The organism is Reyranella sp. GW821-FHT14A01, from assembly GCF_058803965.1.
The window spans coordinates 1-54,986 of the sequence record NZ_JBXAPM010000021.1 but is presented as its reverse complement, the minus strand read 5'-3'; the positions used below and the strand labels follow the sequence as shown (position 1 = coordinate 54,986).

Genomic DNA, 54,986 nt, shown 5'->3' with positions numbered 1-54,986 from the left:
ACGAGGACGGGATCGAAAGCATCGTGGCGCCGGCATGCGCCAGCTCGCGATAGAGATAGGGAAAGCGCAGGTCGTAGCAGATCGTCATGCCCAGCACGCCCCACGGCGTCTCGGCCAGCACTGCCTTCTCGCCCGGCTTAAAGGTCGAGGATTCGCGGTAGCTCTCGCCGCCCGCGAGCTGGACGTCGAACATGTGGATCTTGTCGTAGCTGGCCACGATGCCGCCCGACGAATCGATCAGGTAGGAGCGGTTGCGGATCTGCTCTTCGCCCGGCACGCGCACATGGATCGAGCCCAGCAGGAACCACGCGCCGGTGTCACGCGCCGCGGCGCGGCAGGCCTGGAGCATCGCATGCTCTTCCTCGGTCTGCGCCTTGGCCAGCGTCTCGGTGCGGCTGGCGCCGATCAGTCCGGTATTCTCCGGCGTCATGATGAAATCGGCGCCGGCATCGCGCGCGAGCTTCGCCTGCTCGCGCAGCGAGGCCACGTTCTCGGCCATCTCGTTGCTGACGTTGGTCTGGATCAGGCCGGCCTTGAACGCGGTCATGGTGGAGGTCCTTTTTAACCCGGCTGCGCGAGCAGCGCGTCGAGCTTGCCCGCCTGTTCGAGGGCGGCGAGGTCGTCGGAGCCGCCGATATGCTCTCCGTTGATGAAGATCTGCGGCACCGTCGTGCGATTGGCACGTGCCCGCATCTCGGTGCGCTTCTTGTCGTCCATCATCACGTCGGTCTCTTCGTATTCGGCGCCCTTGCGGTCGAGCAGGCTCTTGGCCCGCGCGCAGTAGCCGCAGAAGGGCGTGGTGTAGATTTCGATCTTGGCCATGGGTGAACCTCTTTCCCCTACTATACCGCTGGCCGGATAACCCGCGCCAGTGTCAGGACATCAACCCGCTGGGCCCCGGCCCGTTGCAGCGCCCGTGCGCAGGCTTCGACCGTCGCCCCGGTCGTGAGCACGTCGTCGACCAGCAGGATCGCCTTGCCGGCGACCTGCGGCTGCCATTTGGGATGGATGTCGAAAGCCTCGCGCACGTTGCGCCGCCGTTCCTTCGCCTTGAGACCGGCCTGCGAGCCGGTCCAGCGATGCCGCCGCAACAGATCGGGGACTAAACGCAGGTCGCGGCGTGGCCCCATCGTTCGCACGACGATACGCGCCAGGAGCTGCGCCTGATTATACCGGCGCATAAACAGCCGCCGCCAATGGAGTGGTACCGGCGCCACCAGATCGGCCTCGCCCAGAAGATCGGCACCCGCCCGCGCCATCCAGCCGCCGCACGCCCGTGCAATGTCCGTGCGGTCGCCGTGCTTGAAGGGCAATACGATCCGCTTGCTTGCCTCGTCGTAGACCAGCGCAGCACGCGCCCGATGGTAACGCGGCCGGCGGGCGAGGCAGCCGGCGCAGAGCGCCTCGGCGCCCAGATCCTCGGCGAACGGCGTGCCGCAGCAGGCGCAGTGCGGGGCGGAGATGAAGGAGAAGCCCTGCCAGCAGCTCATGCACAGCGCGCCCGGCGCGCCGACGATCTCGTTGCAGCCCAGGCAGACCGGCGGCAACACGGCGTCGAGCACGGTTCGGCCCCAACCTGAAAAGGCGCCTGCAACGGCTCCGCTCACTCTCCCCGGCAACATGCGGCGGATTGGGGCGGGCAAATGCGCCCACAGGATGGCGTTCCCCTACCGGCCGCCGCCCTTTTTCCCTACATACCCACTGTGACGAGCCCCGATCCCCTGCTGGTGTTCGACCGCACCATCTTGCGCCAGCGCCGCGAGCGCGCGGCCCGCGCTTGGGAGCGTCATGATTTCCTGAAGCGCGAGATCGCCGATCGGCTGGTCGACCGGCTGGCCGACGTGCGCCGCACGTTCCCCCTCGCCCTCGACCTCGGCAGCCACGGCGACGAGATCGCGGCTTCACTGGGCGAGCGCCCGATCGTCGGAGACCTCGTGCGCGCCGATCTCGGTCGTGGTTTCGCGGCCCGTGCGCGCGGACCGGCCGTCGTCGCCGACGAGGAGTTCCTGCCCTTCGCCGCCGGTCGCTTCGACCTGGTGCTGAGCGCCATGGACCTGCACTGGGTCAACGACCTGCCGGGCACGCTGATCCAGATCGCGCGCATCCTGAAACCCGACGGCCTGTTCCTTGGTGCCCTGCTGGGCGGCGCCACCCTGTGGGAGCTTCGCCAGGCGCTGGCGGCAGCCGAGAGCGAGATCGACGGGGGCTTGAGCCCGCGCGTCTCGCCGTTCGCCGACCTGCGCGATGCAGCAGGTTTGTTACAGCGGGCGGGCTTTGCCTTGCCGGTGGCAGACAGCGAGACGATCGAGGTCGAGTACGAGAGCGCGCTCGCGCTGATGCGCGACCTACGTGCCATGGGCGAGAGCAACCTCATCGTCGGGCGACGCCGCGGCATGACCGGCCGCGCCGTGCTGCTGCGCGCGGCCGAACTCTATGGCGAACGGTTCGCGCGGCCGAACGGTCGTGTCACCGCGAGCTTCGAGGTCCTGTTCCTGCACGGCTGGTCGCCGCACGCCTCGCAGCCCAAGGCGCTCAAGCCCGGCAGCGCCGCGCAGCGACTGGCCGACGCGCTGGGGACTTCGGAAATCAGTGCCGGCGAAAAAGTGGAACGGAGCTAGATCGTGCCTGCGGTGAAACTCTCGTTCGGCGGCCTGGTCGCCCAAAGCTTCGGCTTCGTCTTCGCGAACTTCAGCCTGTTCTTCCATCTGGTGACGATTCCATGGATCGCCTCGCTCGCGATCCGGCTGCTGGGATCGACGATGCCGCGCGACTCGCTGATGCCCATGCTCCTCGAAAAGGCCGTCGACATGATCCCGACGGTGATGTTCATGGTGGCGTGGCAGCGCGTCGTGCTGCTTGGGCCCCAGCGCGTTGGGCGGTTGCCGGGCCTTGGCTGGTCGTCGCGCGAGATGGCCTTCCTCATCCACCTGATCAAGATCGGCGGCTTCACCTTCGTCCTGCTCGCGGCCTTCGTGCTGAGCCTGGGCACGATCGATCCCGAGATGCTGGCGGCGGGCGCCGCGCTCGATCCCGAGGTCGCGCGCCGGCAGGCACTGGCCGCGCCGATCGGCGCCGGCTTCACCGTGTCGATCATCCTGGCGCTGCGCATCAGCTACGGCCTCGCCGCGACCGCGGTCGACGAACCCTTTTCGCCTCGCCTGTCCTGGGCCTACAGCAAGGGCAATGCCTGGACGATCATCGGCGTGCTGTTCCTGATATTCTTCGGCAGCGCGCTCGCCACCACGATGGCGACCCTGGTCGTGCTCGGCCTGACACGCGGCGTGCTGGGCGCCGGCGAATCAGCGGCCGTGATCACCTGGACCGCGGCGATCCTCGTCTCCTATGCCGGCACGGCGGTGGCAGCGACCGCCCAGGCGCTCATCTTCCGCGATCTTTTGGGTTGGCGCGAAGGGGCGCCGCTTCGGGCGCCAAATACATAGCGGAGACGAAGCGCCTCATTGGAGCGCGCCACTCCAGTGGCGCTCAAGCTTTGCTGACGGACAAGACATGAGCGCAACTGGAGTTGCGCGCTCCAATGATCAGAGCAAATCGCGCAGCAGGCCGATCAGGGGCAGGTCGGCGGGCGGCATCGGGTATTTCGCGAGGTCCATCGGCGCGACCCATTTCAGAATCTGGCCCTCGCGCGGCTGCGGCGTGCCGTTCCACTTGCGGCAGGCGAAGACCGGCATCAGCAGATGGAACTTCTCGTAGCCGTGGCTGGCGAAGGCGATCGGCGCGAGGCAACTCGTCGCCGTCTCGATGCCCAGCTCCTCGTGCAGCTCGCGGACCAGCGCATGCTCGGGCGTCTCGCCGGGATCGACCTTGCCGCCGGGAAATTCCCAGAGGCCGGCCATCGACTTGCCGGCCGGGCGCTGGGCGATGAGGACCCGGCTATCGGTATCGACCAGGGCAACGGCCGCCACCAGCACGAGCGGACGCTCGCCCAGCGGCGGCGGGCCGCCCGGACATTCCTCCTCGAACGTCAAGAACGGTAGCTGCCGTTGATGTCGATGTAGCCGTGCGTCAGATCGCAGGTCCAGACGGTGGCACGGCCGCGGCCGATGCCGAGATCGATGTCGATCACCACGTCGGAGCCCTTGATGTGCTGGGCGACCGGCGCCTCGTCGTAGTTCGGCACGACCTGGCCCTGGTCGGTGATGCGCACGCCGCCGATCGAGATGCGCAGCTTGTCGCGGTCCGCACGCTCGCCCGACTTGCCGACCGCCATGACGATGCGGCCCCAGTTGGCGTCCTCGCCGGCGATCGCGGTCTTGACCAGCGGCGAATTGGCGACCGCCAGGCCGATCTTGCGCGCCGCGCCATTCGAAGAGGCGCCGCCCACGTTGATGGTCACGAACTTGGTGGCGCCCTCGCCGTCGCGCGCGAGGAGCTGCGCCAGCTCGATCATCACCTCGTCGAGGGCGCGCTTGAAGTCGACCAGCACGGGATCGTCCGCCTCTTCGATCGGCGCGTGGCGCGCCGCACCGGTCGCCACCAGCAGGAACGTGTCGCTGGTCGAGGTGTCGCCGTCGACGGTGACGCAGTTCAGCGACTTGTCGGCGGCGTCGGACAGCAGCTTCTGCAGCACCGGGCCGGGGATCTTGGCGTCGGTGAAGGCGAAGCCCAGCATCGTCGCCATATCCGGCGCGATCATGCCCGAGCCCTTGAGGAAGGCATTCACCGTCACCGTGCGCTCGCCGATCTTGGCCTGGCGGGTGGCGAGCTTCGGGAAGGTGTCGGTGGTCATGATCGCGGCCGCGGCCGACGACCAGGCCTCTTCCTTGCCAGACTTGATGAGCGCCGGCACGACGGCGGCGATCTTCTCCCAGTCGAGCGGCTGGCCGATCACGCCGGTCGAGGCCATGAAGACCTCGTTGCGCGGGCAGCCCAGCGCCTGGGCGATGGCGCGGGTCGTCTCCTCGACCGCCTTGTCACCCAGCTTGCCGGTGAAAGCGTTGGCGTTGCCGGCATTGACCACGATCGCGCGGACCTTGCCGCGGGGCAGGTTCTTGCGGCACCAGTCGACGGGCGCCGAGCAGGTCTTGGATTTGGTCAGGACGCCCGCGATGGTCGCACCGGCCGGCACCACCGCCAGCAGGACGTCGTCGCGATCCTTGTAGCGCACGCCGGAATGCGCAACGCCGAGCTTTACGCCGGCAATGCGGGGCAGCGTCGGCGTCGTTTTGGGCGCGAGCGGCGATTGGGCGTGCTGTGCAGACATGTATCTCCCCTCAGGCGCGACCGCGGGAAGCGGCCGGCCAGCGGCGGAGACTACACCAGAAACGCCCTAAAACGTGAGTTTTAGTTGAGCGTAAGTTCTACTTCGGCGGTGTTGCCGGAGTCGCGGGCTTGGCGGCGGGCGCGGCAGGGGCTGCCGGAGCAGCGGGCGCGGCCTCGGCCTTGGTGCCGTCCATGTTGAACTTCTCGATCTTCGAGCCGGCGCGGATCTTGTCGAGCTGGGCCGTGACGGCCTCGCGCGCCAGTTCCTCGCGGATCTGCTCGGAGAGCTCCTCGAGCGCCGGCGGCGGGGCCGTGCGGCGATCGTCGAGCTTGATGACGTGGTAGCCGAACTGGGTCTTGATCGGCGTCTCGGAGAGATCGCCCTTCTTCAGGGCGAAGGCGCCATCGGCGAATTCCTTCACCATGTCGGACTTCTTGAACCAGCCCAGGTCGCCGCCTTCGGCGCCCGACGCCTTGTCGGTCGACTTCTCCTTGGCGATCTTGTCGAAGGCCGCGCCCTTCTTCAGCTCGGCGATGATGGCCTTGGCCTCGTCCTCGGTGGCGACCAGGATGTGGCGCGCATGCACCTCTTCTTCCGGCGGCATCGACTTAAGGCGTTCCTGATACTTCTGCTGGATCTTCTCCAGGGTGACGAGCCGGGAAATCTCGCGCTGGATCCAGAAATCCTGCAGCACCTGCTCCTCGACGAAGGCCATGCGCTTCTTGAAGGCCGGATCCTCGTTGGTCTTGCTCTTCTTGCCTTCCTGGACGACCAGCTTGCTGTCGATGATGCGCTCGAGCAGCGCCGGGAACACCGCCTGCAGCGGCATGGAGCGATACTGCTGCGGCAGCGACTGCTGGGCGATTTCGAGCTCGGACAGGCGGATCTGCTGGCCGTTCACGATCGCCACGACCGGGTCCTTGACCGCGGTCGGCGCCGCGGCGGCGGCCGGCGGCTTGGCAGCGGGGGCAGCCGGAGCCGCGGGAGCGGTCGCCGGCGGCTTGGCGGGCTGGCCGGCCGGCGGGGTCTGGGCCAGGACGGGACCCGCGACGAGGGCGACCGCGCCGCTCAGGAGGGCGAGGCGCAGGTAACGCAGGTTATGACTCATGGCGGACTCCAGCAGCTTCGTTCATTTCGAAAGGCGCAAACCGTTTACACAGGGCCCCTTGGGCCAAGCAAGCGCCGCCTCCCCGAGGAAGTGCGTGATGGCTTTGAATTGCGGCACTTTTTCGTGAGTCTCGCGTCCATGACGAGGCGATGACACTTTTGCCTCGCGATTGAGCGCGACTGCGCTGGTGCGTTGCGTTGACACTCCCCCACCCGCTCTCTATCTCTCACAGGGATGGCGGGCCCCGGCGCCCGCCTAAGTCATTAGAATATCGAGGTTTTCCATGCTTGGCGCGCTTGCCCGGACACTCTTCGGGACGGCCAACGACCGGATCGTCAAAGGCTTCGACAAGCCGGTGGCGAGGATCAACGCGCTTGAGCCAGAGATGGTCAAGCTTTCCGACGATCAGCTGAGAGGCAAGACCGTCGAGTTCCGCGAACGCCTCGACAAGGGCGAAACGCTCGACGATCTGCTGCCCGAGGCCTTCGCCACGGTGCGCGAGGCGGCCAAACGGACCCTGGGCCAGCGCCACTTCGACGTGCAGCTCAAGGGCGGCATGGTCCTGCACCAGGGCAAGATCGCCGAGATGAAGACCGGCGAAGGTAAGACGCTGGTCGCCACCCTCGCCGTCTATCTCAACGCGCTGTCCGGCAAGGGCGTGCACGTGGTCACGGTGAACGACTATCTCGCCCGCCGCGACGCCGAATGGATGGGCCGGGTCTACAAATTCCTCGGCCTTACCGTGGGCATCATCGTCCACGAACTCGACGACGAGCAGCGCAAGGCGGCCTACGCCTGCGACGTCACCTACGGCACCAACAACGAGCTGGGCTTCGACTACCTGCGCGACAACATGAAGTATCGCCAGGACGCGATGGTCCAGCGGCCCTTCAACCATGCCATCGTCGACGAGGTCGATTCGATCCTGATCGACGAGGCGCGCACGCCGCTGATCATCTCCGGCCCGGCCGAGGATTCCTCCGAGCTCTACCGCCGCGCCGACACGGTGATCCCGCAGCTCAAGGCCGAGCATTTCGAGAAGGACGAGAAGAACCGCACGGTCGTCCTGACCGACGCCGGCATCGAGGCGATCGAGGACATCCTGCGCGCCGACGGGCTGCTGGCCGAGGGCATCAGCCTCTACGCGCCGAACATGGTATCGGTGCTGCACCACATCACGCAGGCGCTGCGCGCCCACAAGCTGTTCAGCCGCGATGTCGACTACATCGTGAAGGACGGCCAGGTCGTCATCATCGACGAATTCACCGGCCGCATGATGCAGGGCCGCCGCTATTCCGAGGGCCTGCACCAGGCGCTCGAAGCCAAGGAGCATGTCGAGATTCAGCGCGAGAACCAGACGCTGGCCTCGATCACCTTCCAGAACCTGTTCCGCATGTATCCGAAGCTCTCGGGCATGACCGGCACGGCGCTGACCGAGGCCGCAGAGTTCTCCGAGATCTACAAGCTCGAAGTGGTCGAGATCCCGACCAACGTGCCGGTCGCCCGCAAGGATGCCGACGACGAGATCTACCGCACGCTGGGCGACAAGACGCGCGCCATCGTCAAGCTGATCGGCGAATGCCGCGCGCGCCAGCAGCCGATGCTGGTCGGCACGGTGTCGATCGAAAAGTCCGAGGAGCTGTCGGAAGCGCTGAAGAAGGCCGGCATCCCGCACAACGTGCTGAACGCCCGCTTCCACGACCAGGAAGCCCAGATCGTGGCGCAGGCCGGACGGCCGGGCGCCGTCACCATCGCCACCAACATGGCCGGCCGCGGCACCGACATCCAGCTCGGCGGCAACGTCGACATGCTGGTGCAGCAGAGCGTGCCCGTGATCACCGCGCAGTTCCCCGACGAGGCGGCGCGCAACGCCGAGATCGCCAGGGTCGAGGCCGAGATCCGCGCCGGCGTCGAGCGCGACCGCGCAATCGTGCGCGAGGCGGGCGGCCTGTTCGTGGTCGGTACCGAGCGCCACGAATCGCGCCGTATCGACAACCAGCTGCGCGGCCGGTCGGGCCGCCAGGGCGACCCCGGCGCCTCGCGCTTCTTCCTGTCGCTGGAAGACGACCTGATGCGCATCTTCGGCAACAACAAGGTGCTCGACTGGGTCCAGAAGAAGGGCATGGCCGACGACGAGGCGCTGACCCATCGCTGGCTGAACAAGGCGCTGGAGACGGCGCAGGGCAAGGTCGAGGCGCGCAACTTCGAGATCCGCAAGAACCTGCTGCGCTTCGACGACGTGATGAATGCCCAGCGCCAGGAGATCTACAAGGAGCGCATCGAGCTGATGGGCACGGAGGACGTGTCCGACACCGTCGCCGGCATGCGCCGCGACGTGGTCGACACGCTCATCAAGCGCACCATCCCCGAGGGCGTCTACGCCGAGCAGTGGAAGGTCGGCGAACTGAAGGATGAGGTGCAGCGCATCTTCGGCCTCGACCTGCCGGTCGAGGACTGGGCCAAGGAAGAAGGCATCGCCGACGAGGAGATAAAGGTCCGCCTCGGCGACGCGGTCGAGCGCGTGTTCGCGCAGAAGGCCGCGCAGTACGGGCCCGATGTCTGGCGCCAGGTCGAGAAGAGCGTGCTGATGCAGATCTTCGACCAGAACTGGAAGGACCATCTGCTGCACCTGGACCATCTGCGCCAGGGCATCGGCCTGCGCGCCTATGGCCAGAAGGATCCGCTGAACGAATACAAGCGCGAGGCCTTCAACCTCTTCAGCGACCTGCTGACCAACATGCGCGAGCAGGTCGTGACCTTGCTGGCGACCCTGCAGATCCGCATGGAGCCGCCGCCCATGCCCGACATGCCGACCAACATGCACGAGGTGCATGAGGACCCGGCCCTCGCCGCGGCGATGAGCAACGACCCCGCCTACGATCCGGCCGACCCGGACGGCGGCGGCGTGGCGACGCTGCACCGCCCGCGCCCCGTCACCAACAGCCCGGTCGACGCCAACGATCCCTCGACCTGGGGCAAGGTCTCCCGCAACGCCGCCTGCCCCTGCGGCTCGGGCAAGAAGTTCAAGCACTGCCACGGGCGGGTCTGAGACCCGCCCAAGGAACCCCGGCCGCGCCAGAACTACATCGAGCGCGACATCGGCACTTCTCCGCCCGTGACGAGGCGATAGACCAGCCTTCGATCCTGCTCGAAGTCGTAGTCGGTTGCGGAGTGCAGAAGGCCGCGATTGTCCCAGACGATGAAATCGCCTGGCGACGATCTGTGTTCATATGAGAACCGGTCCTGGGTCGCGTATGCGAGCAGGTCGAGAACGGTCTGCTCGGTTACATCGGCGCGATCCGTTTCGACGCCCTTGAGCGAATTACGGCTGATGAACAGTCCCTCCCGCCCCGTAACCGGATGGATTCTTATGATCGGATGCGAGACGTCGGAGACGGCTTCGTCCGCCGGCACGGGGGGCGTATTCCGCCGACGGGCGTACATCGCTCCCACCGAGTGGATCGTTCGCGAGGACCGAAGGCGCGCGACCTCCTCCTCGGGCATGGCGTCGAGTGCGGCTTGCGTGCTGGCGAACAGCGTCGCCCCGCCGCTCTTCGGCACCTCGACGACGTAGAGCATCGTAAGTGCCGTCGGGTTCTGGTGATAGATCGTGTCGGTATGCCATCCGAAGCCGGTCATCGTGCTTCCGATCTGCCGGCCGTTCTCGACGATGTTCGACAGCAGAAAGATTTCCTCGTGGCCGGGCAGCGTGTACTGCTGGGGCTTCTGCGGCTCCGGCGTGCCGAACCTGCGATTGATGGCGACGAGGTCGGACGCTGATAGCTGCTGCGCGGGAAAGACAAGCAGTTGATGCTTGTAGAGCAGCGAAAGCATGTGTTGCCAATCGAGTGCAGCGTGTCGCGAAAGATCGCAGCCCTTGATTTCGAGGCCCAGAGCAGGGCTCAGAGTACGGGTTTCCATGGATGTGCTCACGTTTGTTGCAGTCGGGCCTAGCCTTCGGCCGATATTGCCTTGCGGACCTCTTCCGCCCATCGCTGGGCGGCTTCCCATTGCGGTGCGGAGAGGCGCACATCGCCGACGAAGCGGTTGGTGAAGATCTTCTCCGGGTTGGGACGCTGCAGTTCCGGCGGCGCCACGTACTTCATGATGAGATCGACGCTGTTCTCGACGATCTTCGGATCCGCCCAGCCGATCGGATGGCCACGCGCCTCATCGACGAACTCGTTGATCCAGATCTGAAGGCCGATCTTGGTGAAGGCGCGGCCGTTCTTGCTGATCGCAACCTCGGGGTAATCCTTGATGAAGATATCCAATGCTTCATCGGGATTGGCGATCGTGTAGGCGATTCCCTCGAGGGCGCCCTCGACCATCCGCTTGCATAGCCCGGGGTTGCTATCGACCATGCTCTGGTTGGTGAGAATGCAGCCGCCATAGAAGTCGATTCCGTACTTGCGGCTGGGAAAGAACCGGACTGGAAAGCCTGCAGACAGGATCGGGGGCAGGCTGGAGACGGCCACGCAGAAGATCGCGTCCACTCGCTTCTGCATCAACGATTGTTCGAGGACCGCGATATCCAGGTTGTTCACCGACACCTTGGAGAAATCGAAGCCCGCGCGCTGAGCCAGGAGCTCGCGAAACGGCGATTCGCCGGAATTCAGCACGCCACCGATCGTGCGCCCTTCCAGGTCTTTGAGCGACCGGATCGGCGAGTCGCGAAGCGTGGCCACGCCGATGCCCGTCGTCATGCTGTTGATGCCGAGGGCGACCACGGGAGCACCTCGTGCCGCGGCAAGGATGACCGCAGCCGACTGGGACGTACCGAAGGCGAATTTTCCCTGGCCGATCGCAAGAGCGGTCGGAATGGACCCGAAGCCACGCGGCAGATCGACGTCCAGTCCGCGCTTGCTCCAGAATCCCTTGGCTCTGGCGACATTCAGATAGGCGGAAGAACCCTGCGGCACCCAGGACAGGGTAAACGTAACCTTCTCGAGGGTCTGGCCGCTGGATATGGCCGGAAATCCGGCGACCGCCGCCAAGCCCGCGCCCGCGAGAGTGCGAAGGGCCGAGCGCCGCCCGCGATGGGATCCGCTTTTCGTGCTCATGACATGCCTTCCTTACTTGTATTCAACTAACTTGAACACTAAGCAACACCCATGCCGTTACTGCTCCTCCCGTGAGAAGGGCGCCCTGGAAAAAGCCGAATGCGCGAGCTTCGCAATCATACAACGCGTGGCATGCCGGTTGCTTTCAAGAAACTTTATGAACATTCAAATTGACGCAACGGCGCTCCGCGCCCCCCTCGAGCAGCCCGCCGACGAGAGCGGCCTCGAGATCGAGATCCAGCAGGTCCAGAAGGTCTACCGGTCGGGGCGCAACGTCGTGGAAGCGGTCAGCCGGGCCAGCTTTGGCGTTCGCGAAGGCGAATTCGTCTCGATCCTCGGTCCCAGTGGCTGCGGAAAGAGCACGCTGCTCATGATGGTGGCAGGGCTGGAAGCTCCCACGTCGGGCCGTGTCCTGCTCAAGGGACAACGTGTTTCCCAGCCGAGCGCCGACATCGGCATGATCTTCCAGGACGCGACGTTGCTGCCGTGGAAGACGACGCTCCAGAACATCCTGTTCCCGGTCGAGGTGCTGCGCCGGCCGAATACCGGCGATATCGACCGCGCGCATCAGCTCATCGACGCCGTCGGCCTGCACGGCTTCGCCGACAAGCGGCCCAGCCAGCTGTCCGGCGGGATGAGGCAGCGCGCGGCCATCTGTCGTGCCCTGATCAACGACCCGCCGATACTGCTGATGGACGAGCCCTTCAGTGCACTCGATGCCATCACGAGGGACGAGATGAACGACCTCCTGCTGTCGCTCTGGCAGCAGGTCCGCAAGACGGCCCTGTTCATCACGCACAGCATCAGGGAGGCCGTGTTCCTTTCGGATCGCATCATCGTCATGGGCGCCCGGCCCTCCCGCATCATCGCCGACATCACGGTCCCGGGAGGCCGCCCGAGAAGGCCTGAGATCCAGGAGGACGCGGCTTTTGTCCGGCTCTGCACCGAACTCAAGGCGATGATCCATCCAAATCATGATCGCGAAAGTCGCGTCGTCATGCCGACCGCCCTTCGCTCCAATGCACGCACGGGGACAAAGCGATGAAAGACGCCACCGAGACCAGCGTGACCGCCAGCCAGGCCGCCTGGGCCCTGGCTTCCCAGGCTCGGGTCGTTGCCTTGCCGCTCGTAACGGCGCTACTGGCATTGGCGGCATGGGAGGCCGCCACGCGCTATTCGGGCGTCCTCGAAGTCATTGTCCCGTCGCCGTCGGCCATTGTCGCCACGTTCATTCGTGCGATGCCCCTGATTCTCGCGCACGCCGTGCCCACCGCCAAGGAAGTGGTCGCAGCCTTCGTTCTGGCGTGTGCCACGGGCGTGACGATTGCGGCCACGATCTCCTATTCGTCGGTCGTTCGCGAATGCGTCCTGCCCAACCTTGTCGCCCTGCAATTCGTGCCGAAAGTGGCGCTGGCTCCGCTTTTCATCATCTGGTTCGGCCTCGGGTTCGAATCGCGCCTGATCTTCGCGGTCTTCGTCGCCTTCTTTCCGGTGATGATCGCAACGGCGACGGGTCTGGCCCAGACGCCGCCAGACTTCGTCCGGCTCGGACGCGTGCTGACCGCAAGCAAACTGCGGATCTTCCTGTCCCTGCGTTTCCCGACGGCGCTGCCCTACATCTTTGCCGGGATGAAGGTCGCCGCGACGATGTCGATGATCGGCGTCATCGTCGGAGAGTTCATCACGGCCCGAGAGGGGCTGGGCTACCTGATCCTCTTCGCCTCGTCCAAGGCCGAAACGACCTTGATATTCGCCACCCTGATCGCGCTCTGCGCCATCGGCCTCACGCTCTTCGGCTGCCTGCTGCTGCTGCAGAGCCTCGTCATGCGCTTCTACCGGATGTCCTAGCCGGGGGTGCCGGGGAAATGTGCACGGAACGTCCCGGCTCCTTCCGCGAGGGCATGGCGGATCAACCTGACGTCGGATCCCCAGCAGATCGTGCCGTATCCGGCCTGGGCCGAACGCGCCAGCTCGGCCTCCGTCGAAACCCCAATGGCGGCGCCTATTCCCGACCGGCGGGCAACGGACGCAATGGTCCGCGACGCATCCACGATGCTGTGATGCGCCAGCTCGCCCGGGTGGCCGACCGACAGGGAGTAGTCGATATATCCAAACCAGAGGCCATCGACTCCGTCGACGGCGGCAATCGCCTCGACGGCGTCCAGGCCGGCTTGAGACTCGATCATGCAGAGCACGGAAGTGGAATTGTGGGCAGAGGCAATCGCCTCGGGCGCCGACGATACGAGATAGTCGGTGTGCGCCGATCCGAAGGACGCTCCGCGGCTGCCGAGCGGCGGGTAGCGGGTAAAGCTCACCAGTTCCCGTGCCTGCCCGGCGCTTTCTACGTTGGGAGCCAGGATAGCCATCGCGCCGGCTTCCAGGGCTTGTACGACCGCGGTCCGCTCGATCGCCCCGACACGGACGACGGCCGCCAGGCCGGCAAGGCGACAGGCGCCGATCGCATCGGCCAGCGATCTTCTGTCGACGATTCCGTGTTCAAGATCGAACACGACGAAGTTCAATCCTGCCGCCTTGGCGATACGGACGAGCGTCGTGCTCGCGAACTCCGTGACCATCGTTCCAACGAGGCCACGGCCGGCGCGCACGGCGGTCTTGAAATCTACGGGGGCGTGCATGGTCATGCCACGAGCTTCCGCACCTGATGCCGACGCAGGGGAAGCACCCGCTCGACAATCCTCTGGAGATCCGTCTCATAGTCGGGAACGATGAAGCAAACGCCGGCGATCCCGCTTTCCGCGAGTCCGTCCAGATAGGCGGCGACGGTGGCGTACGAGCCCGCGACATAGGGAATGGCCATGAAGGTTTGAACCGCCAGATCCTTGTACGAGGCACGGGAAAAATCCTGCCCAGCGTTTCCCGACCACTCCTGCATGGCCGCCCGATCGCTGGTCTCGATGAAGTGGTCGCGCTTGGCAAAAGCCTCCTCGTCGGTCTCCTCGGCGATGACCGTGAGGAGAACGTACGCTCCCACCGTCTTGCCGTATTGCCGGGCGGCGGCCTGCAGCTTCAGGTTCAGGGCGGCGAGATCGGCAAGGCTGTCGTCCTGGCCACCGAGAAAGCTGTAGTCTGCATACTGCGCGGTAAACTGGATGCCGCGGTCGGACTGTCCGGCGCAGATTATGGGAATGTCCCGCGACGGCTGCGGCAGGGACTTGCAGTCATCCAGCTTGAAGAAGCGGCCATCGTACGATGTCCGCCCGGTGCCCCACAGCTTGCGCAGGACATCGAGATACTCGGTCGCGTAGTCGTATCGATAGCCGAAATATTCGTCGCCGCGCCACAAGCCCATCTGCGAATATTCGAACTTGTTCCAACCGGACACGATGTTGACCCCGAACCGGCCGTTGCTGATGTCGTCGATGGTGGAAGTCATCTTCGCGATGACTGCCGGATGGATCGTCGGAATGGCCACCGATGCGTAGAGCTTGATCCGCGACGTCACCGCGGCAACGGCCGACATCAGGGAAAACGATTCCAGGGAGTAATCCCAGTGGTTCGTGACACCGCCGAATCCCCGCCACTTCACCATGGAGAGTAGAAAGTCGAACCCTGCCCTTTCCGCGATCAGCGCGTTCTTCTTGTTGAGTTCCCAGGTCGGGAAATATTGCGGAGGCTCGCCGGTCGCCATGATCGCCCCGCCTTTGGCGTTCGGCAGGAAGATTCCGAGGTCGAGGGCACGGGTCATCTGGCTTGGGTCCTTTTGCTGCGGTGCTCGAGGGTTAATTGCCTCACGTCACACCACAGCAAGTATCTTGCCATAATTACATGATGTTTTCTTATCAAGAAAGTTACTTGAATTAAAATCTCAAACCGGAAACATGGCTAAATATTCAGCAAACTCGAGAAAGTCTGTTTATCCAGACCGCAGAACCTGTGTTAGGGTCCGAGCGCGTCCATAATCTTCAATTTCGGTGTGCAATGGCTTCGGCCGCCTCAGCCAGGAAAAAGAACAAGGCTCCCGACCCGCCGCCCGCCGGTGCGGAAGAAATCAGGATCGGCGCCAAGCTCCGTCATACGCGCCTGATTAACGGCATGCGCCTCAAGGACCTCGCAGACCTCGCAGGCTGTTCGGAGAGCATGATTTCCAAGATCGAGAACGAACGTGTGGTCCCCTCCCTCACGACGCTCCATCGCATCTGCAAGGTCCTCAAGATCGGCGTCTCGGCCCTGCTGAACAATGGGGCGCCTTCAACCGTGTCGATCGTGCGGGACGGCGAGCGGCCGATCATTGGCCACGCTGAGTCACAGGGCAACGATCGCATTCATGCCGAAGTCATCGTGCCCCAGGCCGAAGGCCGTTTGCTCGAGGGGTTCATCGTCGTGCTCCAGCCGGAGGCATTCAGCGGCGAGTTGCAGCACAAGGGAGAGGAGGCCGGATACGTTCTGGAGGGGCTTCTGGAGTTGACCGTCAGCGGCAGCCGCTTCCTCCTACAGCCCGGCGACTCCTTTCATTTCCTGTCGGATCTCGTCCACACGTACGCCAACCCGGGCCACCAGACGACTCGTGTCGTGTGGATCAATACGCCGCCGACCTTCTGATCACCGGCTACCAACGTGCCGACAGCCTGATGGTCCCGGCAAGGCCTGCATAGTTGTCGGCAAATGCGCCGTCGCCTTGCAGGCGGAACGACCATTGGTCGTCGAGCGCGAAGTCGGACACGATACGAACCAGCCCAAGGTCGCTCGGCAGTGACGCGCCGACGACCGGGAAGGCCGAGCCGGACAGTGACGGGAACCAGGCCGCGATCTGGCCGGTGGTCTCGAATTCATGCGCCCAGGCGAGGCGGGCCCTGAGCCTCGCCGGCGAGCCCAGCACGGAACCCATGTCGGCATCGGCCTCGACGCCCAGCTCGGAGCGGATCGAGGAACTCGTATTGCCCGCGAAGCAGAGGTTGGCGCCGCTGTTGCGCGCTGAGCTCTCGCAGAAGCCGGGCACGGTGAGCCATTGCCCCTGGCCCGCGACGAAGGGAACGAGGCCGAAGTCGCCCACGGCGAAGCGATGGCCCGTCTCCACGCGCGCCGACCACAGGCCGGCGGTGTAGTTGGCGGTCAACGAATCGCCGAGGAAGGGGACAGAGCGCTGCGTGCTGATCGTCTGCTGCCCCCACGAGCCCGCCGCCGCGACGTAGAGCGGGCCGAGCGCCGTGCGGCCGTAGAGTCCCGCCTGGAAGGCATTGCCCCGTCCGTTGCCGAGGCCGCCCTCGAGCGACCAGCCCGTGGTGCCGCCGGCCACGGCGACGCCCAGCATCCCGTGGTCGAAGCTCCAGTCGGTTCCCACCGCCACGCCCTGGGTCGAGGTCTGCACCGAGGCGCTGCCCGTCGTCGTGCTGCCGCCCAGCCAGCCATAGCCGCCGAAGCCGGCCGCCCACGACCGGAAGCGGCGTCCCTCGCCGATCGTCTCGGTGGCCGAGGTCGACGCATATTGCAGGGCCTGCTGGGGATCGGAGCCGCCGCCGCCGGCACCCGCGATCACCGTGCTCAGGAACTGCGTGCCGAAGGTGAAGGCCGTCGCCTGCACGCCCGCCTGCGCCTCGCCGGTCAGGGTATTGAGTGTCGAGGACAGGCTGGCGCCGCTCAGGCTGAACACGCCCTGGATACCGGTCGGGACGGTGATCCCGCTGTTGAAGGCTGTGTTGATCGTCTCCGCAACGCCGGCCTGGTTGCCGGTGAGGGCCGTCCCCGATCCCAGGATCGCGGTGAGGCCCAGTTGAACGTCGGTCGGCGTGTAGCCGAGGCTGGCCGACAAGCCGACCGGCAGATTGAGCGTGGTCAATCCATCGAACGTGCCCGTGCGCCCGCCGGCGGCCGACAGCAGCGTATAGCGCCGGGAATAGCCGCCCGGACCAAAGCTTGCGAGGACCGTGCCTCCCGCAAGGGTCGCGGCACCGGAGACATTGGTCCGGTCGGCCGCCGCCCCGGAGACTTCCACGAGATAGGTCGAGCCCGCCGCGAAGCTCGCATCGCCCGCCACCGTGAGGGTGCCGATCGAGTTGCCGGGGCTCAGCACGCCGCCGCTGTTGACGGTCACCGAGCCGACCGTGCCGCTGCCGCCCAGGGTGCCGTTGACCGTCACCGGAGAGACGATCGATCCGTTGACGATGAAGGTCGCACCGGGGTCGACCGTCGTCGGCCCCGTATAGGTGCTGTCGCCGGTGAAGGTGATGCTGCCCAGCGTCTCGCTGTTCGCGATCGTCAGGCCGCTCGGAGTCCCTGGCACCGCATCCGAGAAGACACCGGAAAAGGTCGCCGGCCGTCCGCGCTGGTCGATCATGTTGGTGCCCGAGCCATCGAGCGTGAAGTTCTGCGCGTAGGTCGAGCCTACCGTGTCGATCTGCAGCGTACCGCCGGCAAACACGGGATTGACCACCGTGCCGAGGTCGCTTGCGAAGTAGGTCATGCCGCTGGTGATGTTCGAGACCGGCATGAGGGTCGCGATCGACGCCGTTCCGTAGGGGCCCGACAGGTCGTAGGGCTTGAGCGCCATCGTGCCGGTGCTGGAATCGCCCGTGATCAATCCCGTGAGGGTGATGAGGGTGCCGTCGTCCAGCACGGCGAACAGGACGTTGCCTTCCGGCGTAATCGATCCCATCTGCGTGAAATTGCCGATCAGCCCGCCGGTCGGTCCCGCGCCGAGGCCCCAGAAGTAGCCGTTGTTGTAGGTGCCGATCTTGAACGTGCCCGGCGTGCTGGTGCCGAAGAGCGTCGGGCTGACGATCTGCCAGGTCGTGCTGCTGGTCCAGTTCCACTGGGGCGAGGTGACATTCGCCGTGATGACCTGGGTGGGCGACGGCGGCGTGAAGGTCGCGGGATTGTACGGCGCCATGTAGGCCCAGTGCGTGACCAGCGATCCACTGCCGGTGATCATCTGCATCTCGGCCAGCGGCACGCCGCCGACCATGCGCATCTGGCCGATTCCGAGAGTCGTCGTGCCGCCGCCCTCGGGCGTGAATTCGAGCACGATCTGACCGGAATTCGTCACCTTGCCGTTCATCAGCAACGGCGAGGTGGGGACGGTCGTCGAGCCGAGGCTGAACGTGGCGTTGCTGGTCCCCGAGATGACGCCGTCGACCACGGCGCCCCAGGCCCAGAGCGTCTGGTCACCGATGGCGAGCGGCGCCGGCGTCGTGAAGCTCTGACTGCCCGTCATGTAGGCGATCAGGTTGGGGACCGGGACGTACCAGTTCGTGTTCGAAAGGATCGAATCCCAGACATTCGTCTGCGCCAGGGCCGCTGTCGGAAGACAGCAGGCCACGGCGCACAGCTCAAAGACTATCCGTTTCACGTGTCGCTGATTGTCCGGCAATGAAGGCTTCTGTGATTACTTCAGAAGCTTCAGGCACTCCCCGGCCGCTTCGGCGGCATGTCGTGCGGCATCGCGCGACAGGGTGCCGTTCATGACCAGCGGCCGGGCCTGTGCGGTAAGGGCGTCCTTGATGTCGCTCGTCGGCGTGATCGTCGGGGCGGTCTTGCTGTAGATCATCTGCCCGTCCTTCGACAGGCCGGCCGCACAGGCATTCGCCGCAGCCTGGTCCGCATGAGCCGCGATGGGAAGAACGACAAGCAGTGCAGCCGCGAACATCGAGCTTTTCATGATCCCAAACCCTCCCCTGAAAGACCGGCCGAAGATAGCGACCAGAGAAGTGGCGCTGCAACAGATCAGTGCGACTGCTGCAGCGCGTAACGTTTCGGATGTATCAGGCTTCGGCCTGTGTCGCGAGCCAGGCGCGGGCCTTCTTCTCTGTCGAGAACAATCCCGCCGGCCGCTTCGACGGCGAAATGTTGACGAAGCGCTTGAAGGCAAGGACGACGGCCTCGTCGCGGCCGACGACCGCCAGCGGACCGCTCGGGAAGTGGGACGTGTAGGCGCTCAGCCGTGCTCCCATCGCCATGACATCGGCATCGTCGTAGACCGGCTTGAGGCGGGTCGCGTCGAACAGCTTCGAGTAGGCCAGCGCATTGGCAACGACCAGGGCATCGAAATGCGCCTCCATCTCCTTCAACGTCACTTCCCCTTCGGCAATGACATGAATGAGTTTTTCCGAATGAAGAATCTCCCAGCGTAGCGGCATCGTTTGACTCCAGAAGCCTCCGTCCCCGTATGCCGAACCTATCACGCGCCTCGTGGAATCCGCCAAACCCTGTTCGCGGGCCGTCGCTGCGCGCTATCATCGCAGCGAAACGAAAGAGAAATGGACGAATGACGCGGGATCGCCTTTTGGCTGTCACATTGTCCCTGGCCCTCGCCGGCCCCCTGGCCTCTCCAGGGGCCCGGGCGCAACAGGACACGAACTCGGCCAACTACATCATGCTGGGCTGCGAGGCCTTCCTCCTCGACCCCATTCCGACATCCAAGCTGCTGGTGGCCGGAGTCTGCGCCGGGATCGTCGACACGCTGCAGGCGATCAAGCCGAACATCTGCCTGCCCGGCATCTCGACGCGTCGCCTGCTGGTGCGCGGCGTCGTCACCTACATCAACAACAACCCCGCCCGCCTCCACGAGAATTTCATCGATCTGGCGGGCGAGGCGCTGGAGCAGACCTGGCCGTGCGCCAAGCAATAGCGATGACGGCGCGACCGCGTCAGTCGACGACGTAGAAGCAGACGAAGTCGTTGCCGAGCGGCATCTCCTTCCATTCCGACGGCTTGTAGTCGACGAACTGCTCCACCATCGCCTGCGCCTTGCCTTCGCGAACCAGCCTCTTCTGGACGATGACGTAGAGGCGCGGTACCCGGCCGCGGAACTTGAGGTTGCGCATGTCCTCGATCGCCCAGAAGTCGGCATGGTTGGCCATGACGCGGACATTGCGGACCTCGAGGGCGATTTCCGGAGACGGCACGAAGATCAGCGTCGAGGCGCGGTCGGGCGACGGCACGTCGATCGTGCGGAGGAATTTCACCACGGCCTCGTCGGCCGTGGAGTGCCTGAAGTCGCGCACGCCCAGCGGATGGCCGAGATTGACGACGATATGCCGGGCCTGGCCCGCCAGCCCATAAAGCACGCCGACCAGCGCCATCATCGCAGCCGCCAGCCGCACCAGCCGGCTCGGCACCGTCAGGAAGGCCTGGACCGCGCCGACCAGCAGCAGCAGCGACAGCGGCCGGAAGTAGCGCTCCTCCTGGCCGATCGTGGCGCCGTACACCCACAGACAGAGGAAGACGGTGCTGTAGGCCAGCGTCGTGAGACCCACGAAGACCAGATACTCCGGATGGGTACGGCGCAGTTGGCGCCACACCAGGTACAGCGTGGCCGCGGCGGGGAGCGCCAGCAGGTAGCCCACCGCCAGCTGCGATCCGAAGATCGCGCGGCCGGGATGGAGAAGGATGAAGTTCGCCAGTTCGCCGAACGACAGGGCGGCGCCCCACACGCAGCTCAGGATGAAGATCGCGTGCGGGATCAGGGAAGACCACTCGATCGCCATCACGGTCGACGCCGCCGACGAAGTTCACGAAGGGAAAGGCGAAGCCGCGGCTGCAGGCGATCAGCGCGAGGGCGATGGCCGCGACATGCTTCGGGAAACCGAAGGCGCGGTAGAGCATGAACCAGCCCGCGAGGCCGATCACCGAGAAGACCGCATCGGTGGCGATGACCGCGTGGCCCAGGCTGAGGCCCAGCGCCTCGAGGACGCCCGGCACCACGTGCTGCCCCGGCGACCAGATCGACATGAAGGTCGAGATGTCCTTGGCGATGTCCTGCGGGTCCGGTGAGGCCCAATGGTTCCACGGCAGGCCGTGGCGCAGGTCCCATCCGAGGAGGCCCCAGCCGCTGTCTGACCAGATGACCGGCCGGACCATGGCGTTGACGGCCGTGTAGGCCAGCACGATGGCGACGATCAGTACGCAACAGAGAACGACGACGGATTGAGGCGACAGGCCCGGCCTGCCGCTGCGCGCTTCAAGACTCATGCGGCCTGAATACACCGCCCGTCGGTGGACCATATCGATTGACGTAAATGTTATATTATAACAAGATACAGTATAACGTTTTTAGTGTGGCAGAGGAGAGACCGCATGCAGCGGATCGGCGTATCGACATTGGCCCTCGCAGCAGGTCTTTCCGCAGCCTACCCCGTGCTGGCGCAGACGCCGCCCGACGCCCCGACACCGGCATCGCCACAGGCACCGTCGCAGACACCGGCGCCGTCGGACGGGCTGGCGATCGAGGTGATCGGCAAGAAGTTCGACCGCGAGCGCGCCGAGATCCAGCCGAGCCTCGGCGCCACGCGCTACGATTTCAGCAAGACGGCCATCAGCAACACGCCGCAGGGCGAGAACGCGCCGCTCAACCAGGTGCTGCTGCGCGCGCCCGGCGTCGTGCAGGACGGGTTCGGCCAGATCCATGTGCGCGGCGACCATGGCAGCCTGCAGTACCGGCTCGACGGCGTGCAGTTGCCCGAAGGCCTGGCGCTGTTCAGCAACATCCTCTCGCCGCGCTTCGCCGACTCCCTGTCGCTGATCACCGGCGCGCTGCCGGCGCAATACGGCCTGCGCACCGCGGGCGTCGTCGATATCGGCGTGAAGTCCGGCACGACCAATCCCGGCGGCGAGGCCTCGGTGATGGCCGGCTCCTACAACTGGATCCAGCCGGCGCTGCAATATGGCGGCAAGTCCGGCAACTTCGACTATTTCGCCGTGGGTCAGTATGTCAGCAACAATATCGGCATCGAAAACCCGACCGCGACCACGGCGCCCCTCCATGACAACACCGCGCAATGGTACGCCCTCACCAAGCTCACCGCCCTGGCCGACGAGAACACCCGGTTGAGCTTCATCGGGGGCGGCGCCAGCGCGCGCTACCAGATCCCCAACGTACCGGGGCAGGCACCTTCCTTCCCGGTCAACGGCATCACCGACTGGAACAGCGCAGTCCTCGACCAGCGGCAGTGGGAGGACACGTATTTCGGCATCGCCTCGCTGCAGAAGAGCTATCAGGACTTCAACATGCAGTTCTCGGGCTTTGCCCGCTATTCCAAGCTCTCCTACCAGCCCGACGCGCTGGGTGACCTGCTCTACAACGGCATCGCCCCCTGGTCGCAGCGCTCCAGCCTGGCGGTCGGCGTCCAGGGCGATGCGAGCTGGAAGATCGCGTCCGCGCACACGCTGCGCGGCGGCTTCCTCGTCCAGCGCGAAAGGGTCTCCAGCTTCAGCCAGAACAACGCCCTGCCCCTCATTCCGGATCCCAGCGATCCGGAGGCCCTGATTCCCGGCACCAATCCGGTGGGCTTCACCGATGGTTCCGAATTGGTCGGCTGGACCTACAGCGTCTACCTGCAGGACGAGTGGAAGGTGATCCCGACCGTCACGGTGAACTTCGGCGCGCGCTTCGATGCGATCTCCGGGCAGATTTCCGAGAACCAGTTCAGCCCGCGCATCAACGTGGTCTGGGAGCCGACCCCGGAGATCAGCCTGCGGGCCGGGTACTCGCGCTATTTCGTGCCGGCGCCGCTCAACCAGGTGAGCTTCAATTCGCTGGCCGTCCGCACCGGGACGACGGCCGAGCCCGAGAACTTTGTGAACGATCCGGTACGGGCGGAACGCTCCGACTATTTCGACGTCGGCCTGACCGTGAAGCCCGTCGACGGGCTGACACTCGGCTTCAGCGGCTACTACAAATTCGCCGAGAACTATCTCGACAAGGGACAGTTCGGCGCGCCGATCCAGCTCGCCTCCTTCAACTATGCGAACGCCCAGGTGAAGGGCTTCGAGCTGTACGCCAATTACGACAAGGGCCCATGGTCGCTCTACGGCAACCTCGCCTGGTCCAAGGTCAGCGCCACAAGGATCAACTCCGCACAGTACAACTTCTCGCCCGAGGACCTGTCGTACATCTCCAACTACTGGATCGCCGCCGACCACGACCAGGGTTGGACGGGATCGGCAGGCGCCGCCTATATCTTCAATTCCGGAAGCGACTGGGCGACCCGCGTTTCGGCCGACATGCTATTCGGCAGCGGCCTGCGCACCAGCATCGTGACGCCCAACGACACGTCGCTGCCGGCCTATGCGACTCTCAATCTTTCGCTCACGCAGAAGATTCCGATCAACGGCAGCAAGGGCACGCAGATTCGCCTCGACGCGATCAACGTCACAGACGGCGTGTACCAGCTTCGGACCGGCGAAGGTGTCGGCGTCGGCGCGCCGCAATACGGAATGCGACGAGCCTTCTTCGTGACACTGGCGCAAAAATTCTGACGCGCAAACGACATGATCGCGGCCGGGCGGGCGTGCTAAAATCACGCCATGCCCGACTCACATCTCCCCTTCGTCCTGGCGCTGCAAGGCGGCTCCAACTTCCGTGACCTCGGCGGCTACAAGACCGCGGACGGCCGCACCACCCGACGCAATACGGTGTTCCGCTCGGCCCATCTCGGCGGCCTGACCGACGAGGATCGCGGCGCACTGGGACGCCTCGGCGTGCGCACCATCGTCGACCTGCGCGGCGTCAGCGAAGCAGCCGAGACGCCGCACCTCGTGGACGGCATCGAGTGCCGCATCGTCGGCGCGCATATCGAGCCGGGCGTCGGCGACAAGATCCGCGGCGCCGTGGCCGACGGCTCCGCCAACCCGCACATCATGATGCAGTTCCTCACGGATCATTACCGTGACTATCCGCGCCGCTGCGCCCCGGGCTTCCGCACCCTGTTCGCGACCCTGAGCGACGGCGAGCACCGGCCGCTGGTGTTCCATTGCACCGCCGGCAAGGACCGCACCGGCTTCGCCTCCGCCCTGCTGCTCACCCTGCTCGGCGTGCCGTGGGAAACGGTGATGGACGACTATCTCCGCACCAACGAGCTGTGGACCGGCCATATCGGCCGCTATCCCGAACTCGACATCGACACCCGCGCCGCCATCATCGAGGCGCGCACGCCCTATCTCGAAGCCGCCTTCGAGGTGGTGCGCGGCGACTTCGGCACGCCGGAAGAGTTTGCCGAGAAGGCCCTTGGCCTCGATGCCAAGGCGCGCGAGCGGCTGAAGGCGGACCTGCTCGATTAAGGCCCGAGGTCGGCTATGATCGCCTCATGGCCTACGACACTCCCGAGCCTTTCAAGGTAGACATCCCCGAACGGGCGCTGATCGATCTCGACGAGCGGTTGCGCCGCTGGCGCCCGCCCACCGCCATCGCCGACAACGGCTCCTGGGCCTCCGGAACCGATCCCGCTTTCCTGGCCGAGCTGGTCGACTACTGGCGCCATGGCTACGACTGGCAGCGTTGCCAGGAGGCGATCAACCGGTGGCCCAACTACCTGGTCGATATCGGCCCGCAGCGCATTCACTTCATCCGTGAACCCGGCACCGAGGTCGAGGATGCGCCGCGCCCGCTGCCGCTGGTCGTGACGCATGGCTGGCCGGGATCGATCGTCGAGTTCCTGCACGTCATCGACGTCCTCGCCCATCCCGAGGATCATGGCGGCGATCCCCTCGACGCCTTCGACGTAATCGTACCCTCGCTGCCGGGCTACGGTTTCTCCGGTCCGCCGGTCCGCGAGGACGGCACGACGGGCCCGATCGGCCCGCGTGCCATCGCGGGCCTGTGGCACAAGCTGGTCACCGAGAAGCTCAACTACGGCCGACCCTACGGCGTGCAGGGCGGCGACTGGGGCGCGGTCGTCTCGTCATGGCTCGCCTTCGATCATCCGATGAAGGACGAGGCCGGCGTCCTCGGCGTCCATCTCAACATGATGGGACTGCGGCCCGGCATCGATCTCAAGACCGCTACCCTCAGCGCCGGCGAGCAGGCCTGGCTGGCGAAGATGGGCACCGCCCTCGACGACAAGACGGCTTACCAGCGCATCCATGCGACGCGACCACAGACGCTCGGCGTGGCGCTGGCGGATTCTCCGGTCGGACTCGCGTCGTGGATCGTCGAGAAATTCCAGGCGTGGAGCGACTGCGATGGCGATCCGCTGAAGCGCTTCTCGATGGATCTGCTGCTCGACAACATCATGGTCTATTGGCTGACCGGCACGGCCGGCACCGCGACCTGGCTCTATCGTGGCGTCACCGAACAGAAGCCGCGCGCGCTGCCCGAGGGCGCGAAGGTCGAGACGCCGACCGGCTTCGCGGCCTTTCCCGCCGACATCGCGCCGGCCCCGCCCAGGGAATGGATCGAGCGCGCTTTCAATCTTCGCCAACACACGATCATGCCGAGCGGCGGCCACTTCGCGGCGCTCGAAGAGCCGGACCTGCTGGTCGAGGATATCCGGGCCTTCTTCCGCCCCCTGCGCTACGGCGCGGCGAACGATTAGATCGACAGGAGTCGCGGCCGCTGTGCCGCCAGTGCAGCGACCATCGCGAACGTTGCCAGCGTGCCGAACAGCAGCAGCGAATCGGTGTAGTTGCCGCTCCAGTCGCGCAGCATCCCCGACGCGAGCGGGCCCACCGCCTGCGCCGTGACCTGCAGCGACAGCGCCACGCCGCGGATCGCGCCATAGCTCTCGCGGCCGAAATAGTCGGCCCAGGCGACCGGCAGCAGCAGCATGACGCCGCCCATGCCGATGCCGAACAGGCCCGCCGCTGCCATCGCGGTTTCCACCCCGGAGATGAAGATCAAACCGTAGGCACCGAGCGACATGCACGCCGCACAGAGCGCCATCAGGTAGCGCACCGGCCAGGTGCGCGGCAGGAAACCGATGCCAAAGCTCACCACCCCCGAGAGCATCGCGACGAAGGCGATCACCGAAGCCGCCGCGATGGGCGACAGGCCACGCTCGATCAGATGCGGCGCATTGTGCAGGCTGACACCCGCCTGCACCGGAAACAGTAGGACGGTGTAGAGCGAGAGCAGCCAGAAGGCCGGCGTGCGCATCGCCTGCGCCCGGCTCCAGCGCGGCTCGACCAAGGGCGGCGCCTTGCCGTCGGACAGCCGGTCGGGCTGCAGGCCGACATCCTCCGGCCGCCGCACCAGCAGGAGCCAGCACGGCACGAAGCCGACGAGCAGCACCGTGGCGCCAACCGCGATCCAGCCGGCGCGCCAGTCCGAGCCGCTGATGGCGAACTGCGCGATCAGCGGCAACCCGACCAGCCCCGACATCTGCGCCAGTGTCGCGAACGACGCCGCGATGCCGCGGCGTGCCACGAACCAGTTGTTGAGCGCGCTGTAGAGGCCGAGATCGAACGGCCCCGCCCAGATCATGCGGGCGAAGCAGAACAGCAGGTAAAAGAGCAGCAGCGACTGGATCAGCGACAGCGCCATGCAGGCGATGCCCGTGCCGGCGACCGCGAGGCAGAGCACGAGGCGCGCGCCGCGGCGATCGACGAACGGCCCGATCACCGGCGAGATGATGGCCGCCAGCACGCCGCCCAATGACACCGCGCCCGACATCTCCGTGCGCGACCAGCCGAACGCCTCGGTCATCGGCACGACGAAGATCGACAGCACTGCGACGGCCGGCCCCTGCCGCGCGAAGCCCGCGAGGCAGATGCATCCCAGCACCACCCACCCATAGAAGAACGGCAGCCGCGGGATCAGGAACCGCGGCAGGGGTGGTGCTTGCATGCCCTTGTTCAGGTAAGGCTCAGGCGAAGGTCGCCGTCGCCTGCGCCGCGATCGTGCCCTTGGGCGTCACCGTCCACAGCTCGGCCCCCTTGCCGTCGGCGGTCGGGCGGCCGATCGCGTCGAACGGCGAGGTGTCGAACAAGGGCGCGCGGGCGCGAATGGCGAAGCTCTTGATCGTCCGGCCCGGATTGGAATCGCGAAGCAGGTCGAACAGGCATTGCTGCGCAAACGGTCCATGCACCACGAGGCCGGGATAGCCCTCGGTCTCGATGCAGTAGGTGCGGTCGTAGTGGATGCGATGCGGGTTGAAGGTGATGGCGGAGTAGCGGAACAGCATCACCGGATCGGCCTTGATGGTGCGCCGCCACGGCACGTCGCTCGGCGCGGCCTCGCGCACCGGCACGCCGCTCTTCTCGCCCGCCTTCACCTCCTCGCGGAACACGGTGTTCGCGACCTCGGTGACGGCGAGACCGCGCGGCGTGTAGACGCGCCGCGTCTGGCTGGTGACGATCAGGCTGCCGGTGCCGCCGCCGCGCAGCTGCACGTCCGAGAACTCGGTCTCGCGGCGCAGCCTGTCGCCGACCCGGATGTCGCCGTCGAAGGTGAAGGTCGAGCCGGCATACATGCGGCGCGGCAGCGGGATCTTGGGCAGCACGCCGCCTTCGGTCGGCAGCCCGTCCTCGGCCAGCACGTTGCGGCGCGCATAGGAATGCAGGAAGCAGAGGTGCCAGCCCGGCGCGATCGCCTCGCCCTCCGCCGGCACCTTGTCGTTCCGGTCGAAGGTCGCGATCATCGCCTTGAGCGGCGCCTGCGTGACGACGTCCTCGTCCTCGATCTTGCGGCCGAGTTCCTTCTTGAGCGGTTCGATGTCGATCGTCATGGGCACTTCCTCCGGTCTTTCAGCCAGCCTAACCAATCCCCTGCCATGATTCGCCGTCCGCACCCGCATGAAATCAAGCTGCTGCCGCAGATCGAAAACGAAGCCGACCTTCGTTATCGGCGCGTGGGCCTCGGCCGCGTCGTCGACATGCCGCCTGCCAGCCTCGGCTCGCTCGAGGCCGGCCGGCGCGAGGGCTGGCTCTGGGTGGCGGTGTCGCCGCTCAACCGGCCCGTCGGTTTCGCCCTGATGAAGTTCCCGGGTGGCACGGCGTGGCTCGACCAACTCTCGGTGCTGCGGCGCTGGCAAGGCCGTGGCTTCGGCGGCGCGCTGATCGAACAGGTCGCGACAGCCGCCCGCAGCCTGGGCCATCGCACGCTCCATCTATCGACCTATCGCAATGTCCCGTGGAACGCGCCCTACTACACGCGTCGCGGCTTCGAAGAAATGCCGCGCGGAGACTGGCCGCACGTCCTCCGGATGCAGTCGATGCAAGAGAACCGGCACGGCCATCCGCCCTGGCGCCGCACGATCATGAGGCGCCTACTCTCCGTTTGAGGTAGGGCAACCGCATATGAGGTAAAGGTCCCTCGCTTACGCTCGGGATGACACCGTTTGTTTGATCGGCGCACTGCGCAAATCCCAGCAAAATTGTCATCCCGAGCGTAAGCGAGGGACCTTTCGCCTTCTTCAGAACGCCAACCACCACGGCCTTTTGAGACATGGCGTTGACAGAGGGCAGGCGAGCCAACATCCTGACGACCAAGGCTGATGCTGCCGGCCGCTCACACCCTCCGGGATGGTGAAAGCATCGAGACGACGATCAATTTCCTTGCGAGGTCGATCCGTCAGCAACGTGAGCACTGGCCCTTTGGGATCGACCCGTCACAGGGAAAAAATGCACACCTATCGAGACGCCAAACGCATGGCGAAAGCCCTCGAATCTTCTCTCCGCGAGAGGAAGATCGATATCTCCCATGGAGAAAGCCTCAACATCGTCGCCAGGCAGTTCGGACTGGACGACTGGAATATGCTTTCGGCGCGGATCAAGCGCGCCGAGGCTTCGGACGCGCGTCGCCTGCAAGCACTTCAGTCTTGGGACTTCCTCAGCGAGCATCCGACCGAGTTCGACTACGGCGTCGATGAAGACGCGCGCGGCACCGGCCGGCGGGCGGCGCTCATCCGTTACACAAGAGCAGCGTCGACGCGCTATCGCGACCCGGCGCACGTGTTCGGTACGCTGATGCAGACCGTCTCAGCGATTCCCTATCACGGCAAACGTATCGAGATTCGCGCGAATCTTGCGACAGAACGGATTTCCCACGGCGCGACACTCTGGGCGCGCGTCGACAAGGCGGCTGGGCACTCACTGGCCTTCGACAACCTGCAAAATCATCCTGATGGATGGCTGTTCGGCGACAATGGCTGGACGGCACGTCGCATCGTCCTCGACGTACCGGTGGAGGGCACGTCCCTCGCCTTCGGCTTCTTCCTGAAGGGAGCCGGCAGCGTATGGGCCGAAGCGTTCGAACTCGCCGCTGTCGACGGCACCGTTCCACTAACCGGAGAATCCCGCGAGAACGGCCCGCACGAGATGGGATGGATCAAGCCGCAGAACCTCGATTTCTCGAAAGTCGTCGACTTGAGTGAATGAGCGGAAAGGGAGAGTGGGAAGTCCCTTCCCGCTCACCCTCCAACCTACTCCGCGGCGACGGCCAGGCCCATCTGTTCGCAGGTGGGAGCGACGTCGGAGACGGTGGCGCGGCGCATATCGCGCTTGTAGCGCTGGTCGTCGAACTCCATGCCGCGATGCATGGTGCAGCGATCGTCCCAGATCACCAGGTCCTTCTCGCGCCAGCGGTGCGAGTGCACGAACTGGCGTTGCGTGGCGTGCGCGGTGAGTTCGTCGATAAGCTGGCGGGCCTCGTCGTCGGCCATGCCGCGGATCGCGCCGGCGTGGCTGGCGATATAGAGGCTCATGCGGCCGGAATCCTGCAGGCGGCGCACCAGCACCTGCGGCACCGGCGCGAAGGCCTCACGCTCGCTCTCGTCGAAGTCCTTGAAGCCGAGCTTGGCGCGCGAGGTCATGATCGAATGTTCGGCGACCAGCCCCGCGATGCGCTGCTTGGTGCTGTCGGGCAGCGCGTCGTAGGCGGCGCGCATATCGGCGAACTCGGTGTGGCCGCCGATCGGCGGGATCGAGCGGGCATGCAGCATCGAGCAATAGGCCGGCAGGCGCTTGAACGAGGAATCGGTGTGCCAGAGACGGTTGCCGAGATTGTAGAGCCGCTGGCGGTTGTTGGCCTCCAGGATGCGATTCTCGGCGTCGAGATTGCCGACATCGGCCATGTTCTCGTGAAGGCGCAGCTTGTGGCCCTTGCGCGCCATGAAGACCGTCGTCTCGAGCGGACCGAAGTTGCGCGCGAAATCGAGCTGGCTGTCGTCCTCGAATTCCTGGTCGGGGAAGACCAGCACGGCATACTTGGTGAACGCCTCGCGGATGGCGGCGAGGTCCTCGCGCGAAACCTTGTTCAGGGCGACGTCGCCCACTTCGGCCACGAAGTCGGGCGTCACGGCATGGATCGACACGGGCATCGGTTGTTTTCTCCCTAGCCTTTGATTATGCGGCCGATTGGATCACCTAACGGACAATCGGGCAATCGCCGGATATATTGGCTGACATGATCGAGAAGCAGGAAGTGCAGGAGATTTTCCCGACCCCTTTGTGGATCGTGGATCTCCAGCCGGCCGCCGCGGCCAGCCTCAATGCGAAACTGAAGGCCGAGATCGAGCGGCTGATCGAGCCGCGTCCACCGATTCCCGCCGGCAGCAACTGGCAGACGCCGCAGGACCTGCACACGCGGCCGGCCTTCGCCGAGTTCGCCAAGCTGGTCGAGACCGCGGCCCGCGGCGTCGCCCGCTTCCTGCAGATCGACCAGTATCCGATGGCGATCACCGGCTGCTGGGCGAACGTCAATCCGCCCGGCGCCTACCATCCGATGCACCACCATCCGAACAACTACCTGAGCGGCGTCTATTACGTGTCGATCCCGGCCGGCGGCTCGCAGATCCAGTTCCAGGACCCGCGCGGCCAGGCCTCGATGATCATGCCCAAGCCGCGCCAGTACACGCGCCTCACCGCCAATGGCGCCAATGCCGCCAGCAAGGACGGCCGCATGGTGATCTTCCCGGCCTGGCTGAAGCACACGGTGCCGGCCAACGACGGGCAGAGCGAGCGGATCAGCATCTCGTTCAACCTGATGTTCAAGAATTTCACCGAGACCATGGCCTCGCCGATGTGGGATCCCACCGCGGGCAAGGAGAAGTGATGAGCAGCCTGCAGGATCGCTACGGCAACGAACTCGGAACCCAATCCGCCGCGGCCCACGACGCTTACCTACAGGGTGTCGAGAGCCTGATGGCCGCCACGCCCGGCATGGACACGGCCTTCCAGAAGTCGGTCGAGGCCGACGAGAATTTTGCCCTCGCCCACATCTCGCTGGCCCGCGCCAAGCAGCTGCTGGGCCGTGGCCATGAGGCCAAGGCGCCGCTCGCACGCGCCAAGGAACTGGCCGCCGGCGCGAGTCCGCGCGAGCAGAGCCAGATCGCGATCTTCGAGAAGATCCTGACCGGCCAAGGCGCCGCCGCGCTCGATGCGATCCACGTGCACATGAAGGAATGGCCGCGCGACGCCATGGCGCTCGCACCCGCGACCAGCGTGTTCGGCCTGATCGGCTTCTCCGGCAAGGCCGGCCGCGAGGTCGACCAGCTGGCACTTCTCGAACCGTTCGAGAAGCACTACGGCGACGACTGGTGGTACCGCACGCAACTCGCCTTCGCGCAGATCGAGCTGCAGAAGCTCGACGATGGCCAGCGCAACATCGATGCGGCGCTGGAAGCCTTTCCGAAGAGCGCCCATGCGGCGCACATCCGCGGGCATCTGTTCTACGAGCTGGGCGAGCGCGAGACCGGCCTCGCCTTCCTGACGGAGTGGATGAAGGACTATTCGCGCGACGGGCTGATGCACGTCCACAACAGCTGGCACCTTGCGCTGTGGTCGATGGAGACCGGCCGCAGGGACGATGCCTGGCGCATCTACGACGAGGCGCTGAGCCCCGCCGTCGCCTGGGGCCCGCAGATCAACGTCGCGACCGATTGCGCCGCCTTCCTCGCGCGCGCCGAGATGGCGGGTGAACCGCGGCAGGCCGCGCGGTGGCGCGAGCTGGCGGACTACAGCACCAAGTGGTTCGGGCGGCCCGGCCTCGGCTTCGTCGATATGCACACGGTGCTGGCCTACGCGATGGCCGGCGACAGTGCAGCACTCGCGAAGTTCATCGAGAGCCCGCGCGGCGCCACCGCCGACATGCTGCAGCCGATGGCGCGCGGCTTCGAAGCCTATGCGCAGGGCGACTGGACGCGCGCGATCGCTGAGATCGAACCGTTGCTCGCCACGCACGAACGCCTGGGCGGCAGCCGCGCGCAACGCGACCTGCTCGAATATGTCGTGACCTCGGCGATGGTGAAAGCCGGCCGCGCGAGCGAGGCCCGCGCGATGATCGAGAAGCGCCGGCCGCAGAACGGCAAGGGCAAGGGGTTCCCGCTGGCGGGGCTTTGATTGGAGCGCGCCACTCCAGTGGCGCAATCATGATCATGAGCGCCACTGGAGTGGCGCGCTCCGTTGAGACGCTACGCGCTTAACCCGAACTCTTCCGCCAGCAGCTCATACGACCGCTTCCGCTTCTCGAAGTCGTAGCAGATCGTGACCGCCATGATCTCGTCGACCTCGTAGGCGGCGGCGTGGCGTTCGAGGCCGGCGCGGACGGTCTTGGGCGAGCCGACCACCGAACGGCGGCGCAAGGCCGGCAGCCAGCGTTCGGCGCCAGGCTGCTTGGCGGCCTCCAGTGCTTCCTCGACCGACGGCACGGGGCCGGGATTGCCGAGCGTCCTGAGGCGCATCGCCCAGACCTCGCGGCTGCGGGACAGAAGGTCGGCCTCCTCGTCGGTCTCCGCGCACAGGACCGAGATCGCCATCATCGGCATCGGCTTGGCGTGCAGCGACGAGGGCTTGAAGTGCGCGCGATAGGCGCGGGTCACGCCATCGCCGCCATCGGGATTGATGAAGTGGGCGAAGCAGAACGGCAGGCCGAAATGCGCCGCCAGTGCAGCACTGTCGTCGCTCGAGCCCAGCAGCCACACATCGGGCGCCGTCTCGCCGCTCGGCTGCGCCACGATTCCGGTGCCCTCGTGATTGAGCGGCAGCGCATCGTGCAGCCAGGCCACGAGATCGCGCACCTGGTAGGGATACTTGTCGGCGTTGCTCCAGTTGGGCTTGCCGTCGGCCAGGATGCGCATGGTGTGCTGGTCGCTGCCGGGCGCGCGGCCGACACCGACGTCGATGCGGCCGGGGAACAACGTCTCCAGCATGCGGAAATTCTCCGCCACCTTGAAGGCGCTGTAGTGCGGCAGCATCACGCCGCCCGATCCGATGCGCATGCGCTCGGTGAGGCCCGCGACCCGCGTGATCAGGACTTCAGGCGTCGAACCGGCCAGCGCCTCGCTGCTGTGATGCTCGGCCAGCCAGTATCGATGATAGCCCAGCCGGTCGCAGAGTTGCGCCAGCTCCAGCGTGTCGCGCACGGCTTCGGCCGGCGTGCCCCCCTTGCGGATCGGCGACTGGTCGAGAACGCTGAGACGCAGCGACAAGGAAGTCAGAGGCCCTTCTTGCCCATCGCCAGGAACTTGTCCTGGCGACGCTCGCGCAGCGTATTGCCATCGAGCTTCGACAACTCGGCGATGGCCTCGCCGACGACGCGGCCCACCACGTCGATCGTCTCGTCGGGCGCGCGATGGGCGCCGCCCATCGGCTCGGGGATCACGTCGTCGATCACTTCGAGCTTCTTCAGGTCGGCCGCGGTGACCTTCATCGCCTCGGCGGCATCCTGCGCATTGGCGTTGTTGCGCCACAGGATCGAGGCGCAGCCTTCCGGCGTGATCACCGAGTAGACCGAATTCTCCAGCATGTAGACGCGGTCCGACGAGGCGATGGCGAGCGCACCGCCCGAACCGCCCTCGCCGATCACCACGCTGACCAGCGGCACGCCCAGCCCCAGGCAGGTCTCGATCGAGCTGGCGATGGCTTCCGCCTGGCCGCGCGCCTCGGCCTCGATGCCGGGATAGGCGCCGGGCGTGTCGACCAGGGTCAGCACCGGCAGCCTGAACCGGTCGGCGAGCCGCATCAGGCGCTGCGCCTTGCGGTAGCCCTCGGGCCGCGCCATGCCGAAATTGTGCTTGATGCGCGAATCGGTGTCGTCGCCCTTCTGCTGGCCCAGCACGACGATGCTGCGGCCCTGCAGGCGGCCCATGCCGCCCACGATGGCGGCGTCCTCGCCGAAGGCGCGGTCGCCGGCCAGCGGCGTGTAGTCGGTGATCAGCCGGTCGATATAGGCCTGGGCGTGCGGCCGCTCGGCATGGCGGGCGACCTGCACCCGCTGCCACGGCGTCAGCTTCGCATAGGTCGCACGAATCTGCTTATGCGCCTTGTCCTGCAGGCGCATGACTTCCTCGGCGATGTCGACGTCGCCGGAATTGGGCAGGTGCCGAAGCTCGGCGATCTTGCCTTCCAGCTCCGCGATCGGCTTCTCGAAGTCGAGGTAAGTCGTCATTGTCGGCAGGTGTCGCCCGGTCGCCGAATCCTGTCAACCGGCCGGCCGGCGCTTTCGCCGGGCCAGCGGATGATGCTCCTGGACCAGTGAGCGCAGCTTTTCATCCAGCACATGCGTGTAGATCTGCGTCGTGGCGATATCCGCATGCCCCAGCATCAACTGGACCGAGCGCAGGTCGGCGCCGCCCGCCAGCAGATGGCTGGCGAAGGCGTGGCGCAGCACGTGCGGCGACACCCGCGCGGGATCGATACCGGCACCCAGCGCTGCTTCCTTCAGGAGCTGCGCGAAACGCTGGCGCGTCAGGTGTCCGGCGCGGCCGCGCGATGGGAACAGGAAGCGCGAGGTCTCGCCCTCGGCGAACTGGCCGGCCCGCATGTGAAGCCAGGCGATGATCGCCACCCGCGCCGGATCCGACAGCGGCACCAGCCGTTCCTTGTCGCCCTTGCCGCGAACCAGCAGCATCGAGGGATCGCGTTCGACGGCGGACAAAGGCAGGCTCACCAGTTCCGACACACGCAGGCCGGCGGCGTAGAGGATCTCCAGCAGGGTCGCCATGCGGCCGCCATCGACGGCGTCCCGGGCGCGCGCCGCGTCGATCAGGCGGTCGACCTCCTCGCGCGACAGGACCTTGGGCAGCGGCCGGCCGAGGCGCGGCGAATCGAGCGTGCTGGCCGGATCGTCCTCGCGCAGCCGTTCGGCCAGCAGAAAGCGGAAGAACTGGCGCATCACCGAGAGGCGCCGCGCCACCGTGCGCGGCGTCATGCCGAGGTAGTCGAGCGACTTCAGGTAGGCGCGCAGCGCCGTCGCGTCGGCCGTCGCCGGACTCTGCTTGCGGCGTATCAGGAAGCCCTGGAGATCGGCCAGGTCGGCGGCGTAGGCGATCAAGGTGTTCTTCGAGGCGCCGCGCTCGGCCTGCAGCATCTCGAGGAAGGCCTCGGCCTCGCGCACATGCTTGAAGGGCGGCTTGCGCTTCACGGGCCGTGAGCGCGGCTAGCGAGCGAGACGCTCATTGGGGACGGGCACCTCGAAATGCTTGAGCGGCGGGCGCGGTTCCACAACCGCAAGGGCCACCAGCCCGGCAATCGCCAGGGCCAGGACGGCGACGATCAGCACGGGCCCGAGGCGCAGGGTAGGCATGCTGAATCGGTTTCTGGAACGGAACAGGGGCACGACGCGGGCAAAGTACCTGCCCGCCGTGGAGGCGGCAATTGCCGAGAGCGAAGACGGCAGCAAACAGCCCGGTCGCTTGAAACCTGCGGCGTTATGGGCGACATCCATAGGCTGCAGCTCGACATGGACGCCTCTTCCCCCCTGTCCTTGCCGCGCACCGTGGCCCTCGTGGGGCTGATGGGCGCGGGCAAGAGCGCCATCGGCAAACGACTGGCGCTCAGACTCGGCCTCCCGTTTGTCGACGCAGACGATGAGATCGAGCGCGCGGCCGGCTGCACCATCGCTGAATTCTTCGAGAGGTACGGCGAGCAGGAGTTCCGCGCCGGTGAGCGCCGCGTGATCTCGCGCCTGCTCGACGAGACACCCCGTGTCCTGTCGACCGGCGGCGGCGCCTATATGGACCCTGAAACCCGTGCGCTGATGCAGGCCAGGACGCTGACCGTATGGCTGCGCGCCGAACTCGACGTGCTGTTCGACCGGGTGAAGAAGCGGACCCATCGACCGCTCTTGCGTCAGGGCGATCCCAAGGAAATTCTCGCGCGGCTCATGCAGGCGCGCTACCCGATCTACGCCGAGGCCGACATCGTGGTCGATTCGACCGCCCAGCCGGCGGACCGCACGACCGAGCAGGTGATCGACGCGATCCGCGCGTACCTGCAGGCAGAGAGAACAGGACAAACGGCATGAGCTCGCTCCGCACCATCCGCGTCGACCTGGCCGGTCGCGCGTACGACATTGCCATCGGCCCCGGCCTGATCGACCGCGCCGGCGAACTCTCGCGCCCGCTGCTGGCCGCGCCCCGCGTGACCATCGTGAGCGACGACACGGTCGAGCCGATCTACGGCGCGCGCCTCGTCGCTTCGTTCGAGAAAGCCGGCATCAAGACCCGCACGGTGACGGTGCCGGCCGGTGAGAGCAGCAAGGGTTTCGCCAGCTTCGGCCGGCTGATGAACGAGCTGCTCGACGGACGCCCCGACCGCAAGACCACCCTGGTGGCGCTGGGCGGCGGCGTCGTCGGCGACCTCACGGGCTTCGCGGCGGCCGTCCTGTTGCGCGGCGTCGACTTCATCCAGGTGCCGACCACGCTTCTGGCGCAGGTCGATTCCTCGGTCGGCGGCAAGACGGGCATCAACACGCGCCACGGCAAGAACCTGGTCGGCGCCTTCTACCAGCCGCGCCTGGTGATGGCCGACACGGCGGTGCTCGACACGCTGCCGCGCCGCGAGTTGCTGGCGGGCTATGCCGAGGTTGCGAAATACGGGCTGATCGACGATCCGGATTTCTTCACCTGGTGCGAGGCCAACGGCGCCAAGGTGCTGGCGGGCGATGCCGCGGCGCGCACCTACGCGATCGAGCAGAGCTGCCTGTCCAAGGCGCGCATCGTGGCCGCCGACGAGCGCGAGACCACCGACCTGCGCGCCCTCCTCAACCTCGGCCACACGTTCGGCCATGCGCTGGAGGCCGAGACCGGCTTCGGCGGGGCGTTGCTGCACGGCGAGGCCGTCGGCGCCGGCATGGCGATGGCCTTCGACCTGTCGGCCCGGCTCGGCCTCTGCCCGCAAGCCGATGCCGAGCGCGTGCGGCGCCATCTCGGGAGCGTGGGCCTGCCGGTGCGGCTGCGCACGATCGGCGGCGACAACAGCCGCACCTGGGACGCGGCGAAGCTGATCGAGCATATGCGCGGCGACAAGAAGGCCGAGGGCGGCAAGCTCACCTTCGTGCTGGCGCACGGCATCGGAAAATCCTTCGTGACGCGCGATGTCGACGAGGCGGGCCTGCGCGGCCTGCTCGACGACGCCATCGCGGCCTGAGGAGCAGCATGGACGCCGAGCTGCACTTCGACATCCCGCTTTCGATCGCGGTTCCCCTCGTCGTCGTCTGCCTGTTCCTGGCGGCGTATCTCTCGGCGGCGGAGACGGCGATCACGGGCGCCTCGCGGCCGCGCATGCATCGCCTCGCCCAGCAGGGAAATCCCAAAGCCGTCATCGTGAACGCTCTGCTCGACCGCAAGGACGAGACGGTGAGCGCCGTCCTGCTGGGCAACAACGTGGTCAACATCTTCTCCGCCTCGCTGTCGACGGCGGTGCTGACGGCGCTGTTCGGCGCGGCGGGCGTCGTCTACGCCACCCTGGTCATCGGCGTCCTGATCGTGATCTTCGCCGAAGTCATGCCCAAGACCTGGGCGCTGCTGCGCGCCGACCGCGTGGCGCTGGCACTGGCGCCGTCGATCATGGTGACGCTGACCATCCTGGGCCCGATGGCGCGCGGCGTGGCGGCGATCTCGCGCTTCTTCCTGAGGCTCCTGAACGTGCGCACCGACCGCACGCCCGACGCCGAGGAGCAGAGCGACGCGCTGCGCGGCGCCATCGAACTGCACGGCGAGGGCCAGAGCGGCGACAGCGCACCGGCCGAGAAGGCGATGCTGAGGTCGGTGCTCGATCTCGGCGACCGCACGGTGGGCGACGTCATGACCCATCGCGGCAGCGTCGTGCTGATCGATGCCGAGCAGCCGATCGAGAGCATCGTGACGCAGATGCTGGCGGCGCCCTACACGCGCATCCCGCTCTATCGCGGCCAGGCCGACAATGTGATCGGCATCATGCACGCCAAGGACCTCTTCCGCGCGGTCGAGGCGGCCGGCGGTCCCGCATCGGTGCAGATCGATTCGATCCTGACCCCGCCCTGGTTCATTCCGGAATCGACGATCCTGTTCGACCAGCTAGAGGCGTTTCGCGCACGGCACGAGCATTTCGCCATCGTGGTCGACGAATACGGCGCGCTGCGCGGCATCGTCACGCTCGAGGACATCATCGAGGAGATCGTGGGCGACATCGAGGACGAGCACGACGCCATCCGCCGCGGCGTGACCCGGCGCGAGGACGGCAGCATGGTCTGCCGCGGCGACGTGCCGATCCGCGACCTCAATCGCGAGTTCGGCTGGGGCCTGCCGGAAGACGTCGCCACGACCATCGCGGGCCTGGTGCTGCACGAAGCGCGACGCATCCCCGAAGTGGGCCAGGTTTATGCATTTTACGGTTTTCGCTTCGAGATTTTGAAGCGCGAGGGCACCCGCATCGCCGAGTTGCGGATCGTCCCGCCCGCCGCCATACAGGCGGGCAACTGACCTTCATCTGACACTGCGAGGACCGACCATGCCGCTATCGCCACCGGTCGGGCGACAGCACCTTCATACGCGCCGCGTCGTCTGCCAGGGCTTCTTCCGTGACGACGGGCTGTGGGACATCGAAGGCCGCATCACCGACGAGAAGACCTACGAGCACGCCAACGAGTGGCGCGGCCCGCTGCAGCCGGGCGACTTCGTGCACGACATGTCGATCCGGCTGACGATCGACCACAAGTTCACGATCGTCGACGCCGAGGCGGTGACCGACAAGTCGCCCTACCGCATGTGCGGCGACATCGCGCCCGCCTTCAAGAAGCTGATCGGCCTGCGCATCGGCGGCGGCTTCCATCGCGCGGTGCGCGAGCGGCTGGGCGGCATCCATGGCTGCACGCATATCGTCGAGCTGCTGGGGCCCGTCGCGACGACGGTGTTCCAGACCGTGTCGTCGAAGAAAGCGCAGGAACTCAACCGGGCGCACCGCGAGAAGACCGGCACCTTGCCGCCGAAGGATCCCAACGCCCCGCCCAAGCCGCGGCGCAAGCCCTACATGCTCGACACCTGCCACACCTGGGCGTCGGACAGCGAAGTCACCAAGCGCTGGGTGCCGCACTTCTATACCGGCCCCGACGCCGAAGCGGTCCGCGCCGCCGTCGAAGGCAAGGACGTGGAGATGGAAGGCTGACGGCGAGACGCCGTCAGCTTAAGGATCCCTCGCTACGCTCGGGATGACACCGTTTTTGAGAGTGGCGCACTGCGCCAACCCCACCACCCGTGTCATCCTGAGCGCAGCGAAGGATCCTTACTCCTTATTTGTCTTCCGCCGGCGTCAGCGTCTCCATGGCCAGCGCATGAAGGCCGGCGTCGAGTTCGTCCTTGAGCGCGGCATAGACCAGACGCTGGCGGGCGACGCGGGTTTTGCCCTCGAAGGCCTGCGACACGATTTCCACCCGGAAATGCGTCTCGCCGCCCTCGCGCCAACCGGCATGGCCGTGATGCTTCGAGGATTCGTCTTCGATGGCCAGACGCGCCGGCGCGAAGGCCGCCCGAAGCTTGCTGTCAATCGCCGTCGCCACCCTGCCCATGATCATCTTGCCTCATCTTGCCGGTTCAATTGGTTGAACACATATTAGTCCGATGGCCCGACGGAGAGTGAACCCACTGGCGGCAATGGATGGTGCGAAGCCGCACCAGCGCGTCTGCGAGTCGCCGGGCTGCCGGCTGCAGGGGGAATATCGTGCGCCGCGCGCCCGCGACAAGCTCGACGAATATCGCTGGTTCTGCCTCGACCATGTCCGCGACTACAACAAGAAGTGGGACTATTTCGCCGGTTTGGACTCCGACCAGATCGAGGCCCATATCCGTGCCGACACGACCTGGCGCCGGCCGGTCTGGCCGCTGGGGGCCCGCCGGAACGGCAATCCCTACGCCCATATCAAGGATCCGCTGGGCCTGGCCGACGATGCCGGCCTGGGGGAAAAGCCGCCGCCCAAGTACGATGGCAGCGAGCAACTGACCCCGGCGGAGCGCAACGCCCTCGATGTCCTCGAACTTTCATGGCCCCTTACCCGGAAAGTCGTGAAATCCCGCTACAAGGAATTGGTGAAGCTCCATCACCCCGACGCAAACGGTGGGGCGCGCGAAGCCGAGGAAAAGATTAAGGAAATCAACGCGGCCTATTCCACTCTGCGAGCCTCGGAGCACCTTCCGGCCGAATGATTTAGCCCTGCTTGGGGCTGTCCGTGCATTTGGCCGCTTGCGGCGCACAATTCTGCCTGCGACTATCGTTTTTGCCCGCAATTGGCGGGCATTGTTTTGTAGGAATTCGTGTGATGGCCTCTACGACGACCGCAGCCCGGCAGAATGTCTCGGGCATGCCGGATATCAAGGTTTCTGCGCGTCAGGTTTTCGGCATCGACACCGACATGGAAGTCCCGGCTTTCAGCACGGCGACCGAGCATGTCCCCCAGGTCGACGATGCCTACCTGTTCGATCACGACACGACGATGGCGATCCTCGCCGGCTTCGCCCACAACCGACGTGTGATGGTCCAGGGTTATCACGGCACCGGCAAGTCGACCCACATCGAGCAGGTCGCGTCGCGCCTCAACTGGCCCTGCCTGCGCGTCAACCTCGACAGCCACATCTCGCGTATCGACCTGATCGGCAAGGACGCGATCGTGCTGCGCGACGGCAAGCAGGTCACCGAGTTCCGTGAAGGCATCCTGCCGTGGGCGCTGCAGAACCCGACGGCGCTGGTGTTCGACGAATACGATGCCGGCCGCGCCGACGTGATGTTCGTGATCCAGCGCGTGCTCGAGGTCGACGGCAAGCTGACCCTGCTCGACCAGAACAAGGTCATCCATCCGCATCCGGCGTTCCGCCTGTTCTCGACCGCCAATACGGTCGGCCTCGGCGACACGACGGGCCTCTATCACGGCACGCAGCAGATCAACCAGGGCCAGATGGACCGCTGGTCGATCGTGACGACGCTCAACTACCTGCCGCACGACCAGGAAGTGAACATCGTCGCCGCCAAGACGCCGCACTACGACAACGAAGCGGGTCGCAAGACGATCGCCGCCATGGTGGCGCTGGCCGACCTCACCCGCGCGGGCTTCATCGCCGGCGACATCTCGACCGTCATGTCGCCGCGTACGGTGATCACCTGGGCCGAGAATGCGCGCATCTTCGGAGGCGACGTGGGCTTTGCCTTCCGTCTCACCTTCCTGAACAAGTGCGACGAGGTCGAGCGCAGCACGCTCGCCGAGTATTATCAGCGCTGCTTCGGCAAGGAATTGCCGGCGTCCAGCGGCAAGGGCGGCAAGCTGCACTAAGTTAGCAAAGAGGGCCGCATGGCCAAGGACTCCACTCCCCTCGAGGAGTTTCGTCGCGTCACCGCCACCACAATGCGGGCGGTGTCGCGCAAGGATGTGAACGTAGCCTTCGTTCCCGATGGCGGTTCACTGTTGGGCCAGGAAGCCCGCATCACCGTGCCGGCGCGCGATCTGCCGGTCGAGGATGTGAGCCGCGTCCGCGGCGAGGCCGACTCGATGGCGCTGAAGCTGCGCCACCACGACCGCAAGACCCACCTGCGCCGCGTCCCGCGCGGCGAGGCGGCGCGCGCGATCTTCGAGGCGGTCGAGCAGGTCCGCGTCGAGGCGCTGGGCGCCAAGAAGATGGTCGGCGTCGCCGACAATCTCTCCGCTTTGTGGCGCCAGCGCTCCGACCAGCGCGGCCATGCCCGCATCAAGAACAAGGAAGACGCGCCGATCGCCGACGTGATCGGCCTGATCGCCCGCGAGCAGCTCCTCGGCGCCGCGCCGCCGGAGTCGGCGAAGGCGATGGTCGACATGTGGCGCGCCGACATCGAGAGCGCCGCCGGCCGCGACTTCCAGAAGCTGCGCGAAGCGCTCACCAACCAGGAATCCTTCGCCCGCGCCGCCCGCCAATTGATCCGCGACCTGAAGCTCGGCGACGAGACGGCCGACCTGCAGGACGACGACAACGAGGACTCGCAGGACCAGGAGAACGCCGACGGCCAGTCGAACGAGACCGGCGACGACCAGAGCGATTCGAGCGAGACCCAGGGCTACGGCGCCCAGGGGGAGGAGACCGAGGACGCCTCCGAGCAGGACGACGCCTCCGAGACCGTCGCCGACCAGGCCCAGACCGAGATGCAGATGGGCTCGGGCGACGAGGAGGAGCCGGGCCGCGCCGAGCGTCCGTGGCTGCCGCCGGGCGCGCTCAGCAACGAGCCCGCCGGCCAGCAGTATCACGCCTATTCCAACAAGTTCGACGAGATCGTCGAGGCCGATGCGCTGTGCGACGCCGAGGAGCTCGGCCGCCTGCGCAACCACCTCGATCAGCAGCTCGCGCACCTGCAGGGCGTCATCGGCAAACTGGCCAACCGCCTGCAGCGCCGCCTGATGGCGCAGCAGAACCGCGCCTGGGAATTCGACCTCGACGAGGGCATCCTCGACGCCGCGCGCCTCACCCGCGTCGTCACCAATCCGATGCACGCTCTGTCGTTCAAGACCGAGCGCGACACCAACTTCCGCGACACCGTCGTGTCGCTGCTGATCGACAATTCGGGCTCGATGCGCGGCCGGCCGATCACGGTGGCGGCGATGAGCGCCGACATCCTGGCCCGCACGCTCGAGCGCTGCGGCGTGAAGGTCGAGATCCTGGGCTTCACGACGCGCGCCTGGAAGGGCGGCCAGAGCCGCGAGCAGTGGCTCGCCGCCGGCAAGCCGGCCAACCCGGGTCGCCTCAACGACCTGCGCCACATCATCTACAAGCCGGCCGATGCGCCGTGGCGTCGCGCCCGCAAGAACCTGGGCCTGATGCTGCGCGAGGGCATCCTCAAGGAGAATATCGACGGCGAGGCGCTCCTGTGGGCGCACAACCGCCTGCTGCCGCGGCCCGAGGAGCGCAAGATCCTCATGGTCATCTCCGACGGCGCGCCGGTCGACGACAGCACCCTGTCGGTCAATCCGGGCAACTATCTCGAGCGGCACCTGCGCGACGTCATCGACTGGATCGAGACGCGCTCGCCGGTCGAGCTGGTCGCCATCGGCATCGGCCACGACGTCACGCGCTACTACCGCCGCGCCGTCACCATCGTCGACGCCGACCAGTTGGGCGGCACGATGATGGAGCAGCTCGCCTCGCTGTTCGACGACGACGACAAGAAGGAGACCCGCGCCGCGCGCGGTTCGGGCAAGGGTGGCGGCAAGGTCGGAACCAAGTCCGGCAAGCGTGCGGCCTAGATCGAGCTGATTGTGAATCCGGTTCGAGAAACTTCGTCGTCTCGACCGGAGCACGCGGTGCGGAGCGGAGAGACCTTCCCTCCACCAAATGCCGGCAAATCGTGGAGAGAAGGTCTCTCCACTCCGCCTCGCTTCGCTCGGCTCCGGTCGAGACGACGGGCCTTCTAGCTCAGGCCATAATTCCCGTGACGAACCGCTTCCTTCTCGTTCTCTGCCTGCTTGCCACGGCCTGCGCCGGCGTCACGCCGCCGCCGGCCCTGGCGCAGGAAACGCCCGTCACCATCGAAAGCACGGCGCTCACGCTCAAGGTCGACGAACCGAAGGCCACGCGCGTCGGAAAGCTGATCTGGCGCGGCGGCCTCGAGATGCGCGCCAGCTCGCGCAATTTCGGCGGGCTCTCCGATATCCATGTCACGCCGGACGGCCGCACCCTCACCGCGATCTCCGACGAAGGCGCCTGGCTCATCGCCTCGCCGCGCCTCGATGACAAAGGCAATCTCGTCGGGCTGGCGGATGCCCGCATGGGCCAGTTGCGCGGGCTGGACGGCAAGCCGATCGACAGCAAGCCCGAGGCCGATGCCGAGGCCATGACGCTGCTGCCCGATGGATCGTGGATAGTGGCCTTCGAGCGCCGCCACAGGCTGTGGCGCTACACGTCGCTCGCGGCGACGCCGCTCCCCGTCGAGGGGCCCGCCGATATCGGCCGACAGCCGGGCAATGGCGGCATCGAGGCGATGACGGCCCTGACCGACGGCACGGTGATCGCCATCAGCGAGGAATACAGCCTGAAGCCTGCAACGGTGGTGGGCTGGATCGGCAAGCCCGACGGCAGCGGCCGCTACGCTTGGAGCCCCTTCGCCTATTCAACGGTCCCGGATTACAAGCCGACCGCGCTCACGGTCCTGCCCGATGGCTCGTTCGCCACGCTGGAGCGGGCTTTCGACATGGTGCGCGGGGTGCGCGTGCGGGTGATGAAGTTCGATGCTGCCCAGCTCAAGCCCGGCGCGACGGTAAAGGCCGAGGAGCTGGCGCACCTCGCCTCGCCTTACGCGGTCGATAATCTCGAAGGGCTGGCGGCGACGCGCGGCGCCAAGGGCGAGACGCTGCTCTGGCTGATGTCGGATGACAACTTCAATCCGCTTCAGCGCAATATTCTGATGCTGTTCGAACTAGCTCCGGGCTGAGCGAAGCTCAGCCCGTTGAGCGACAGGACATTGCTTTGCAATGTCCGAGAGCGCCGGAGGACGAACGACCGGCTCTGCCCCCTCAGAAGGAAAAGGCTTAAGCCGCCGCCTTCTTCGCGTCCTTCTTGCCCTTGGCCGACACGACGCGGCGCTTCAGCACCTTCATCTCGGGCGAGAGCTTGCTGTCGTTCGTGTCGAGCAGGTAGGCGTCGATGCCGCCATTGTGCTCGATCGTCTTGATGCCGCGGGGCGTCAGGCGCAGGCGCACCGCGTGACCCAGGGCATCGGACAGGACCGAAGCGATCTGCAGGTTCGACATGAACCGACGCCGCGACTTGTTGTTCGCGTGGCTCACATTGTTGCCGTACTGGACGGCCTTGCCCGAGAGGGCGCAGCGACGGGGCATGACAATATCCGCTAAAAAACGATCCCGCCGGAGGGCGGGAAGGCCGGCTTTTTACGGGCCTGACGGGTGCCCGTCAAGCGAACCAGTCCACGATCCTTTCGCTGATATCCTCGACCTGGTCCTCGGGAATGACCCGGCCCCGGGCCGAGATTCCCGCCTCGTGCACAGTGTTTGGGTCGCCCGAGATCAGGGGGTGCCACCAGTAGAGGTCCTGCTTGAAGTGGACCAGCCGGTACCCACAAGTCCTTGGGAGCCAATCCATCTTGGCCACCACCTTTGGGGTGAGCTGGATGCAGTCCGGCACGATCTTCTTGCGGTTCTTGTAGTCCCGGCAGAGCGCGGTCTTGGGATCCAGCAACTTGCAGCAGGTGTCGGTCTGGGCGAGTTCGCCCGTTCCCTCGTATTCCAGCTTGTTGACGCAACACATGCCGCAGCCGTCGCAGAGCGATTCCCACTCCTGCTTGTTCATCTCGGCAAGGGTCTTGCGCTTCCAGAAGGGCTCCTTCTGGGCCTCGGCGGCGCGGCGGGCGCGCTTGATGAAGGACTTAGCGACCATGGAAGGCTTGTAGCATGGACCGGGCCGCCGCGGCGGGGGTCAGGCGGCCGGCCTCGACCTCGCGCTCCAGGCCGCCGACCAGCCGGCGGACCTCGGGGTGCTTCTTCAGTTCCGACAGCAGGGTCTCGCCGACCTCGTTCCACATCCAGGCGCGGGCCTGCTCGGCGCGGCGCTTCTGAATGCCCTTCTCGCCCACCGCGGCGTTGAAGCGCTCGACCACGTCCCAGATCTCGGCGACGCCCTCGCCCACCTGGGCGGAGGCGGTCATGACCTCGGGCGTCCAGCCGGCGGTCGGGGAGCGCAGCATGCGCAGCGCGTGCTGGTAGTCGGCGGCGGAGCGCTGAGCGGTCGCCTTGAGATCGCCGTCGGCCTTGTTGACCACGATGAGGTCGGCGAGCTCGATCACGCCGCGCTTGATGCCTTGCAGGTCATCGCCGCCGGCCGGCAGCAGCAGCACGATGAACATGTCGACCATGTCGGAGACCGCCGTCTCGGACTGCCCCACGCCCACCGTCTCGACGATCACCGTGTCGAAGCCCGCCGCCTCCACCAGCAGCATCGTCTCGCGCGTGCGCCGGGCGACGCCGCCCAGGGTGATGCCGGCCGGCGAAGGCCGGATGAAGGCGCCAAGACGCCGCGACAGCTCTTCCATGCGTGTCTTGTCGCCCAGGATCGAGCCGCCGCCGCGCTTCGACGAGGGATCGATCGCCAGCACGGCCAGCGACCGGCCACGCTCCAGCAGAGAGAGACCGAAACGTTCGATCAGGGTCGACTTGCCGACTCCGGGCACGCCGGTGATGCCCAGCCGTACGGACTTGCCGGTATGCGGCAGCACCTGGGCCAGCAACGCATCGGCGCGCGCGCGATGGTCGCTGCGCGTCGATTCGATCAGGGTGATGGCCTGCGCGAGCGCCCGCCGGTCCCCTGCCAGCAGGGGCGCGAGAAGCGGATCGGCCGATTCGTTGGAAATCGCTGCGGACGCACTCATCGGCGGCGAGATTTATCAGCCGCGGCGGCGCATTGCCAGCAAGGCGCCGAGGGTCGCGACCGCGTAGAAAAAGCCCAGCGTCCAGCCGAGGCCGGGTTCGTCGAACGCATCCATTGCCGCCCCCGTGAGCGGCCGGCCGACCAGACCGCCGACGATGTAGATCAGGCTGAAGGCGGTATTCGCGCGGGCGATGTCGCCGCCGTGGAAGCGCTGGCCGAGCAGCGCCAGGCCCACCGGATAGATCGCGAACGAGATGCCGCCCCACAGCATGATCACGCCGACGATGGCGAGCGACTGGGCCGGCACGAAGGTAAGGCCGATCACCAGCCCCGCGCTGACCAGCGTGCAGCCCGCCAGCACGGCGCGCCGGTCGAGATGATCGGCCAGCCAGCCGATCGGCCACTGCATGACCACGTTGCCCACCACGAAGGCCGAGAGCCACAGCGCGCCGATTTCGGGCGCGACACCGGCACCGACCGCATAGACCGGCAGGAAACTGAAGGCGACCTGCTCACCGAGGCCGCCGGCGAAGGCCGCCAGCATGGCGAGCGGAGCGGCCACGATGATCGGGGCATAGCCGCTGTCCTCGTGATGCTCGATTGCCGGCGCCTTGTTCCAGTGGGGCAGCAGCGGCAGGGCGACCAGCAGCGCGAGCCCGGCGCAGGTCAGGAACGGCGCCGGCCCATAGACGCCGACGATCTGCAGCACGAAGGGGCCCAGCGCCATGCCGAGCGCCATCATGGTGGCATAGACCGCCATGACCCGGCCGCGGCGCTTCTCCTCCACGACGGTGTTCATCCAGATCTCGCTCACCACCCAGGGCACGCCGCCGACCGCGCCATGCAGGAGGGTAAGCACGAACCAGATGACCGGACTGGTGGTCAGCGTGTAGGCGACCGTGAGCAGCGAGCCGGTCACGACTGCGGACAGGATGAACGGCACCGCACCGAAGCGTGCTGCCAACCGTGGAATGTACGGCCCGGTAACCAGCATGCCGATCGCCCAGGCGGCGGCGATGATGCCGATGGTGAGCTTGTCCGCGCCCTGCCGCTCCAGCGCGAGCGGCACCAGCGGCATCGCGACGCCGGATTGCAGGCCGATGGCGGCACAGGCGGCGAAGACGGGAACCAGCGACCGCCAGGGGCCGGTCGCCGCCGTTTCCGTGCTAGTCGGCGACACGCAGATGCCCCTCGCCGCGCAAGGACGCCGGCTCCTCGATGCGGCGCTCGGCCTCGGCAGCGGCCTCCTGCTGGCGGCGCCACATATCGGCATAGAGGCCGTCGCGGGCCAGCAGCTCGCCATGGCGGCCGCGCTCGGCGACACGGCCACGATCGAGGACGACGATCTCGTCGGCATTGATGATGGTCGACAGGCGATGGGCGATCATCACCGTGGTGCGGCCGCGGCTCACCTCTTCCAGCGAGCGCTGGATCTCCTGCTCGGTGCGCGTGTCGAGCGCGCTGGTCGCCTCGTCGAACAGCAGGATGCTCGGGTTCTTCAGGATGGTGCGGGCGATCGCCACGCGCTGCTTCTCGCCGCCCGAAAGCTTCAGCCCGCGCTCGCCCACCGTCGTGTCGTAGCCCAGCGGCAGGGCCATGATGAAATCGTGGATGCGGGCCAGCCTGGCTGCCTCCTCGACCTGCTCGCGGGTACAGTTCGGCCGGCCATAGCAGATGTTGTAGTAGATCGTGTCGTTGAACAGCACCGTGTCCTGCGGCACGACGCCGATGGCGGCGCGCAGGCTCGCCTGCTGGACCTCACGGATGTCCTGGCCGTCGATGCGCACATGGCCCGACGAGACATCGTAGAAGCGGAACAGGATGCGCGAGACCGTCGACTTGCCGGCGCCGCTCGAGCCGACGATGGCCACCGTATGGCCCGGCGCCACGCGGAAACTGACATCGTGCAGGATCGGCCGCGTCGGCTCGTAGCAGAAGTCGACATGGTCGAACACGATCTCGCCGCCGCTGACGGCGAGCGGCGGGGCCTCAGGCCTGTCGGCGATCTCGGCCGGCACGTCGAGCAGGCCGAACATCTTCTCCATGCTGACGAGGGCGTTGCGGATCTCGCGATAGGCGAAGCCCAGCATGTTGAGCGGCATGTAGAGCTGGATCAGGAAGGCGTTGACCGCGACGAAGTCGCCGATCGTCATCGTGCCGGCGATCACGCCCTGGCCCGCCATTGCCATGACCGTGACGAGGCCGACCGAGATGATGGTGCCCTGGCCGATATTGAGCAGCGACAGCGTGCGGCTCGAGCGGATGGCGGCATCCTCGTAGCGTCGGCGGCCGACATCGTAGCGCCGCGCCTCGTGCGCTTCGTTGCCGAAATATTTCACCGTCTCGAAGTTCAGCAGGCTGTCGATCGCCTTGGCATTGGCCTCGGTATCGGCCTCGTTCATCGAGCGCACGAACTTGATGCGCCATTCCGAGAAGACGATCGAGAAGGCGATGTAGACGCCGACCACGACGAGCGTGACGACCGAGAAGCGCCAGTCGTAGAGGCTCCACAGGATGGCCCCGACCAGGACGATCTCGAACAGGGTGGGCAGGATGTTGAAGGTCGTGAAGCGGATCAGGAAGTCCATGCCCTGCGTGCCGCGCTCGATGACGCGGCTGATACCGCCTGTCTGCCGCTCCAGATGGAACCGCAGAGACAGTGCATGGAGATGGCCGAATACCTGCAGGGCGAGGTTACGGATCGCCCGCTGGGCGACGGGGGCGAAAATCGCGTCGCGGATCTCCCCGAAAGCCTGCGCCAGGACACGGGCAAAACCGTAGGCAGCGATCAGGGCGATCGGCACGGCAACCGCCTGGGCGGCCGGCGTTCCCAGCGCATCGACGGCATCCTTGTAGAGGATCGGCACGTAGACGTTGACGACCTTGGCCAGCACCAGCAGCACCAGGGCAACGACCACGCGGATGCGCAGGGTCTTTTCACCTTTTGGCCACAAATGCCGGGCCAAAACCCCGATCACGCCCCAGCTGCGCGAGGCGCCGATCCTGGGAGGGCCGTCATTCTCGGTCGTCGACATGAACGAAAAATGCCTTATTGGGCCACCATGTTGGGTGGCGAAGGGAGCGACGGCCTTCTATCGTGCCAAGCAGGCCGAAGTAAGCCCCTCATAGAAAGGGACTCTCATGAGATTTCGTAAGGCCTTGGCAGCGTTTGCCTTGAGCGTGGCGGCTCCCGCGGCAGCGTCTGCACAAGACGCAAGGCAGGTCGACATCGCCTACGAGATCACCTTCGCAGGCCTCTCCGGCTTCCGCATCGACGTCACCGCCAAGTTCAACGGCGCGAGTTACGACGTGGAAAGCCGGACCTTCAAGGAAGGTATCCTGAAGGCGGTCACCATGAATTATGAAGGCCGCAACCGCGCCTGGGGCGGCTTCTCGACGCAAGGTGCGCGCCCGTCCGCCGGCTCGCTGTCGATCGTCGTCGGCGACAAGCCGCGCACCTGGGTCGCGCAGTATGGCGGCGGCACGATGCAGGAGCAGCACAATCCGGCCTACAAGCCCTTGCCGCAGAACACCATCACCGACGACCAGCGGCGTGGTTCGCTCGATCCGCTCTCGGCGGCGCTCAGTGTCGGCTTCGCGGGCGATGCCGCCTGCGACCGCACCGTGCAGAGCAACGACGGCAAGCGCCGCATCGACATCACGGTCAAGAAGGTCGGGACCGAGCCCGCGGCGACGGCCGGGGTGCCCGGCGCCCAGGGCGACCTGTTGGTCTGCGAGATCTTCACCAAGCGCATCGCCGGCGAATTCGACGAGGCACCCAAGGAAGCCGAGACCGAGCGCGAACGTCCGATGCGCGTCTGGTTCGCCCGCCTCGACCAGAGCCAGATGCGCTATCCCGCCAAGCTCGAAGCCCAGACCGGCTTCGGCACGATCCGCGGCCGCATCCTCAGCTTCCGCGAGCGTGCCCTGACGCCGGAAGAAAGCCAGGCGATGCGGAAGTAGGACGAGCTGAGCACCTCATTGGAGCGCGCCACTCCAGTGGCGCAATCATGATCTTGAGCGCAACTGGAGTTGCGCGCTCCATTGAGAATGCGTGTCCCTACGCCGCGCGCTTCTGGTCGCGCTGGCGCAGGATCGACAGGATCTCCGCGGCGGCGGCCGGGATATTGGTGCCCGGGCCGTAGATCGCGGCGACGCCCGCCTTCTTCAGGAAGTCGTAGTCCTGGGCGGGAATGACGCCGCCGACCACGACCATGATTTCCGAGCCGTTCTGCTTGGCGAGCTCCTCGATGAGCTGCGGCACCAGCGTCTTGTGGCCGGCGGCCTGGCTCGAGATGCCGATCACGTGCACGTCGTTTTCGATGGCGGCGCGGGCGGCTTCCTCGGGCGTCTGGAAGAGCGGGCCGATATCGACGTCGAAGCCGAGGTCCGCGAATGCGGTGGCGATCACCTTGGCGCCGCGATCGTGGCCGTCCTGGCCCATCTTCACGACCATGAGACGCGGCCGGCGGCCTTCCTCTTCGGCGAAAGCGGCAATGTCGGTGCGGATACGCTCCAGCCCGACGTCGCCCTCCCATTCGCCGGCATAGACGCCGGCGATCGAGCGGATGGTGGCCTGGTAGCGGCCATAGACGCCCTCCAGCGCCGACGAGATCTCGCCCACGGTGGCGCGCGCGCGTGTCGCCTCGATCGAGAGGCCCAGGAGGTTGCCGGTGCCGTTGCGTGCGGCCTCGCCCAGTGCCTTGAGCGCTTCGACGCACCTGGTCTCGTCGCGGGTCGTGCGGATCTTGTGCAGGCGGCTGAGCTGGGCCTCGCGCACGACGTCGTTGTCGATGTCGAGGATGTCGATCGGCGGCTCTTCCTTGAGCTGGAACTTGTTCACGCCGACCACGATCTCCTCGCCGCGGTCGATGCGGGCCTGGCGGCGTGCCGAGGCTTCCTCGATGCGCATCTTGGGCATGCCGGCCTCGACGGCCTTGGTCATGCCGCCCAGCGCCTCGACTTCCTGGATCAGCTTGCGCGCCTCGGCGACGAGGCTCGCGGTCAGCGATTCGACGTAGTAGCTGCCGGCCAGCGGATCGACGACCTTGGTGACGCCGGTCTCGTGCTGGAGGATCAGCTGGGTGTTGCGTGCGATGCGGGCCGAGGTCGGCGTCGGCAGCGCGATCGCCTCGTCGAACGAGTTGGTGTGCAGCGACTGCGTGCCGCCCAGCACCGCCGCCAACGCCTCGTAGGCGGTGCGGATCACGTTGTTGTACGGATCCTTCTCGGTGAGCGAGACGCCCGAGGTCTGGCAGTGCGTGCGCAGCGACAGCGAATCGGCCTTCTTGGGCTCGAACGGCTTGATCAGCTCGGCCCACAGGAAGCGCGCGGCGCGGAGCTTCGCGGCTTCCATGAAGAAGTTCATGCCGATGCAGAAGAAGAACGAGAGGCGCGGCGCGAAGGCGTCGATGTCGAGGCCCTTGGCCTTGGCGGCGCGGACATATTCGAGTCCATCCGCAAGAGTAAATGCCAACTCTTGAACAAGCGTCGAGCCCGCCTCCTGCATGTGATAGCCGGAGATCGAGATCGAGTTGAACTTGGGCATGTAGAGCGCGGTGTGCTCGATGATGTCGGCCACGATGCGCATGGAAGGTCCGGGCGGATAGATATAGGTGTTCCGGACCATGAACTCCTTGAGGATGTCGTTCTGGATCGTGCCCGCGAGCTTGTCCTGCGGCACGCCCTGCTCCTCGGCGGCGACGATGTAGCCGGCGAGCACCGGCAGCACGGCGCCGTTCATCGTCATCGACACGCTCATCTTGTCGAGCGGGATGCCGTCGAACAGGATCTTCATGTCCTCGACGGAATCGATTGCGACACCGGCCTTGCCGACGTCGCCGACGACGCGCGGATGATCGGAATCGTAGCCGCGATGGGTGGCGAGATCGAACGCCACCGACAGGCCCATCTGGCCGGCCGCGAGATTGGCGCGATAGAACTTGTTGCTCTCTTCCGCCGTCGAGAAGCCGGCATACTGGCGGACCGTCCAGGGACGCCCCGTGTACATCGTGGCCTTGGGGCCGCGCGTGAAGGGCGGGAAGCCGGGCAGCGAGCCGACCGTCTCGATCTGCTCGAGATCGGCCGCCGTGTAGATCGGCTTCACCGCGATGCCCTCGGGGGTCATCCAGGTGAGGTCATCGATCGGGCGCTCGCGCAGTTCCTTCGCTGCGAGCTTTTCCCAGTCGGCGAGGGTCTTCTTCGGAAAATCGGCCATACCCACAATGTACTGCGGATTTCCGGCCAGAAAAGACCCGCTATTCGTTGGCCAGGCCCTCTTTATTCGTTGGCCAAAATCGTGTTTCGCACCAAGGGATAGATCTGGGTCGCCCAGCGGCGGCCGCTGAACACGCCGTAATGGCCGACGCCGGCCTGCATATAGTGTTTCTTGCGGTAGGGCCGCAGGCTGGAACAGAGGTCGTGGGCGGCCACGGTCTGGCCCAGGGCGCAGATATCGTCGCGCTCGCCCTCGATCGTGAACAGGGCGGTCTTGCGGATCGCCTTGGGGTTGACCCGCCTTCCCTTGTAGTCGAGCTCGCCCTTGGGCAGCCGGTGCTCCTGGAACACCCACTGCACGGTCTCCAGATAAAACTCTGCCGCCATATCGAGCACGGCGAAGTATTCGTCGTAGAAGGCCTTGATGGTGGCAGCCTGCTCGGTCTCGCCCTTGGCAAGGTGGTTGTAGAGATCGACCTGCGCCTTGATGTGGCGCTCGGCGTTCATGCTCATGAAGGCGGTAAGCTGGATGAAGCCGGGATAGACGCGCCGCGTGGCACCGGGATAACGCAGCGGCACGCGGTGGATCAGGTTCTGCTCGAACCATTCGATGGGCTTGCCCATCGCCAGCTCGTTGACCTTGGTCGGGCTGATGCGGGTGTCGATGGGACCCGCCATCAGGGTCATGCTGGCGGGCTGCGCCGGATTGTCGTCCTCGGCCATGATCGCCACCGCCGCCAGCGCCTGGACGCAGGGCTGGCACACGGCGATGACGTGGGCGCCGGGGCCCATCACTTCGAGGAACTGGATCAGGTGCTCGACATACTCGTCGAAGCCGAAGCGGCCGTTCCAGATGCCGACGTCGCGGGCATTGGCCCAGTCGGTAATATGGACGTCATGGTCGGGCAACAGAACGCGCACGGTATCGCGCAACAGGGTCGCGAAATGCCCTGAAAGAGGCGCGACCAGCAGGACCTTGGGCTGCGGCGGGACGCCCACCTTGGCGAAGCGCAAAAGCGTGCCGAAGGGCGTCGAGAAAACCTCCTCCTCGCGCACCGCCACCATCTGGTTGCCGTACTTCACCTCGGGAATGCCGAAGGCGGGACGCTTGTGGGTGAGCGTGGCCCGCGTCGTCATCTCGCAGAGCGCGCTGGCGGCCCGCCAGCTCTCCGGTCTCGAACTGCCGCCCCCGTTGAGGGTTTGGCCCGCCGCTGTGGCCCACACACGGACCGGGAGCATCATATCGGCGGCGGTCTGGTACATCGCGTAAAGCATGAGGGGCGACCGGCTCGGAATTTGCATTTGTGCGGGCACCTAAGATACAGACAACCCACCAACCGGGGAGGGGTGGAGTCCATGGCCGAGGCCTCGCTCACCATCAGTAGCAAGAACTATTCCTCTTGGTCACTCAGAGGTTTTCTCCTGTGTCGAATTGCCGGCCTGGATTTCGAAGAGCGAGTCGCGCCCTGGGACGATCCCTCCACCCGCGCTGAACTGCTGCTGCTGTCGCCGTCGTTCCTCGTGCCCTCGCTGGAGCACGGTGCGGTCAAGGTCTGGGACACGCTGGCCATCGCCGAATATCTGAACGAAACCAAGCCGGATGCCGGCCTCCTGCCGACCGATCCGGCGGCGCGCGCCCATTGCCGCGCGGTGTGCGGCGAGATGCATTCGGGTTTCGCCAACCTGCGCTCGGCGCTGCCGATGAACCTCAAGGTGCGTCACGAAAGTTTCAAGGTGTGGGGCGGCGCGCAGGCCGACATCGAGCGGGTGACCACGATCTGGCGCGAGTGCCTGCAGACGTATGGCGGGCCCTACCTGTTCGGCAAGACGCCGACCATGGCCGACGCCATGTACGCCCCTGTCTGCACCCGCTTCCAGACCTATAACGTGAAGCTCGACCCGGCCTCGGCCGGCTACCGCGACCTGATGCTGCGCTTCCCGGCCCTGCTCGAATGGACGGCGGCCGCCAAGTCCGAGCCCGAGGAAGTCGAGGAGTTGGACGTCGAGTTCTAAGCTGCTGGGGGCGCGCCACTCCAGTGGCGCGTCTTCTCTTCTTGAACGCGCCACTGGTCGACGACGATCAACAACACATTCTTGGGCGCAGGCATGCTTTTTCACCGAGGTTGGAC

General features: G+C 66.2%; 54 protein-coding genes (1 of these 54 running past the window's edge). 25 read left to right on the top strand and 29 right to left on the bottom strand.

All coding sequences use genetic code 11. The features are described from left to right. The 3 genes in view from AC1ROX_RS28420 to AC1ROX_RS28410 are tightly spaced (at most 20 nt apart) and all read right to left on the bottom strand, a layout consistent with a single transcriptional unit that may run on beyond the window. On the bottom strand, positions 1–547 hold the 5' portion of the coding sequence (locus tag AC1ROX_RS28420) for a carbon-nitrogen hydrolase family protein (protein ID WP_493131693.1). It extends 320 nt beyond the left edge of the window; the window shows 547 of its 867 coding nt (coding positions 1–547); its start codon is at positions 545–547; the stop codon falls past the left edge of the window. Positions 548–561: 14 nt separating this feature from the next. Then, positions 562–822 carry a glutaredoxin 3 gene (gene grxC, locus AC1ROX_RS28415; protein WP_493131691.1) on the bottom strand — a complete coding sequence of 87 codons (261 nt, stop codon included), beginning with the start codon at positions 820–822 and terminating at the stop codon, positions 562–564. A gap of 20 nt (positions 823–842) precedes the next feature. Beyond that, positions 843–1,607, bottom strand: coding sequence for a double zinc ribbon domain-containing protein (locus tag AC1ROX_RS28410; protein WP_493131689.1), 765 nt, complete (start codon positions 1,605–1,607; stop codon positions 843–845). 36 nt (positions 1,608–1,643) lie between these two features. Here AC1ROX_RS28410 and AC1ROX_RS28405 point away from each other — a divergent pair, with 36 nt between their 5' ends. Next, entirely contained in the window at positions 1,644–2,618 is a 975-nt protein-coding gene (locus tag AC1ROX_RS28405) for a methyltransferase domain-containing protein (protein WP_493131687.1), read from the top strand. Positions 2,619–2,621: 3 nt separating this feature from the next. Next, positions 2,622–3,440 (top strand): hypothetical protein, encoded by an 819-nt coding sequence (locus tag AC1ROX_RS28400; protein ID WP_493131685.1) that lies wholly within the window; start codon positions 2,622–2,624, stop codon positions 3,438–3,440. Positions 3,441–3,539: 99 nt separating this feature from the next. Here AC1ROX_RS28400 and mutT read toward each other — a convergent pair whose 3' ends face one another. The 3 genes from mutT to AC1ROX_RS28385 all read right to left on the bottom strand — a co-directional run bounded on the left by mutT (position 3,540) and on the right by AC1ROX_RS28385 (position 6,329). Beyond that, a complete protein-coding gene (gene mutT / locus AC1ROX_RS28395) occupies positions 3,540–3,986 on the bottom strand; it encodes an 8-oxo-dGTP diphosphatase MutT (RefSeq protein ID WP_493131683.1) in 447 nt (148 codons plus the stop codon). Then, a complete protein-coding gene (gene argJ, locus AC1ROX_RS28390; protein WP_493131681.1) occupies positions 3,983–5,221 on the bottom strand; it encodes a bifunctional glutamate N-acetyltransferase/amino-acid acetyltransferase ArgJ in 1,239 nt (412 codons plus the stop codon). Before argJ ends, mutT begins: the two co-directional genes overlap by 4 nt. A gap of 97 nt (positions 5,222–5,318) precedes the next feature. Then, complete coding sequence (locus AC1ROX_RS28385; protein WP_493131679.1) at positions 5,319–6,329, bottom strand: peptidylprolyl isomerase; 1,011 nt, start codon at positions 6,327–6,329, stop codon at positions 5,319–5,321. Between the two features lie 283 nt (positions 6,330–6,612). Between AC1ROX_RS28385 and secA the strand changes: the two genes are divergently transcribed. Beyond that, positions 6,613–9,378 (top strand): preprotein translocase subunit SecA, encoded by a 2,766-nt coding sequence (gene secA, locus AC1ROX_RS28380; protein WP_493131677.1) that lies wholly within the window; start codon positions 6,613–6,615, stop codon positions 9,376–9,378. A 32-nt stretch (positions 9,379–9,410) separates the two neighbouring features. Here secA and AC1ROX_RS28375 read toward each other — a convergent pair whose 3' ends face one another. After that, entirely contained in the window at positions 9,411–10,250 is an 840-nt protein-coding gene (locus AC1ROX_RS28375; RefSeq protein WP_493131675.1) for a TauD/TfdA dioxygenase family protein, read from the bottom strand. A gap of 29 nt (positions 10,251–10,279) precedes the next feature. After that, entirely contained in the window at positions 10,280–11,326 is a 1,047-nt protein-coding gene (locus AC1ROX_RS28370; protein ID WP_493131673.1) for an ABC transporter substrate-binding protein, read from the bottom strand. A 97-nt stretch (positions 11,327–11,423) separates the two neighbouring features. Between AC1ROX_RS28370 and AC1ROX_RS28365 the strand changes: the two genes are divergently transcribed. Together AC1ROX_RS28365 and AC1ROX_RS28360 are read left to right on the top strand one after the other, a co-directional pair. Next, positions 11,424–12,437, top strand: a complete 1,014-nt coding sequence (locus tag AC1ROX_RS28365) for an ABC transporter ATP-binding protein (RefSeq protein WP_493131671.1) — start codon at positions 11,424–11,426, stop codon at positions 12,435–12,437. Beyond that, the gene (locus AC1ROX_RS28360) at positions 12,434–13,240 is read left to right on the top strand and encodes an ABC transporter permease (RefSeq protein WP_493131669.1); all 807 of its coding nucleotides are present in this window, start codon (positions 12,434–12,436) and stop codon (positions 13,238–13,240) included. Before AC1ROX_RS28365 ends, AC1ROX_RS28360 begins: the two co-directional genes overlap by 4 nt. Here the strand turns inward: AC1ROX_RS28360 and AC1ROX_RS28355 are convergent. Together AC1ROX_RS28355 and AC1ROX_RS28350 are read right to left on the bottom strand one after the other, a co-directional pair. After that, positions 13,237–14,034, bottom strand: a complete 798-nt coding sequence (locus tag AC1ROX_RS28355; RefSeq protein ID WP_493131667.1) for an HpcH/HpaI aldolase family protein — start codon at positions 14,032–14,034, stop codon at positions 13,237–13,239. The two genes, AC1ROX_RS28360 and AC1ROX_RS28355, sit on opposite strands and share 4 nt — an antisense overlap. Further along, positions 14,031–15,098 carry an LLM class flavin-dependent oxidoreductase gene (locus AC1ROX_RS28350; RefSeq protein WP_493131665.1) on the bottom strand — a complete coding sequence of 356 codons (1,068 nt, stop codon included), beginning with the start codon at positions 15,096–15,098 and terminating at the stop codon, positions 14,031–14,033. The genes AC1ROX_RS28355 and AC1ROX_RS28350 overlap by 4 nt, the downstream gene beginning before the upstream one ends. A gap of 233 nt (positions 15,099–15,331) precedes the next feature. Between AC1ROX_RS28350 and AC1ROX_RS28345 the strand changes: the two genes are divergently transcribed. Next, positions 15,332–15,952: a cupin domain-containing protein gene (locus AC1ROX_RS28345; RefSeq protein WP_493131663.1), complete on the top strand. Its 621-nt coding sequence runs from the start codon at positions 15,332–15,334 to the stop codon at positions 15,950–15,952. A gap of 7 nt (positions 15,953–15,959) precedes the next feature. Here AC1ROX_RS28345 and AC1ROX_RS28340 read toward each other — a convergent pair whose 3' ends face one another. The 3 genes from AC1ROX_RS28340 to AC1ROX_RS28330 all read right to left on the bottom strand — a co-directional run bounded on the left by AC1ROX_RS28340 (position 15,960) and on the right by AC1ROX_RS28330 (position 19,482). Continuing rightward, complete coding sequence (locus tag AC1ROX_RS28340; protein WP_493131661.1) at positions 15,960–18,665, bottom strand: autotransporter outer membrane beta-barrel domain-containing protein; 2,706 nt, start codon at positions 18,663–18,665, stop codon at positions 15,960–15,962. Positions 18,666–18,731: 66 nt separating this feature from the next. Continuing rightward, positions 18,732–19,004 carry a hypothetical protein gene (locus AC1ROX_RS28335; protein WP_493131659.1) on the bottom strand — a complete coding sequence of 91 codons (273 nt, stop codon included), beginning with the start codon at positions 19,002–19,004 and terminating at the stop codon, positions 18,732–18,734. A gap of 103 nt (positions 19,005–19,107) precedes the next feature. Further along, the gene (locus AC1ROX_RS28330) at positions 19,108–19,482 is read right to left on the bottom strand and encodes a hypothetical protein (RefSeq protein ID WP_493131657.1); all 375 of its coding nucleotides are present in this window, start codon (positions 19,480–19,482) and stop codon (positions 19,108–19,110) included. 146 nt (positions 19,483–19,628) lie between these two features. Between AC1ROX_RS28330 and AC1ROX_RS28325 the strand changes: the two genes are divergently transcribed. Then, a complete protein-coding gene (locus AC1ROX_RS28325; protein WP_493131655.1) occupies positions 19,629–19,973 on the top strand; it encodes a Rap1a/Tai family immunity protein in 345 nt (114 codons plus the stop codon). Between the two features lie 19 nt (positions 19,974–19,992). Here AC1ROX_RS28325 and AC1ROX_RS28320 read toward each other — a convergent pair whose 3' ends face one another. After that, complete coding sequence (locus AC1ROX_RS28320; protein WP_493131653.1) at positions 19,993–20,832, bottom strand: hypothetical protein; 840 nt, start codon at positions 20,830–20,832, stop codon at positions 19,993–19,995. On the opposite strand from AC1ROX_RS28320, the gene AC1ROX_RS28315 reads away from it, so the two are divergent. The 4 genes from AC1ROX_RS28315 (at position 20,789) to AC1ROX_RS28300 (ending at position 25,656) form a co-directional block, all read left to right on the top strand. Then, positions 20,789–21,118, top strand: a complete 330-nt coding sequence (locus AC1ROX_RS28315; protein WP_493131651.1) for a hypothetical protein — start codon at positions 20,789–20,791, stop codon at positions 21,116–21,118. The two genes, AC1ROX_RS28320 and AC1ROX_RS28315, sit on opposite strands and share 44 nt — an antisense overlap. A gap of 303 nt (positions 21,119–21,421) precedes the next feature. Further along, positions 21,422–23,602 carry a TonB-dependent receptor gene (locus AC1ROX_RS28310; protein ID WP_493131649.1) on the top strand — a complete coding sequence of 727 codons (2,181 nt, stop codon included), beginning with the start codon at positions 21,422–21,424 and terminating at the stop codon, positions 23,600–23,602. A 48-nt stretch (positions 23,603–23,650) separates the two neighbouring features. Continuing rightward, positions 23,651–24,403, top strand: coding sequence for a tyrosine-protein phosphatase (locus AC1ROX_RS28305; protein ID WP_493131647.1), 753 nt, complete (start codon positions 23,651–23,653; stop codon positions 24,401–24,403). A gap of 26 nt (positions 24,404–24,429) precedes the next feature. Then, positions 24,430–25,656 carry an epoxide hydrolase family protein gene (locus AC1ROX_RS28300; RefSeq protein ID WP_493131645.1) on the top strand — a complete coding sequence of 409 codons (1,227 nt, stop codon included), beginning with the start codon at positions 24,430–24,432 and terminating at the stop codon, positions 25,654–25,656. Here the strand turns inward: AC1ROX_RS28300 and AC1ROX_RS28295 are convergent. Together AC1ROX_RS28295 and AC1ROX_RS28290 are read right to left on the bottom strand one after the other, a co-directional pair. Further along, positions 25,653–26,906, bottom strand: a complete 1,254-nt coding sequence (locus AC1ROX_RS28295; RefSeq protein ID WP_493131643.1) for an MFS transporter — start codon at positions 26,904–26,906, stop codon at positions 25,653–25,655. The genes AC1ROX_RS28300 and AC1ROX_RS28295 overlap by 4 nt on opposite strands. Positions 26,907–26,925: 19 nt before the next feature. Then, positions 26,926–27,786, bottom strand: coding sequence for an HTD2 family dehydratase (locus AC1ROX_RS28290; RefSeq protein WP_493131642.1), 861 nt, complete (start codon positions 27,784–27,786; stop codon positions 26,926–26,928). A 45-nt stretch (positions 27,787–27,831) separates the two neighbouring features. Between AC1ROX_RS28290 and AC1ROX_RS28285 the strand changes: the two genes are divergently transcribed. After that, positions 27,832–28,341 (top strand): GNAT family N-acetyltransferase, encoded by a 510-nt coding sequence (locus tag AC1ROX_RS28285; protein ID WP_493131640.1) that lies wholly within the window; start codon positions 27,832–27,834, stop codon positions 28,339–28,341. Between the two features lie 241 nt (positions 28,342–28,582). After that, entirely contained in the window at positions 28,583–29,437 is an 855-nt protein-coding gene (locus AC1ROX_RS28280) for a glyoxalase superfamily protein (RefSeq protein WP_493131638.1), read from the top strand. Between the two features lie 44 nt (positions 29,438–29,481). On the opposite strand, the gene AC1ROX_RS28275 is transcribed toward AC1ROX_RS28280, so the two are convergent. Continuing rightward, a complete protein-coding gene (locus AC1ROX_RS28275) occupies positions 29,482–30,378 on the bottom strand; it encodes a TauD/TfdA dioxygenase family protein (RefSeq protein WP_493131636.1) in 897 nt (298 codons plus the stop codon). An 86-nt stretch (positions 30,379–30,464) separates the two neighbouring features. On the opposite strand from AC1ROX_RS28275, the gene AC1ROX_RS28270 reads away from it, so the two are divergent. Together AC1ROX_RS28270 and AC1ROX_RS28265 are read left to right on the top strand one after the other, a co-directional pair. Next, positions 30,465–31,112, top strand: coding sequence for a TIGR02466 family protein (locus tag AC1ROX_RS28270; protein WP_493131634.1), 648 nt, complete (start codon positions 30,465–30,467; stop codon positions 31,110–31,112). Next, positions 31,112–32,398, top strand: coding sequence for a tetratricopeptide repeat protein (locus AC1ROX_RS28265; RefSeq protein WP_493131631.1), 1,287 nt, complete (start codon positions 31,112–31,114; stop codon positions 32,396–32,398). Before AC1ROX_RS28270 ends, AC1ROX_RS28265 begins: the two co-directional genes overlap by 1 nt. A gap of 71 nt (positions 32,399–32,469) precedes the next feature. Here the strand turns inward: AC1ROX_RS28265 and AC1ROX_RS28260 are convergent, their stop codons facing one another. Genes AC1ROX_RS28260 through AC1ROX_RS28245 form a run of 4 tightly spaced genes read right to left on the bottom strand, consistent with a single transcriptional unit; the run spans position 32,470 to position 35,723 of the window. Then, positions 32,470–33,486: an LLM class flavin-dependent oxidoreductase gene (locus AC1ROX_RS28260; protein ID WP_493131629.1), complete on the bottom strand. Its 1,017-nt coding sequence runs from the start codon at positions 33,484–33,486 to the stop codon at positions 32,470–32,472. Between the two features lie 5 nt (positions 33,487–33,491). Further along, on the bottom strand, positions 33,492–34,445 hold the full coding sequence (locus AC1ROX_RS28255) for an acetyl-CoA carboxylase carboxyltransferase subunit alpha (RefSeq protein WP_493131627.1): 954 nt from the start codon (positions 34,443–34,445) through the stop codon (positions 33,492–33,494). Positions 34,446–34,478: 33 nt separating this feature from the next. Then, positions 34,479–35,420, bottom strand: a complete 942-nt coding sequence (locus tag AC1ROX_RS28250; protein ID WP_493131625.1) for a site-specific tyrosine recombinase XerD — start codon at positions 35,418–35,420, stop codon at positions 34,479–34,481. 15 nt (positions 35,421–35,435) lie between these two features. Further along, complete coding sequence (locus tag AC1ROX_RS28245) at positions 35,436–35,723, bottom strand: hypothetical protein (protein WP_493131623.1); 288 nt, start codon at positions 35,721–35,723, stop codon at positions 35,436–35,438. A gap of 15 nt (positions 35,724–35,738) precedes the next feature. On the opposite strand from AC1ROX_RS28245, the gene AC1ROX_RS28240 reads away from it, so the two are divergent. Genes AC1ROX_RS28240 through AC1ROX_RS28225 form a run of 4 tightly spaced genes read left to right on the top strand, consistent with a single transcriptional unit; the run spans position 35,739 to position 39,421 of the window. Next, on the top strand, positions 35,739–36,302 hold the full coding sequence (locus AC1ROX_RS28240; protein WP_493131621.1) for a shikimate kinase: 564 nt from the start codon (positions 35,739–35,741) through the stop codon (positions 36,300–36,302). Beyond that, entirely contained in the window at positions 36,299–37,426 is a 1,128-nt protein-coding gene (gene aroB, locus AC1ROX_RS28235) for a 3-dehydroquinate synthase (RefSeq protein WP_493131619.1), read from the top strand. Before AC1ROX_RS28240 ends, aroB begins: the two co-directional genes overlap by 4 nt. 8 nt (positions 37,427–37,434) lie before the next feature. Continuing rightward, positions 37,435–38,739, top strand: coding sequence for an HlyC/CorC family transporter (locus tag AC1ROX_RS28230; protein ID WP_493131617.1), 1,305 nt, complete (start codon positions 37,435–37,437; stop codon positions 38,737–38,739). Between the two features lie 28 nt (positions 38,740–38,767). Next, complete coding sequence (locus tag AC1ROX_RS28225) at positions 38,768–39,421, top strand: DUF2889 domain-containing protein (protein WP_493131616.1); 654 nt, start codon at positions 38,768–38,770, stop codon at positions 39,419–39,421. Between the two features lie 124 nt (positions 39,422–39,545). On the opposite strand, the gene AC1ROX_RS28220 is transcribed toward AC1ROX_RS28225, so the two are convergent. Continuing rightward, on the bottom strand, positions 39,546–39,827 hold the full coding sequence (locus AC1ROX_RS28220; RefSeq protein ID WP_493131614.1) for a BolA family protein: 282 nt from the start codon (positions 39,825–39,827) through the stop codon (positions 39,546–39,548). Between the two features lie 79 nt (positions 39,828–39,906). On the opposite strand from AC1ROX_RS28220, the gene AC1ROX_RS28215 reads away from it, so the two are divergent. The 4 genes from AC1ROX_RS28215 (at position 39,907) to AC1ROX_RS28200 (ending at position 44,692) form a co-directional block, all read left to right on the top strand. Next, on the top strand, positions 39,907–40,455 hold the full coding sequence (locus AC1ROX_RS28215; protein ID WP_493131612.1) for a J domain-containing protein: 549 nt from the start codon (positions 39,907–39,909) through the stop codon (positions 40,453–40,455). Positions 40,456–40,568: 113 nt separating this feature from the next. After that, a complete protein-coding gene (cobS, locus tag AC1ROX_RS28210) occupies positions 40,569–41,573 on the top strand; it encodes a cobaltochelatase subunit CobS (protein ID WP_493131610.1) in 1,005 nt (334 codons plus the stop codon). A gap of 18 nt (positions 41,574–41,591) precedes the next feature. Next, a complete protein-coding gene (gene cobT / locus AC1ROX_RS28205; protein WP_493131608.1) occupies positions 41,592–43,508 on the top strand; it encodes a cobaltochelatase subunit CobT in 1,917 nt (638 codons plus the stop codon). A gap of 185 nt (positions 43,509–43,693) precedes the next feature. Next, positions 43,694–44,692 carry an esterase-like activity of phytase family protein gene (locus AC1ROX_RS28200; RefSeq protein ID WP_493131606.1) on the top strand — a complete coding sequence of 333 codons (999 nt, stop codon included), beginning with the start codon at positions 43,694–43,696 and terminating at the stop codon, positions 44,690–44,692. A 97-nt stretch (positions 44,693–44,789) separates the two neighbouring features. Here AC1ROX_RS28200 and rpmB read toward each other — a convergent pair whose 3' ends face one another. The 5 genes from rpmB to AC1ROX_RS28175 form a co-directional block, all read right to left on the bottom strand. Next, the gene (gene rpmB, locus AC1ROX_RS28195; protein ID WP_493131604.1) at positions 44,790–45,098 is read right to left on the bottom strand and encodes a 50S ribosomal protein L28; all 309 of its coding nucleotides are present in this window, start codon (positions 45,096–45,098) and stop codon (positions 44,790–44,792) included. 73 nt (positions 45,099–45,171) lie between these two features. After that, positions 45,172–45,654 carry a YcgN family cysteine cluster protein gene (locus tag AC1ROX_RS28190; protein WP_493131602.1) on the bottom strand — a complete coding sequence of 161 codons (483 nt, stop codon included), beginning with the start codon at positions 45,652–45,654 and terminating at the stop codon, positions 45,172–45,174. Continuing rightward, positions 45,644–46,642: a methylmalonyl Co-A mutase-associated GTPase MeaB gene (gene meaB, locus AC1ROX_RS28185; protein ID WP_493131600.1), complete on the bottom strand. Its 999-nt coding sequence runs from the start codon at positions 46,640–46,642 to the stop codon at positions 45,644–45,646. The genes AC1ROX_RS28190 and meaB overlap by 11 nt, the downstream gene beginning before the upstream one ends. A gap of 15 nt (positions 46,643–46,657) precedes the next feature. Next, the gene (locus AC1ROX_RS28180) at positions 46,658–47,821 is read right to left on the bottom strand and encodes an MFS transporter (RefSeq protein WP_493131598.1); all 1,164 of its coding nucleotides are present in this window, start codon (positions 47,819–47,821) and stop codon (positions 46,658–46,660) included. After that, entirely contained in the window at positions 47,808–49,676 is a 1,869-nt protein-coding gene (locus tag AC1ROX_RS28175) for an ABCB family ABC transporter ATP-binding protein/permease (RefSeq protein ID WP_493131596.1), read from the bottom strand. The genes AC1ROX_RS28180 and AC1ROX_RS28175 overlap by 14 nt, the downstream gene beginning before the upstream one ends. Positions 49,677–49,782: 106 nt before the next feature. Between AC1ROX_RS28175 and AC1ROX_RS28170 the strand changes: the two genes are divergently transcribed. Next, positions 49,783–50,604 carry a DUF3108 domain-containing protein gene (locus AC1ROX_RS28170; protein ID WP_493131594.1) on the top strand — a complete coding sequence of 274 codons (822 nt, stop codon included), beginning with the start codon at positions 49,783–49,785 and terminating at the stop codon, positions 50,602–50,604. Positions 50,605–50,701: 97 nt separating this feature from the next. Here the strand turns inward: AC1ROX_RS28170 and scpA are convergent, their stop codons facing one another. After that, positions 50,702–52,858 (bottom strand): methylmalonyl-CoA mutase, encoded by a 2,157-nt coding sequence (gene scpA / locus AC1ROX_RS28165; RefSeq protein WP_493131591.1) that lies wholly within the window; start codon positions 52,856–52,858, stop codon positions 50,702–50,704. 62 nt (positions 52,859–52,920) lie between these two features. Further along, positions 52,921–54,132 carry a polyhydroxyalkanoate depolymerase gene (locus AC1ROX_RS28160; RefSeq protein ID WP_493131589.1) on the bottom strand — a complete coding sequence of 404 codons (1,212 nt, stop codon included), beginning with the start codon at positions 54,130–54,132 and terminating at the stop codon, positions 52,921–52,923. A gap of 81 nt (positions 54,133–54,213) precedes the next feature. Here AC1ROX_RS28160 and AC1ROX_RS28155 point away from each other — a divergent pair, with 81 nt between their 5' ends. Further along, positions 54,214–54,870, top strand: coding sequence for a glutathione S-transferase family protein (locus AC1ROX_RS28155; protein ID WP_493131587.1), 657 nt, complete (start codon positions 54,214–54,216; stop codon positions 54,868–54,870). Positions 54,871–54,986: the final 116 nt, after the last annotated feature.

What these genes read in the sequence shown, in the direction of transcription:
- grxC (WP_493131691.1), bottom strand. Translation starts at nt 822, where the DNA reads ATGGCCAAGATCGAAATCTACACCACGCCCTTCTGCGGCTACTGCGCG.
- AC1ROX_RS28405 (WP_493131687.1), top strand. Translation starts at nt 1,644, where the DNA reads ATGCGCCCACAGGATGGCGTTCCCCTACCGGCCGCCGCCCTTTTTCCC.
- argJ (WP_493131681.1), bottom strand. Translation starts at nt 5,221, where the DNA reads ATGTCTGCACAGCACGCCCAATCGCCGCTCGCGCCCAAAACGACGCCG.
- AC1ROX_RS28385 (WP_493131679.1), bottom strand. Translation starts at nt 6,329, where the DNA reads ATGAGTCATAACCTGCGTTACCTGCGCCTCGCCCTCCTGAGCGGCGCG.
- secA (WP_493131677.1), top strand. Translation starts at nt 6,613, where the DNA reads ATGCTTGGCGCGCTTGCCCGGACACTCTTCGGGACGGCCAACGACCGG.
- AC1ROX_RS28375 (WP_493131675.1), bottom strand. Translation starts at nt 10,250, where the DNA reads ATGGAAACCCGTACTCTGAGCCCTGCTCTGGGCCTCGAAATCAAGGGC.
- AC1ROX_RS28360 (WP_493131669.1), top strand. Translation starts at nt 12,434, where the DNA reads ATGAAAGACGCCACCGAGACCAGCGTGACCGCCAGCCAGGCCGCCTGG.
- AC1ROX_RS28355 (WP_493131667.1), bottom strand. Translation starts at nt 14,034, where the DNA reads ATGACCATGCACGCCCCCGTAGATTTCAAGACCGCCGTGCGCGCCGGC.
- AC1ROX_RS28350 (WP_493131665.1), bottom strand. Translation starts at nt 15,098, where the DNA reads ATGACCCGTGCCCTCGACCTCGGAATCTTCCTGCCGAACGCCAAAGGC.
- AC1ROX_RS28345 (WP_493131663.1), top strand. Translation starts at nt 15,332, where the DNA reads ATGGCTTCGGCCGCCTCAGCCAGGAAAAAGAACAAGGCTCCCGACCCG.
- AC1ROX_RS28335 (WP_493131659.1), bottom strand. Translation starts at nt 19,004, where the DNA reads ATGAAAAGCTCGATGTTCGCGGCTGCACTGCTTGTCGTTCTTCCCATC.
- AC1ROX_RS28330 (WP_493131657.1), bottom strand. Translation starts at nt 19,482, where the DNA reads ATGCCGCTACGCTGGGAGATTCTTCATTCGGAAAAACTCATTCATGTC.
- AC1ROX_RS28315 (WP_493131651.1), top strand. Translation starts at nt 20,789, where the DNA reads ATGAAGATCGCGTGCGGGATCAGGGAAGACCACTCGATCGCCATCACG.
- AC1ROX_RS28320 (WP_493131653.1), bottom strand. Translation starts at nt 20,832, where the DNA reads ATGGCGATCGAGTGGTCTTCCCTGATCCCGCACGCGATCTTCATCCTG.
- AC1ROX_RS28310 (WP_493131649.1), top strand. Translation starts at nt 21,422, where the DNA reads ATGCAGCGGATCGGCGTATCGACATTGGCCCTCGCAGCAGGTCTTTCC.
- AC1ROX_RS28305 (WP_493131647.1), top strand. Translation starts at nt 23,651, where the DNA reads ATGCCCGACTCACATCTCCCCTTCGTCCTGGCGCTGCAAGGCGGCTCC.
- AC1ROX_RS28300 (WP_493131645.1), top strand. Translation starts at nt 24,430, where the DNA reads ATGGCCTACGACACTCCCGAGCCTTTCAAGGTAGACATCCCCGAACGG.
- AC1ROX_RS28295 (WP_493131643.1), bottom strand. Translation starts at nt 26,906, where the DNA reads ATGCAAGCACCACCCCTGCCGCGGTTCCTGATCCCGCGGCTGCCGTTC.
- AC1ROX_RS28290 (WP_493131642.1), bottom strand. Translation starts at nt 27,786, where the DNA reads ATGACGATCGACATCGAACCGCTCAAGAAGGAACTCGGCCGCAAGATC.
- AC1ROX_RS28285 (WP_493131640.1), top strand. Translation starts at nt 27,832, where the DNA reads ATGATTCGCCGTCCGCACCCGCATGAAATCAAGCTGCTGCCGCAGATC.
- AC1ROX_RS28280 (WP_493131638.1), top strand. Translation starts at nt 28,583, where the DNA reads ATGGTGAAAGCATCGAGACGACGATCAATTTCCTTGCGAGGTCGATCC.
- AC1ROX_RS28275 (WP_493131636.1), bottom strand. Translation starts at nt 30,378, where the DNA reads ATGCCCGTGTCGATCCATGCCGTGACGCCCGACTTCGTGGCCGAAGTG.
- AC1ROX_RS28270 (WP_493131634.1), top strand. Translation starts at nt 30,465, where the DNA reads ATGATCGAGAAGCAGGAAGTGCAGGAGATTTTCCCGACCCCTTTGTGG.
- AC1ROX_RS28265 (WP_493131631.1), top strand. Translation starts at nt 31,112, where the DNA reads ATGAGCAGCCTGCAGGATCGCTACGGCAACGAACTCGGAACCCAATCC.
- AC1ROX_RS28255 (WP_493131627.1), bottom strand. Translation starts at nt 34,445, where the DNA reads ATGACGACTTACCTCGACTTCGAGAAGCCGATCGCGGAGCTGGAAGGC.
- AC1ROX_RS28245 (WP_493131623.1), bottom strand. Translation starts at nt 35,723, where the DNA reads ATGGATGTCGCCCATAACGCCGCAGGTTTCAAGCGACCGGGCTGTTTG.
- AC1ROX_RS28240 (WP_493131621.1), top strand. Translation starts at nt 35,739, where the DNA reads ATGGACGCCTCTTCCCCCCTGTCCTTGCCGCGCACCGTGGCCCTCGTG.
- aroB (WP_493131619.1), top strand. Translation starts at nt 36,299, where the DNA reads ATGAGCTCGCTCCGCACCATCCGCGTCGACCTGGCCGGTCGCGCGTAC.
- AC1ROX_RS28230 (WP_493131617.1), top strand. Translation starts at nt 37,435, where the DNA reads ATGGACGCCGAGCTGCACTTCGACATCCCGCTTTCGATCGCGGTTCCC.
- AC1ROX_RS28225 (WP_493131616.1), top strand. Translation starts at nt 38,768, where the DNA reads ATGCCGCTATCGCCACCGGTCGGGCGACAGCACCTTCATACGCGCCGC.
- AC1ROX_RS28220 (WP_493131614.1), bottom strand. Translation starts at nt 39,827, where the DNA reads ATGATCATGGGCAGGGTGGCGACGGCGATTGACAGCAAGCTTCGGGCG.
- AC1ROX_RS28215 (WP_493131612.1), top strand. Translation starts at nt 39,907, where the DNA reads ATGGATGGTGCGAAGCCGCACCAGCGCGTCTGCGAGTCGCCGGGCTGC.
- cobS (WP_493131610.1), top strand. Translation starts at nt 40,569, where the DNA reads ATGGCCTCTACGACGACCGCAGCCCGGCAGAATGTCTCGGGCATGCCG.
- cobT (WP_493131608.1), top strand. Translation starts at nt 41,592, where the DNA reads ATGGCCAAGGACTCCACTCCCCTCGAGGAGTTTCGTCGCGTCACCGCC.
- rpmB (WP_493131604.1), bottom strand. Translation starts at nt 45,098, where the DNA reads ATGCCCCGTCGCTGCGCCCTCTCGGGCAAGGCCGTCCAGTACGGCAAC.
- AC1ROX_RS28190 (WP_493131602.1), bottom strand. Translation starts at nt 45,654, where the DNA reads ATGGTCGCTAAGTCCTTCATCAAGCGCGCCCGCCGCGCCGCCGAGGCC.
- meaB (WP_493131600.1), bottom strand. Translation starts at nt 46,642, where the DNA reads ATGAGTGCGTCCGCAGCGATTTCCAACGAATCGGCCGATCCGCTTCTC.
- AC1ROX_RS28175 (WP_493131596.1), bottom strand. Translation starts at nt 49,676, where the DNA reads ATGTCGACGACCGAGAATGACGGCCCTCCCAGGATCGGCGCCTCGCGC.
- AC1ROX_RS28170 (WP_493131594.1), top strand. Translation starts at nt 49,783, where the DNA reads ATGAGATTTCGTAAGGCCTTGGCAGCGTTTGCCTTGAGCGTGGCGGCT.
- scpA (WP_493131591.1), bottom strand. Translation starts at nt 52,858, where the DNA reads ATGGCCGATTTTCCGAAGAAGACCCTCGCCGACTGGGAAAAGCTCGCA.
- AC1ROX_RS28160 (WP_493131589.1), bottom strand. Translation starts at nt 54,132, where the DNA reads ATGCTTTACGCGATGTACCAGACCGCCGCCGATATGATGCTCCCGGTC.
- AC1ROX_RS28155 (WP_493131587.1), top strand. Translation starts at nt 54,214, where the DNA reads ATGGCCGAGGCCTCGCTCACCATCAGTAGCAAGAACTATTCCTCTTGG.